Origin of the sequence: Acidovorax sp. A1169 (assembly GCF_030704685.1) — a bacterium.
Taxonomy (GTDB): Bacteria; Pseudomonadota; Gammaproteobacteria; order Burkholderiales; family Burkholderiaceae_C; genus Acidovorax.
The window spans coordinates 223,123-279,469 of record NZ_JAUZDX010000002.1; the positions used below are offsets into that span (position 1 = coordinate 223,123).

At 67.6% G+C, this 56,347-nt stretch carries 50 protein-coding genes and 1 tRNA gene (2 of these 51 running past the window's edge); 27 read left to right on the forward strand and 24 right to left on the reverse strand.

Annotated features, from left to right (window positions below; all coding sequences use genetic code 11):
- From QYL93_RS04235 to QYL93_RS04280, 10 genes are all read right to left on the reverse strand, one after another.
- Positions 1-2: a 2-nt sliver of a sigma 54-interacting transcriptional regulator gene (locus tag QYL93_RS04235; protein ID WP_305742487.1), read on the reverse strand. Its footprint begins 1,420 nt before the window's first position; only 2 of the gene's 1,422 nt are visible here; its start codon straddles the left edge of the window (only 2 of its three bases are visible, at positions 1-2); its stop codon lies off the left edge, out of view.
- A 4-nt stretch (positions 3-6) separates the two neighbouring features.
- On the reverse strand, positions 7-654 hold the full coding sequence (locus QYL93_RS04240) for a hypothetical protein (protein ID WP_305742488.1): 648 nt from the start codon (positions 652-654) through the stop codon (positions 7-9).
- Positions 644-2,104: a sensor histidine kinase KdpD gene (locus tag QYL93_RS04245; RefSeq protein WP_305742489.1), complete on the reverse strand. Its 1,461-nt coding sequence runs from the start codon at positions 2,102-2,104 to the stop codon at positions 644-646. The genes QYL93_RS04240 and QYL93_RS04245 overlap by 11 nt, the downstream gene beginning before the upstream one ends.
- A gap of 24 nt (positions 2,105-2,128) precedes the next feature.
- A complete protein-coding gene (gene miaB / locus QYL93_RS04250; RefSeq protein WP_305742490.1) occupies positions 2,129-3,469 on the reverse strand; it encodes a tRNA (N6-isopentenyl adenosine(37)-C2)-methylthiotransferase MiaB in 1,341 nt (446 codons plus the stop codon).
- A gap of 100 nt (positions 3,470-3,569) precedes the next feature.
- Positions 3,570-4,022: a hypothetical protein gene (locus QYL93_RS04255; RefSeq protein WP_305742491.1), complete on the reverse strand. Its 453-nt coding sequence runs from the start codon at positions 4,020-4,022 to the stop codon at positions 3,570-3,572.
- Positions 4,023-4,187: 165 nt separating this feature from the next.
- A tRNA-Met gene (locus QYL93_RS04260) sits at positions 4,188-4,264 on the reverse strand.
- A 25-nt stretch (positions 4,265-4,289) separates the two neighbouring features.
- Positions 4,290-5,069 carry an enoyl-CoA hydratase gene (locus QYL93_RS04265; RefSeq protein ID WP_305742492.1) on the reverse strand — a complete coding sequence of 260 codons (780 nt, stop codon included), beginning with the start codon at positions 5,067-5,069 and terminating at the stop codon, positions 4,290-4,292.
- Between the two features lie 77 nt (positions 5,070-5,146).
- The gene (locus QYL93_RS04270; RefSeq protein ID WP_305742493.1) at positions 5,147-6,934 is read right to left on the reverse strand and encodes a M61 family metallopeptidase; all 1,788 of its coding nucleotides are present in this window, start codon (positions 6,932-6,934) and stop codon (positions 5,147-5,149) included.
- A 61-nt stretch (positions 6,935-6,995) separates the two neighbouring features.
- Positions 6,996-7,727, reverse strand: a complete 732-nt coding sequence (locus QYL93_RS04275) for a DsbC family protein (RefSeq protein WP_305742494.1) — start codon at positions 7,725-7,727, stop codon at positions 6,996-6,998.
- Positions 7,728-7,800: 73 nt separating this feature from the next.
- A complete protein-coding gene (locus QYL93_RS04280) occupies positions 7,801-8,934 on the reverse strand; it encodes an FAD-dependent monooxygenase (RefSeq protein WP_305742495.1) in 1,134 nt (377 codons plus the stop codon).
- Between the two features lie 91 nt (positions 8,935-9,025).
- On the opposite strand from QYL93_RS04280, the gene QYL93_RS04285 reads away from it, so the two are divergent.
- From QYL93_RS04285 to QYL93_RS04300, 4 genes are all read left to right on the forward strand, one after another.
- Complete coding sequence (locus QYL93_RS04285; protein ID WP_305742496.1) at positions 9,026-9,895, forward strand: MOSC domain-containing protein; 870 nt, start codon at positions 9,026-9,028, stop codon at positions 9,893-9,895.
- An 84-nt stretch (positions 9,896-9,979) separates the two neighbouring features.
- Positions 9,980-11,074: a redox-regulated ATPase YchF gene (gene ychF, locus QYL93_RS04290; protein ID WP_305742497.1), complete on the forward strand. Its 1,095-nt coding sequence runs from the start codon at positions 9,980-9,982 to the stop codon at positions 11,072-11,074.
- A gap of 126 nt (positions 11,075-11,200) precedes the next feature.
- A complete protein-coding gene (rarD, locus tag QYL93_RS04295) occupies positions 11,201-12,094 on the forward strand; it encodes an EamA family transporter RarD (RefSeq protein ID WP_305742498.1) in 894 nt (297 codons plus the stop codon).
- Positions 12,095-12,268: 174 nt separating this feature from the next.
- The gene (locus QYL93_RS04300; protein ID WP_305742499.1) at positions 12,269-13,555 is read left to right on the forward strand and encodes a diguanylate cyclase; all 1,287 of its coding nucleotides are present in this window, start codon (positions 12,269-12,271) and stop codon (positions 13,553-13,555) included.
- A 4-nt stretch (positions 13,556-13,559) separates the two neighbouring features.
- On the opposite strand, the gene QYL93_RS04305 is transcribed toward QYL93_RS04300, so the two are convergent.
- Positions 13,560-14,030 (reverse strand): YqaA family protein, encoded by a 471-nt coding sequence (locus tag QYL93_RS04305; RefSeq protein WP_305742500.1) that lies wholly within the window; start codon positions 14,028-14,030, stop codon positions 13,560-13,562.
- A 153-nt stretch (positions 14,031-14,183) separates the two neighbouring features.
- Between QYL93_RS04305 and QYL93_RS04310 the strand changes: the two genes are divergently transcribed.
- The 4 genes from QYL93_RS04310 to purH all read left to right on the forward strand — a co-directional run bounded on the left by QYL93_RS04310 (position 14,184) and on the right by purH (position 17,863).
- Positions 14,184-14,723: a M15 family metallopeptidase gene (locus QYL93_RS04310; protein WP_305742501.1), complete on the forward strand. Its 540-nt coding sequence runs from the start codon at positions 14,184-14,186 to the stop codon at positions 14,721-14,723.
- Positions 14,724-14,876: 153 nt separating this feature from the next.
- Positions 14,877-15,932: a tRNA dihydrouridine synthase DusB gene (gene dusB, locus QYL93_RS04315; protein ID WP_305742502.1), complete on the forward strand. Its 1,056-nt coding sequence runs from the start codon at positions 14,877-14,879 to the stop codon at positions 15,930-15,932.
- On the forward strand, positions 15,929-16,162 hold the full coding sequence (locus QYL93_RS04320) for a Fis family transcriptional regulator (protein ID WP_057201739.1): 234 nt from the start codon (positions 15,929-15,931) through the stop codon (positions 16,160-16,162). Before dusB ends, QYL93_RS04320 begins: the two co-directional genes overlap by 4 nt.
- Positions 16,163-16,261: 99 nt before the next feature.
- On the forward strand, positions 16,262-17,863 hold the full coding sequence (gene purH / locus QYL93_RS04325; protein WP_057269018.1) for a bifunctional phosphoribosylaminoimidazolecarboxamide formyltransferase/IMP cyclohydrolase: 1,602 nt from the start codon (positions 16,262-16,264) through the stop codon (positions 17,861-17,863).
- 233 nt (positions 17,864-18,096) lie between these two features.
- On the opposite strand, the gene QYL93_RS04330 is transcribed toward purH, so the two are convergent.
- Positions 18,097-19,875 carry an alkaline phosphatase gene (locus QYL93_RS04330; protein WP_305742503.1) on the reverse strand — a complete coding sequence of 593 codons (1,779 nt, stop codon included), beginning with the start codon at positions 19,873-19,875 and terminating at the stop codon, positions 18,097-18,099.
- A 74-nt stretch (positions 19,876-19,949) separates the two neighbouring features.
- Positions 19,950-21,161 (reverse strand): 4-hydroxybenzoate 3-monooxygenase, encoded by a 1,212-nt coding sequence (gene pobA, locus QYL93_RS04335; RefSeq protein WP_305742504.1) that lies wholly within the window; start codon positions 21,159-21,161, stop codon positions 19,950-19,952.
- A 186-nt stretch (positions 21,162-21,347) separates the two neighbouring features.
- On the opposite strand from pobA, the gene QYL93_RS04340 reads away from it, so the two are divergent.
- Positions 21,348-22,145 (forward strand): IclR family transcriptional regulator C-terminal domain-containing protein, encoded by a 798-nt coding sequence (locus tag QYL93_RS04340; RefSeq protein ID WP_305742505.1) that lies wholly within the window; start codon positions 21,348-21,350, stop codon positions 22,143-22,145.
- 4 nt (positions 22,146-22,149) lie between these two features.
- Here QYL93_RS04340 and hemL read toward each other — a convergent pair whose 3' ends face one another.
- Both hemL and QYL93_RS04350 read right to left on the reverse strand, forming a co-directional pair.
- Positions 22,150-23,460, reverse strand: coding sequence for a glutamate-1-semialdehyde 2,1-aminomutase (hemL, locus tag QYL93_RS04345; RefSeq protein ID WP_305742506.1), 1,311 nt, complete (start codon positions 23,458-23,460; stop codon positions 22,150-22,152).
- A complete protein-coding gene (locus tag QYL93_RS04350; RefSeq protein WP_305742507.1) occupies positions 23,444-24,394 on the reverse strand; it encodes a bifunctional hydroxymethylpyrimidine kinase/phosphomethylpyrimidine kinase in 951 nt (316 codons plus the stop codon). The genes hemL and QYL93_RS04350 overlap by 17 nt, the downstream gene beginning before the upstream one ends.
- Before the next feature lie 94 nt (positions 24,395-24,488).
- Here QYL93_RS04350 and QYL93_RS04355 point away from each other — a divergent pair, with 94 nt between their 5' ends.
- The 7 genes from QYL93_RS04355 to QYL93_RS04385 all read left to right on the forward strand — a co-directional run bounded on the left by QYL93_RS04355 (position 24,489) and on the right by QYL93_RS04385 (position 35,913).
- Complete coding sequence (locus QYL93_RS04355; RefSeq protein WP_082604130.1) at positions 24,489-24,662, forward strand: rubredoxin; 174 nt, start codon at positions 24,489-24,491, stop codon at positions 24,660-24,662.
- 49 nt (positions 24,663-24,711) lie between these two features.
- Positions 24,712-25,110 carry a PleD family two-component system response regulator gene (locus tag QYL93_RS04360; protein WP_034692846.1) on the forward strand — a complete coding sequence of 133 codons (399 nt, stop codon included), beginning with the start codon at positions 24,712-24,714 and terminating at the stop codon, positions 25,108-25,110.
- Positions 25,110-25,475 (forward strand): PleD family two-component system response regulator, encoded by a 366-nt coding sequence (locus QYL93_RS04365; RefSeq protein WP_007853160.1) that lies wholly within the window; start codon positions 25,110-25,112, stop codon positions 25,473-25,475. The genes QYL93_RS04360 and QYL93_RS04365 overlap by 1 nt, the downstream gene beginning before the upstream one ends.
- A gap of 15 nt (positions 25,476-25,490) precedes the next feature.
- Positions 25,491-26,018, forward strand: a complete 528-nt coding sequence (locus tag QYL93_RS04370) for a chemotaxis protein CheW (protein ID WP_057201746.1) — start codon at positions 25,491-25,493, stop codon at positions 26,016-26,018.
- 21 nt (positions 26,019-26,039) lie between these two features.
- Positions 26,040-28,325, forward strand: a complete 2,286-nt coding sequence (locus QYL93_RS04375; RefSeq protein ID WP_305742508.1) for a methyl-accepting chemotaxis protein — start codon at positions 26,040-26,042, stop codon at positions 28,323-28,325.
- A gap of 51 nt (positions 28,326-28,376) precedes the next feature.
- A complete protein-coding gene (locus QYL93_RS04380) occupies positions 28,377-34,664 on the forward strand; it encodes an Hpt domain-containing protein (protein ID WP_305742509.1) in 6,288 nt (2,095 codons plus the stop codon).
- 97 nt (positions 34,665-34,761) lie between these two features.
- On the forward strand, positions 34,762-35,913 hold the full coding sequence (locus tag QYL93_RS04385) for a PilT/PilU family type 4a pilus ATPase (RefSeq protein ID WP_305742510.1): 1,152 nt from the start codon (positions 34,762-34,764) through the stop codon (positions 35,911-35,913).
- A 33-nt stretch (positions 35,914-35,946) separates the two neighbouring features.
- Here the strand turns inward: QYL93_RS04385 and QYL93_RS04390 are convergent, their stop codons facing one another.
- Positions 35,947-37,419: a deoxyribodipyrimidine photo-lyase gene (locus QYL93_RS04390; RefSeq protein WP_305742511.1), complete on the reverse strand. Its 1,473-nt coding sequence runs from the start codon at positions 37,417-37,419 to the stop codon at positions 35,947-35,949.
- A gap of 23 nt (positions 37,420-37,442) precedes the next feature.
- Here QYL93_RS04390 and QYL93_RS04395 point away from each other — a divergent pair, with 23 nt between their 5' ends.
- The 10 genes from QYL93_RS04395 (at position 37,443) to QYL93_RS04440 (ending at position 44,965) form a co-directional block, all read left to right on the forward strand.
- On the forward strand, positions 37,443-38,042 hold the full coding sequence (locus tag QYL93_RS04395) for a YqgE/AlgH family protein (RefSeq protein WP_179683511.1): 600 nt from the start codon (positions 37,443-37,445) through the stop codon (positions 38,040-38,042).
- Positions 38,039-38,458: a Holliday junction resolvase RuvX gene (gene ruvX, locus QYL93_RS04400; RefSeq protein ID WP_305742512.1), complete on the forward strand. Its 420-nt coding sequence runs from the start codon at positions 38,039-38,041 to the stop codon at positions 38,456-38,458. The genes QYL93_RS04395 and ruvX overlap by 4 nt, the downstream gene beginning before the upstream one ends.
- On the forward strand, positions 38,455-38,997 hold the full coding sequence (gene pyrR / locus QYL93_RS04405) for a bifunctional pyr operon transcriptional regulator/uracil phosphoribosyltransferase PyrR (RefSeq protein WP_305742513.1): 543 nt from the start codon (positions 38,455-38,457) through the stop codon (positions 38,995-38,997). The genes ruvX and pyrR overlap by 4 nt, the downstream gene beginning before the upstream one ends.
- Before the next feature lie 2 nt (positions 38,998-38,999).
- A complete protein-coding gene (locus tag QYL93_RS04410; protein WP_057201754.1) occupies positions 39,000-39,962 on the forward strand; it encodes an aspartate carbamoyltransferase catalytic subunit in 963 nt (320 codons plus the stop codon).
- A complete protein-coding gene (locus QYL93_RS04415; protein WP_305742514.1) occupies positions 39,959-41,257 on the forward strand; it encodes a dihydroorotase in 1,299 nt (432 codons plus the stop codon). The genes QYL93_RS04410 and QYL93_RS04415 overlap by 4 nt, the downstream gene beginning before the upstream one ends.
- 37 nt (positions 41,258-41,294) lie before the next feature.
- Positions 41,295-42,032: a 1-acyl-sn-glycerol-3-phosphate acyltransferase gene (locus QYL93_RS04420; protein WP_305742515.1), complete on the forward strand. Its 738-nt coding sequence runs from the start codon at positions 41,295-41,297 to the stop codon at positions 42,030-42,032.
- Positions 42,033-42,113: 81 nt separating this feature from the next.
- Entirely contained in the window at positions 42,114-42,398 is a 285-nt protein-coding gene (locus QYL93_RS04425) for a hypothetical protein (RefSeq protein ID WP_157422129.1), read from the forward strand.
- A 242-nt stretch (positions 42,399-42,640) separates the two neighbouring features.
- Positions 42,641-43,873, forward strand: a complete 1,233-nt coding sequence (locus tag QYL93_RS04430; RefSeq protein ID WP_305742516.1) for a Yip1 family protein — start codon at positions 42,641-42,643, stop codon at positions 43,871-43,873.
- Positions 43,874-43,988: 115 nt separating this feature from the next.
- The gene (locus tag QYL93_RS04435; protein WP_305742517.1) at positions 43,989-44,567 is read left to right on the forward strand and encodes a DUF4166 domain-containing protein; all 579 of its coding nucleotides are present in this window, start codon (positions 43,989-43,991) and stop codon (positions 44,565-44,567) included.
- Positions 44,564-44,965: a thiol-disulfide oxidoreductase DCC family protein gene (locus tag QYL93_RS04440; RefSeq protein WP_305742518.1), complete on the forward strand. Its 402-nt coding sequence runs from the start codon at positions 44,564-44,566 to the stop codon at positions 44,963-44,965. The genes QYL93_RS04435 and QYL93_RS04440 overlap by 4 nt, the downstream gene beginning before the upstream one ends.
- 264 nt (positions 44,966-45,229) lie before the next feature.
- On the opposite strand, the gene QYL93_RS04445 is transcribed toward QYL93_RS04440, so the two are convergent.
- On the reverse strand, positions 45,230-45,850 hold the full coding sequence (locus tag QYL93_RS04445) for a SiaB family protein kinase (protein WP_305742519.1): 621 nt from the start codon (positions 45,848-45,850) through the stop codon (positions 45,230-45,232).
- 171 nt (positions 45,851-46,021) lie between these two features.
- Positions 46,022-47,104 carry an ABC transporter ATP-binding protein gene (locus QYL93_RS04450; RefSeq protein ID WP_305742520.1) on the reverse strand — a complete coding sequence of 361 codons (1,083 nt, stop codon included), beginning with the start codon at positions 47,102-47,104 and terminating at the stop codon, positions 46,022-46,024.
- A gap of 120 nt (positions 47,105-47,224) precedes the next feature.
- On the opposite strand from QYL93_RS04450, the gene QYL93_RS04455 reads away from it, so the two are divergent.
- Complete coding sequence (locus QYL93_RS04455) at positions 47,225-48,853, forward strand: iron ABC transporter permease (RefSeq protein WP_305742521.1); 1,629 nt, start codon at positions 47,225-47,227, stop codon at positions 48,851-48,853.
- A gap of 58 nt (positions 48,854-48,911) precedes the next feature.
- On the opposite strand, the gene QYL93_RS04460 is transcribed toward QYL93_RS04455, so the two are convergent.
- From QYL93_RS04460 to QYL93_RS04485, 6 genes are all read right to left on the reverse strand, one after another.
- Positions 48,912-49,229, reverse strand: coding sequence for a hypothetical protein (locus tag QYL93_RS04460; protein ID WP_305742522.1), 318 nt, complete (start codon positions 49,227-49,229; stop codon positions 48,912-48,914).
- 120 nt (positions 49,230-49,349) lie between these two features.
- On the reverse strand, positions 49,350-50,885 hold the full coding sequence (locus QYL93_RS04465) for a PepSY-associated TM helix domain-containing protein (protein ID WP_305742523.1): 1,536 nt from the start codon (positions 50,883-50,885) through the stop codon (positions 49,350-49,352).
- Between the two features lie 13 nt (positions 50,886-50,898).
- Positions 50,899-53,097: a TonB-dependent siderophore receptor gene (locus tag QYL93_RS04470; protein WP_305742524.1), complete on the reverse strand. Its 2,199-nt coding sequence runs from the start codon at positions 53,095-53,097 to the stop codon at positions 50,899-50,901.
- 131 nt (positions 53,098-53,228) lie between these two features.
- Entirely contained in the window at positions 53,229-53,585 is a 357-nt protein-coding gene (locus QYL93_RS04475) for a DUF2946 family protein (protein WP_305742525.1), read from the reverse strand.
- 78 nt (positions 53,586-53,663) lie between these two features.
- Positions 53,664-55,103 carry an aldehyde dehydrogenase family protein gene (locus QYL93_RS04480; protein WP_057269175.1) on the reverse strand — a complete coding sequence of 480 codons (1,440 nt, stop codon included), beginning with the start codon at positions 55,101-55,103 and terminating at the stop codon, positions 53,664-53,666.
- Positions 55,104-55,262: 159 nt separating this feature from the next.
- Positions 55,263-56,347: the 3' portion of a porin gene (locus QYL93_RS04485; protein WP_305742526.1), read on the reverse strand. Its footprint extends 16 nt past the window's final position; only the last 1,085 of its 1,101 coding nucleotides appear in the window; its start codon lies beyond the right edge, outside the window; it ends in the stop codon at positions 55,263-55,265.

A 56,347-nucleotide genomic window follows, 5' to 3' on the forward strand; every position in this document is an offset into this window, starting at 1 on the left:
ATGGTTTCAGCGGACCTCGCTGGCTGCGGGGGCGGGTGGCCGGGCGGTCATGCTGCGCTCGATGGCACGCACGGCCTCCAACCGCTCGTTGAGCTGGTCGTTGCGGCGCTGGGCATCGCGCAATTGCTGTGCCTGCCGCTCCAGTTGCTCTTCCAGCCGGCGCTGCTGCAGCAGCCGCGCTTCCAGCAGGCGAGCCAGGGGTTGCAGGGGCTGCGTGGCGGTGTCGTTGTGGCCCAGCAGGCGCTGCACCTGCGCCAGGGCGCGGGCCGTGTCCACGGGCTGGCGGGTCTGGGCCAGGGCCAGCGCCAGGTGCAGGGGGCTGGCGGCCAGCGTGTCCTCGGCCTCGCCCAGGCGGGCGATTTCACGGGTCAGCTCGGCAGGCGGCATGCGCTGCACGCGGTCGGCATAGGCCAGCGCCTGGGTGAGCTGGGCAGATTCGGGCGCAGGCGCGATGGCCTGCGGCGCGGTTTCCCGGGGGGGCTCGGCGGGGGGCGGTGCCACGGGCAGGGGGGCTGGCACCACCACCGCCACGGGGGCGTGCGGCGTGCCTGCAGGCGGGGTGCTGATGCAGGCGGCCAGCAGCGCTGTGGGCGCCAGTACCAGTGCGCCGATGTGGCGGCGCGCAGCACGGGTGGATAACAGGCTAGGAGGCATGGGGCAATTCGATGCGAAAAAAGGAATGGTCGCCATCTTCCACCAGTTCCACCCGGCCGCCATGGGCGCCGATGTATTCCTGAACGATGGACAGGCCTACCCCGGTGCCGCGCACGGCATCTTCGGGCTGGCGGGCGCCGCGGTAGAAGGGCTCGAAGACATGGGGCCGGTCGGCGGGAGCCACGCCGGGGCCCTGGTCGATGACGTCGATGCGCACCCGGCCCGGCACCCGTGACACTGCCAGGCGCACCGTGCCCTGCTTGGGCGAGAAGCGGATGGCGTTGGACAGCAGGTTGCCGATGGCCGAGGCGATCTTGTCGCCGTCGATGGCCAGCGACACGGGCGAGCCCTGCACCACCACGCGCAGGCTGCGGGCCTGCCATTGCAGGCGCTGGGATTCGACCTGCGCCTCCAGCAGCGCGATCAGGTCGGTGTCGCGCCGGCGCAATTGCCGGGCCTCGAAGGCGGCGGCGTTGAAGCGCAGCAGCGCCTCGATCTCGTTTTGCAGCACGATCGTGTTGTGGTGCAGGATCTGCGCCACCTCCTGCTGCTCGGCATTGAGCTCGCCCGTCACGCCGTCCTGCAGCAAGGCCACGCCCTCGCGCATGGAGGCCAGCGGGGTCTTGAGCTCGTGCGATACGTGGCGCAAAAAGCGCGCCTTGTCCGAGTCGAGTTCCAGCAGGCGCAGGCGCAGCCATTCGAGCTGCAGGCCCACGCGGCGCACGTCGGCCGGGCCATTGATCTGGATGGGTTGCTCCAGGTCGTTCTCGCCCAAGAGGCGGATGGCGCCTTCGAGCCGCTTGAACGGCCGCGCCAGCCAGATGCCGAACGACAACGCCAGAGCCAGCGCCAGCACGATCACGCCCACCACCTGGTGCGTGACCTCGCGGCGGCTGGCGTCGACCTTGGCCTGCAGGGCGCTGTTGCGTTCGGCGTTGAGCTCCTGCACCGATTGCACGATGGCGTTGTGCAGCGTGTCGAGCGCGGCGAACTCCTCGGCTGCGGCGCGTTCGTTCTCCAGCGACACGGCGGCCGGTGCCGCCATCAACGACTGCACCGTGGCCAGGTGGGCGCGCCACTGGGCCACGTGCCGGGCCGGCAGGCCGCCGTCCTGCAACTGCTGCAGGGTCTGCTGGGCGTCGCGTGCGATGTCGTCAAAGCCCCGGCGCAACTGCGCGTCGCCCAGCACCAGCGACTGCCGCGCCGCCCGTTCCATGGTCTGGCCGCGCTGGCCCAGGGCCTGCGCAGCGGCGCTCAGGCGCGTGGCCTGCACGGCGCCCTCGCGGCTTTGCACCATGAGCTGCTCCAGCGTGTACAGGGCACCGAGCGAGCTGGCGCCCAGCAGGCCGGCAATCAGCAAAAAGGCCAGCAGCAGCAACTGCTGGAAAGACAGGCCATGCAGGCGGTTCCTGCCCGGTTCACTCACGCGTGCAGCGCTCGATTCGGCCATGGAGAGTGGGGTGTGCCGCGCAGCTCAGGCAGTGGCTGCTTCCTGCACCACGACTTCGCCGCGCAAGGTGTAGGCCTTGGCCTCGGTGATGGTCACGTCCACCATCTGGCCTACCAGGCGCGGCTGGCCCACGAAGTTGACCACACGGTTGCACTCGGTGCGGCCCATGAGCTCGCTGGCGTCGCGCTTGGAGGCGCCTTCCACCAGGATGCGCTGCACCGAGCCCACGCGGCTTTCGCTGATGGACTTGATGTTGGCGTTGATCACCGACTGCAAGTGCTGCAGGCGGCGCAGCTTCACCTCGTGCGGCGTGTCGTCGTGCAGGCCGGCGGCGGGTGTGCCGGGGCGCGGGCTGAAGATGAAGCTGAAGCTGTTGTCGAAGTGGATGTCGTCGATCAGCTTCATCATCTTGCCGAAGTCTTCCTCGGTCTCGCCGGGGAAGCCGACGATGAAGTCGCTGCTCATCGCCAGGTCGGGGCGGATGGCGCGCAGCTTGCGCACCGTGCTCTTGTATTCCATGGCCGTGTAGCCGCGCTTCATGGCCATCAGGATGCGGTCGCTGCCGTGCTGCACCGGCAGGTGCAGGTGGTTGGCCAGCTTGGGGATGCTGGCGTAGGCTGCGATCAGGCGCGGCGTGAACTCATTGGGGTGGCTGGTGGTGTAGCGGATGCGCTCGATGCCGGGGATCTCGGCCACATATTCGAGCAGCAGCGCGAAGTCGGCGATCTCGGCGGTGCCGCCCATCTTGCCCAGGTAGGCGTTCACGTTCTGGCCCAGCAGGGTGATCTCTTTCACGCCCTGGTCGGCCAGGCCCGCCACTTCCACCAGCACGTCGTCGAACGGGCGGCTGACCTCTTCGCCGCGCGTATAGGGCACCACGCAGTAGCTGCAGTATTTGCTGCAGCCTTCCATGATGGAGACGAAGGCGCTGGCGCCCTCGACCCGTGCCGGAGGCAGGTGGTCGAACTTCTCGATCTCGGGAAAGCTGATGTCCACCTGCGGGCGGTCCAGCCGCTCGCGCTGGTTCAGCAGTTCGGGCAGGCGGTGCAGGGTCTGGGGGCCGAACACCACGTCCACGTAGGGCGCGCGCTTGATGATCTCGGCGCCTTCCTGGCTGGCCACGCAGCCGCCCACACCGATCTTCACGCCGCGGGCCTTCAGGTGCTTGATGCGGCCCAGGTCGCTGAACACCTTCTCCTGCGCCTTTTCGCGCACGGAGCAGGTATTGAACAGGATCAGGTCGGCCTCGTCCACGTTCTGCGTGGGCTCGTAGCCCTGTGCGGCGTGCAGCACGTCGGCCATCTTGTCCGAGTCGTACTCGTTCATCTGGCAGCCGAAGGTTTTGATGAAGACTTTTTTGGCCATGGCAGTCAATTCTCGTGTCCGAATGGGGATGCAGCGGCACGCGTGGGGCGGCCGCTTTGGGTGGGGTGGTGGGCGCGCGCGTGGCCCACCGGGACCGGGCTTACTTCTTGACCGGGTCTGAGTCGGTGCGGAAGTTGAACTGGATCGTGTCCCCAGGACCTTTGCGTGGCTGGGCCACCTCGCCCTGGGTCAGGATCCAGGCGGACAGCAGCATGCCCGTGCTGTTCTCGATCAAGTAGTTGACCTTGAAGGTCTGGCCCTGCACGGTGTGCAGCATCACCAGCGTGTTCTGCGGGGTGAACAGGCGCATGCCCGGCGCCATGCGGATGGAGTTGCCATTGAGCTTGGCCTCGGATCCGGCCAGCACGGTCAGGTTGCCGCGCAGCGAGGCATCGGGAAAGTTGCGCATCTCGCCCATGCCGCCGGGCACCTGCTGGGCCTGGACCGGGGCGGCGGCGCACAGCAGCGCGGCGAGGCCGGCGGCAGCCAGGGCGCGCAGCGGGGATCGGCCTTGGCGGGCTTGGAAAGTCAGGGCAGGGGTGCAGCGGTTCATGGTGTGTATCCAGAGGCTGTGAAGCAAGGTGGGGAAGGCGATTTTACCGGCCGGTGCGCTGGCAAAGGCCTTTTGGAACAAGCCCTTACCGTGCACACCATGCGCCGAAACAACGCCGGCCCAAGAAAAAACCCGCAGCGCCAGGGCGCAGCGGGTTTTTGGATGTGGTGGTGGTAGGTGGACTTGAACCACCGACATCAGCATTATGAATGCTGCGCTCTAACCAACTGAGCTATACCACCGCAGACCGAAATTATAGAACAAAAATTATTGGTGTGTAAAGTTCGCGGCGCGTTTGTTCACGAAAGCGTCCATGCCTTCCTTCTGGTCCTGGGTGGAGAACAGGGCGTGGAACAGGCGGCGCTCGAACATCACGCCGTCCGACAGGCTGCCTTCGAAGGCACGGTTCACCGACTCCTTGGCGGCCATCACGGCGATCTGCGAGAAGCCCGCGATGACCAGGGCGGCGCCCAGGGCTTCGTCGGCCAGCTTGTCGTAGGGCACGATGCGGCTCACCAGGCCGGCGCGCTCGGCTTCGGCGGCGTCCATCATGCGGCCCGTGAGGGCCATGTCCATGGCCTTGGCCTTGCCTACCGCGCGCGGCAGGCGCTGCGTGCCACCGGCGCCGGGGATCACGCCGAGCTTGATCTCGGGCTGGCCGAACTTGGCGTTGTCGGCGGCGATGATGAAGTCGCACATCATCGCCAGCTCGCAGCCGCCGCCCAGCGCAAAGCCGCTCACCGCCGCGATCACCGGCTTGCGGATGGAGCGGATGGTCTCCCAGTTGCGCGTGATGTAGTCGCCCTTGTAGGTGTCGGCAAAGCTGTACTTGGCCATGGCACCGATGTCGGCGCCTGCGGCGAACGCGCGCTCGCTGCCGGTGACGATGATGCAGCCGATCTTCTCGTCGGCATCGAAGGCCTTGAGGGCTTCGCCCAGCTCGTTCATCAACTGGTCGTTGAGCGCGTTGAGCTGCTTGGGGCGGTTGAGCGTGACGATGCCGACCTTCTCGGCTTCGGTGCGCACTTCAATGGTTTCGTAGGCCATGGAATCGGATCTCCTGTGGTTGTTGGTGTGTTGTTCGGTCTCTGCCGGATGACTATACCCAAGCCGTGGACGCTGCCTTAAGCGAGCCAGCGGCCCACGGCGGTACTGTTGGTCACCCCCAGGCTGATGGTGTCGGGCGGGGCGCCCTTGCGGTCGGCGGCATCGGGTGGCAAGGTCAGCGGCAGTTGCAGCAGCCGGCCATCGCGCGCCACCACGGCCACCAGCTTGTGCTCGGTGCCCGCATAGAAGGCCACGTCGTCGAGCTTCTGCACGCGCCAGCCCTGGCCATCCACCAGCACGCCCAGCCACTCGTCGCCGGCGGCAAGCCCGGCCTTTTCGGCGGCACCGCCGCGCAGCACGGTCTTGATCTGCACGCTGTGGTTTTCCGCCACGCGCATGCCCAGGCGCTGGGCCAGTTGCGGTCGCTCGGCCTTGAGCAGCACACCGTGGGCCGCCAGCAGTTCGGCCAGCGGCAGTTCGGCCGTGCTGTGCACCCAGGCGTCGATCTCGCTGTCGAACGAACGGTGCCCCAGTTTCTGCAGCACCGCGCGCAGGTCGGCCTCCGCCATGGGGCCGCCTTTGCAGTGTTTCCACAGCGCACGCATCACCTCGTCCAGCGTGGTTTTGCCGTCGCGGCGCAGGGCCAGGTCCAGGCACAGGCCCACCAGCGAGCCCTTGGTGTAGTAGCTCACCGTGCCGTTGGCAGTGTTCTCGTCCTGGCGGTAGTATTTGACCCAGGCATCGAAGCTGGCCTGGGCCACCGTCTGCACGTGGCGCCCGGGGGTCTGCAGCACCTGGTTGACGGTCTTGGTGATCAGCTTGAGGTAGGTGGCGTCGTCGATCAGGCCGGCGCGGCGCAGCAGCAGGTCGTCGTAGTAGCTGGTGAAGCCTTCGAAGAACCACAGCAGCTGTGTGTAGTTCTCGCGGCCGTAGTCGTAGCGGGTGAGCTCGGCCGGACGCAGGCGCTTGACGTTCCAGGTGTGGAAATACTCGTGGCTGATCAGGCCCAGCAGCGTGGTGTAGCCGTCGCCTGCGCGCGCCTCGCCCTGTCGCGGCAGGTCGCGCCGCCCGCAGATCAGTGCGGTGGAGTTGATGTGCTCCAGCCCGCCGTAGCTGTCGCCCACGGCGTTGAGCATGAACAGGTAGCTCTTGAACGGGGCCTTGCCCTTGTCGCCGTGCCAGAAGGCCATGGCCGTCTCGCAGATCTTCTGCGTATCGGCCAGCAGGCGCTTGCCATCGAACGAGGGCGCGGCGCCCGCGACGACGAAACGGTGTGCAACGCCCCCGGCCGTGAAACGCCCGCTCCAGAAGGTGCCCATCTCCACCGGGCAGTCCACCAGCTCGTCGTAGTGCGCGGCGGCATAGGTGCCGAAGCCCGCCTTGTCGGTGGCGCGCGCCGCCAGCCCCGTGGCGACGGACCAGTGCGCGGTGGCGGCGGTGCTCGCCACCTCCAGTGTGTGCGCGCCGTCCTCCTGGCCGTGCACGCGCAGGCACAGGCTGGTGCCGTTGAAAAAGCCGCGCGCGGCATCCAGCCACGCGGTGCGCACCGAGTTGTCGTAGGCGCAGACCTGGTAGGTCAGCACCAGGGCCTGGCCGGGGCGGCACTCCACTTGCCAGCGGTTCTTTTCCTGTTGGGTCAGCGGCACGCTGCGCCGGCCCTGGCGGGCCTGCAGCTGCTGCAGGTTCTTGGAAAATTCGCGCACCAGGTAGCTGCCCGGTATCCATACCGGCAGCGATAGCTCCTGCTGCTCAGCTGGCGCGGCCACCGTGAGGGTGACCGAGAACAGGTGGGCGTTGAGGTCGGCGGGCTCGATGCGGTAGTGAACGGGGGCGGGGTGGGTAACGTCGGTGCGCTGGGTGGCCATGGGCGGTGCTTTGCGTGGCGTGGGGCCTGGCACCTCGGGGCACCGGACCCGCGGATGTCTGTCAGTTCGTGGTGGGCGTGTCGGCGGCGGCTTCTGCCAGCCGCTTTTCCACGTCCTGCGCGCCGATGGCGCCCGGCACGCGGATGCCATCGGCAAAGATCAAAGTCGGTGTGCCGGTGATCTTGTGTTTCTTGCCGAACGCCAGGTTGCGCTGCAGCGCGTTCGTGTCGCAGCTCGCGGCCGCAGGGTTCTTGTCGCGCACCATCATGTCCTGCCAGGCGGCGACCTTGTCCTTGGCGCACCAGATGTTGCGCGATTTTTCGGCCGAGTCGGGGCTCAGGATGGGGTACAGGAACAGGTACACGGTCACGTTGTCCACCTTCTGCATGTCGCGCTCGAAGCGCTTGCAGTAGCCGCAGTTGGGGTCCTCGAACACCGCCACCTTGCGCTTGCCGTCGCCACGAACGATGGTGAAGGCGTCCTTGATCGGCAGGGCCGAGAAGTCCACGGCCGTGATCTTGGCGATGCGGTCTTCCGTCAGGTTGCGGCGCGCCTTGGTGTCGATCAGCTCGCCCTGGATCAGGTAGTTGCCCTTGGCATCGGTGTAGAACACGTCGGTGCCGATGCGCACCTCGTACAGCCCCTGCATGGCCGTGGGGCTGACCTCGTCGATCTGCTTCATCTGCGGAATGCGCTCGGCCAAGGCCTTGCGGATGGCCGCTTCCTGGGCAATGGCCGACAGGCCCAGCAAGGCCAGCGCGGCGCCTGCCAGCACGGTGGAAATCAGTTTCATGGTGTTCTTGCTCGCTTCAATGGTGTCTGGCGGGCCTGCATGTGGGCGCAGCCCCTGGTTGCCGGTAAGTGGGTCAGTGGATGCCCATGGCCTGGCGGGCCACGAAATTCTTGATCGGTCCGCTGCGCTCGAAGCCCTTCATGCCCCAGTTGCGCAGCGCCTGCCAGGGGCCATCCTGGCGGGCGAACAGCTGCTGCAGCCCGTCGGTGGCCAGCCCCATGGGCAGCAGCGCAGCCTTGCGTTCCCTTTCATAGCGGCGCAGCAGCTTGGTGTCGGCCACGCTGCGCCAGTAGTCCCGCCCGTGCAGCAGCCCGGCCAGTGCCTGGGCATCGGCCAGCCCCAGGTTCAGCCCCTGGCCCGCCAGCGGGTGTACGTTGTGCGCCGCATCGCCGGCCAGCACAAAACTGCGCTGCTGCTTGCCCTTGGGCGCCAGGGCACCGCACCAGCGGTCGGCCCGGGCCTGCTGCAACGGCCAGGAGGCGCGTTCGCCCGCCAGTTGCAGACTGCCCAGCGCCCGCTGGCTCGCCGCTTCCAGCCGCTCTGTGAATTCCTCGGGGGCCAGCGCCAGCAAACCCGGCACCTGCTCCTTCTGAACAGACCACACGACCGCCACGGAGTTCCCTTCGGGCCCGCCCAGGGGCAAAAAGGCCAGGATGCCGTCGGGCAAAAACCACTGGCGCGCCACCTGGCCGTGCGGCAGCGCGCAGGTCAGGCGCGTGGCAATGGCGTGCTGCTCATAGGGGGTGACCTCGAATTCCACCCTAAACTCGGCGCGTGTCTGGCTGGCGCGGCCTTCGCAGACCACGGTCAGCGCGGCGTCCACCGGCTCGCTGAGCGTTTCCACCTGGGGCTGGTAGCGCACGGCCTCGGCCAGGCGCGTCTCCAGGGCCGGAACGTCCACGATCCAGGCCAGGGCGTCCACCCCCTGGGCCTGTGCGTCGAAACGCACGGCGCCGCCCTGGTCGCCCGCCACCTGCATGCTCGTGACCGCCGTGGCATGTGTTGCGTCGGGCCAACTGCGCAGGCCCTCCAGCAGGCTGCGCGAAGCACTGTTCAGGGCGTAGGCCCGCACGTCCGAGGTGGCACCTGCCGCAGGGGCCGGGCCAGCCACCAGGGCCACCCGCAGCCGCTCGCGCGCCAGCAGCAGGGCCAGGGTGCGGCCCACGATGCCCGCGCCGCGAATACAGATATCAAAGGTTTGCGCCATGCGGTCCATTGTAGGAGCGGCTCCATTGCCTGCAGGGGCAGTGCAAAATTGGGGCCTTTCCCTGTCCGTTCTTTTCCAGGAGCGCCGCCGCGTGAGCTTCAGCACCGAATCCGACCTGTCGGGCACCATTGCCCGCCTGTTTGTCTACCCCATCAAGTCCTGCGCCGGCATCGAGGTGCGCGAGGCCCTGCTCACCGAGACCGGCCTGGACCTGGACCGCGCGTGGATGCTGGTCGATCCAGAGGGTCAGTTCATCACCCAGCGCGAGCTGCCGCGCATGGCGCTGATCCGCCCCCAGCTCAAGACCGAGGAAATGGTGCTGCGCGCCCCCGGCATGCTGGCCCTGCACGTGGGCATCGACGTGGTGGAAGAGCCCATGACCGTGACGGTATGGCGCGACACCGTGCCCGCCTGGGACATGGGCCCCGTGGCGGCCCAGTGGTTCACCGACTTCCTGGGCACGCCCTGCCGCCTGGTGCGCTTCGACCCCGAAGTGAAACGCCTGTCGAGCATGGACTGGACCGGTGGCGTGGAGGTGCCCAACCAGTTCGCCGACGGCTTTCCGCTGCTGGTGGCCAGCGAGGCGTCGATGGACAGCCTCAACGAGCGCCTGGCCGCCGCCGGCCACGCGCCCGTGGGCATCGAGCGTTTTCGCCCCAACCTGGTGCTCGCAGGGGTGGAGGCGCACGACGAAGACCGGGTGGACCAGATCCGCATCGACGCCGAGGGCGGCGAGCTGCAGCTCGTGCCCGTCAAGCCCTGCGCGCGCTGCCCCATCCCCGACATCGACCCGGCCACGGCCGAGAGCACGCCAGCGGTGGGCGACACCCTGCGCGCCTACCGCCAGGACAAGCGCCTCCATGGCGCCATCACCTTCGGCATGAACGCCATCGTGCGCCAGGGTGCGGGCCAGATACTGCGCGTGGGCCAGCGCGTGGCGGCCGATTTGCGCTTCGATTGAGGGCTTGTCCGGGGTGCTGCGGGTAGGGTGCGCGGCAGCCCCGTAAAATCGGGGTTTGTCTCCCGAATTCCAGAAAGCCCTGCCATGAGCCTCCAATGCGGCATCGTGGGCCTGCCCAACGTCGGCAAGTCCACCCTCTTCAACGCGCTGACCAAGGCCGGCATCGCCGCCGAGAACTACCCGTTCTGCACCATCGAACCCAACGTGGGCGTGGTCGAGGTGCCCGATCCGCGTCTGGCCCAACTGGCCCAGATCATTTCGCCCGAGCGCATCGTGCCGGCCATTGTCGAGTTCGTGGACATCGCGGGCCTGGTGGCGGGTGCCAGCCAGGGCGAAGGCCTCGGTAACCAGTTCCTGGCCCACATCCGCGAGACCGATGCCATCGTCAACGTGGTGCGCTGCTTCGAGGATGACAACGTCATCCACGTGGCCGGCCGCGTCGACCCGATCTCGGACATCGAAGTCATCCAGACCGAGCTGTGCCTGGCCGACATGGGCACCGTGGACAAGGCGCTCAACCGCTATAGCAAGGCCGCCAAGTCGGGCAACGACAAGGACGCTGCCAAGCTGGTGAGTCTGCTCACGCGCATCCAGGCCGCCCTCAACGAAGGCAAGCCCGCCCGCTCGGTCGATATCACCAAGGAAGAGCAGCCCCTGCTCAAGTCCCTGTGCCTGATCACGGCCAAGCCCGCGATGTTCGTGGGCAACGTGAGCGAGGACGGCTTCGAGAACAACCCCTTCCTGGATCGCCTCAAGGAATACGCCGCCAGCCAGAACGCCCCCGTGGTCGCCATCTGCGCCAAGATGGAAGCCGAGATGGCCGAGATGGGCGACGAGGACCGCGACATGTTCCTGGCCGAGATGGGCCAGAGCGAGCCGGGCCTGGCCCGCCTGATCCGCGGCGCCTTCAAGCTGCTGGGCCTGCAGACCTACTTCACCGCCGGCGTGAAGGAAGTGCGCGCCTGGACCATCCACATCGGCGACACGGCGCCCCAGGCGGCCGGCGTGATCCACGGCGACTTCGAGCGCGGCTTCATTCGCGCGCAGACCATCGCCTTCGACGACTACATCGCCCTCAAGGGCGAGCAGGGTGCCAAGGACGCGGGCAAGATGCGCGCCGAAGGCAAGGAATATGTCGTCAAGGACGGCGACGTGCTGAACTTCCTGTTCAACGTCTGACGCCTGGCAGATTCCCCGGCAGACGCTCCCGGCGCCTGCCCCGCATCCCTGCAGTGCCTCGTGCGTGCAGGGATTTTTTTCATGTGCACCCGACGATGCGCCGTGTGCCGATGCCCTTATGGACCCATGAACACCGGAATCCTCTACGCCAGCCTGGCCTATGTCGCCTGGGGCCTCTTGCCCCTTTACTTCCGCCAGGTGGCCGATGTGCCGGCGCTCGAAGTGGTGGTGCACCGGACTGCCTGGGCGCTCATGTTCCTGCTGGTGGTGCTGGGCCTGCGCCGGCAGTGGGCCTGGTTGCCGGCGCTGCTGCGCCAGCCGAGGGTAGTGCTGGCCTTCGGGCTGTCGGCCTTGCTGCTCTCATCCAACTGGCTGACCTATGTGTGGGCGGTGCAGAACCAGCATGTGATGGATGCCAGCCTGGGTTACTTCATCCTGCCGCTGGTGAACGTGGCCATGGGTTTCTTCTTTTTGCACGAGCGGCCCCGGCGCGGGCAGTGGCTGGCGCTGGCCGTGGCGGCTGCCGGCGTGCTGTGGCTCACGGTGCAGACCGGCCGACTGCCATGGATTGCGCTGGTGTTGGCGCTCACTTTTGGTGTCTATGGCCTGCTGCGCAAGCTGGCGCCCCTGGGTGCGCTGGAAGGGCTGACCCTGGAGACGCTGATGCTTGCGCCGCTGGCCTTCGGCGCCATGGCCTGGTGGGCCTGGCAAGGGCAGGGCGTGCTGGTGCAGGGCGATGTCGCCTCGGTTGGCTGGCTGGCACTGGCGGGGCCGCTCACGGCCATCCCGCTGCTGCTGTTTGCCGCCGGTGCCCGCCGGCTGCCCCTGGCCACGCTGGGCATCCTGCAGTACATCTCGCCCAGCCTGCAGTTCGCGCTGGGCGTCTGGCTGTTCCAGGAGCCCCTGCAGCCGTCACGTCTGGCAGGCTTCGTGCTTATCTGGGCCGCATTGGTCGTCTACAGCCTGGAGGGCTGGTGGCAACTGCGGGCGGGCTCCGCCGCCGTGGCGGCAGGGCGCTGATGGGGGTGGCTACTGGAAAACACGGGGGCGATAGCGATAGGCTGTACCTAAAATACCGGGTCCCATGATCGGGGCCCTCGACTGGGCGTGTGCGCCATGTTTGTGCGGGCGAGGCCCTGCTGGCTGTCCATTGACTGAAAAAACGAACGTTTCCAACCAAGTGCACAGACCACCATGGGCGCCACCTCCCCTTTCTCGACGCTCTTCGGACGCAAGAAGCCGCTGTTTGCCAACACGGACGCCTTTCCGCTGACGGACGCCATCCTGGAGTTCGATGACTCCAGCGACGAGACGCCGGCGCAGCGTCACCACTCGCGCCGCGAGATGGACCTGTCCGCCCAGCCGCGCGACCGCGCCGCCACCCAGCGCTGGTGGGTGGCCAGCGGCCTGATCGCTCTTTACTTCGTGGCGCTGCTGGGCTTTCATGCCATGGACCTGGTGCAGGCACGCACCGTGTTCGTTGCGCTGGCGCTGGTGGCCGTGTGCGTTCCGGGCTTTGCCCTGGCGTTTGCGCTCGGGCTGCACCACCGCGCCAAGGAAAAGCAACTCAAGCTGCCCATTTCCATGGTCGCCTGCGCGGGCCTGCTGGTGGTCTGCTACCTCGACCCCATCCTGCAGATCCTGATGGCGCCGTTCGCCTTCATCGTCGTCGCCTATGCCATGTATCGGGTGTCGGGCCGGGCGCTCATGGCCCTGGCCGGCATGCTGATGGCGGGCTACGCCCTGGTCATTGCCGTGCACTACGCCGAGCAAGGCAACCCGGCACTGCTGCGGCTGGAGCTGGCGCACTGGCTGGCGCTGGCGCTGGCACTGCCCGCCTTCATCCTGCTGATCGGCAAGGTGCAGAAGCTGCACCGCGTGCTGCACCGCGCCAGCCGCAAGATCCGCAACATCCAGGAAGACGCCCAGCGCGACACGCTGGTGGGCTGCTTCAACCGGCGCTACACGGTGGCGGCGCTCGAAGAGCAAAAGCAGTTGGCCGACGAAAGCGGCATTCCGCTGTGCCTGGCGGTGATCGACCTGGACCATTTCAAGCGCATCAACGACGAGCTCGGCCACCTGGGTGGTGATGAGGTGCTGCGCACCTTCTCGCGCGTGGCGCAGGACAACGTGCGCGCGGGCGACATCTTCGGGCGCTACGGCGGCGAGGAGTTTCTGCTGATCTTCCCGGGCACCTCGCTGCTGCCGGCCCTCAATACCTGCGAGCGCATCCGCTCGCACGTCGAGTCGCATCCCTGGACCGATGTGCTCAAGAGCCGGGTGTCGGTGTCCATCGGCGTCACGCAGTACATCCTGGGCGAGTCGGTGCTCGAATTCTTCTCGCGCGCCGATACCGCCATGTACATGGCCAAGGAGGGCGGGCGCAACCAGGTGGTAGTGGAGGAGCCCGTCTCCAAGGGTGATTCGTCCATCGCACCCCTGGGCACCGAGAAGGATTTCCTGGGGACTCCGGCGCCCTGACCGGTCAGGTGCCCAACTGCCCGGGCATGAAGTGCAGCAACACGGTGGTCATCACCAGGTAGCGCATGAACTTGCCCACCGCCATGTAGGCCAGGCAGGGCCAGAACGGCAGCTTGAGCCAGCCGGCCACGGCGCACAGCGGGTCGCCCACCACGGGCAGCCAGCTGAGCAGGCAGGCGCGGGCGCCAAAGCGTTCCAGCCAGGCCAGCGCACGCACATTGGTTGTGTGCCCACGGGCCTTGTCCACGGCCTTGTGGGCTCCGAGGCCCATCCACCAGCTGACCCCGCCGCCCAGGGTGTTGCCCACCGTGGCCACCAGGATGGCGGGCCAGTACATCTCCGGGTTGAGCTTGATGAGGCCGAACACGGCCGGCTCCGAACCCAGCGGCAGCAGTGTTGCCGAGATGAACGAGACCACGAAGACAGTGCTCAGGCCGAACTGCGGCAGGGCCAGCCACTGCATCAGCTGGTGCATCCATATTTCCATGCACCGGAGTTTAGGGGCACCCCGCGCACGCAAAGCCGGGTGATGGTTCCGTCCTACACCGGTGCGCGCCATCCGCGCATGGCCCGTGGCAAGGTCTGTTTGTATCGTTCATGGACGCTACCGCTCAAGCAGGAGGCCCCCATGCACAGCACCCACCACACCACCACCGCAACCCACCGCAGCCCCTGGCTATCGCTGGCAGCGGCTGCGCTGCTGGCCGCATGCGTGCAAAGCCCCCAGGCGGCTGTACCCCAGCCAGTGGCCGCGTTGCCATCGGGTGCGATCAGCGTGGTGCAGGAGCGCGGCTGCGGTGCCAATGGCCAACCGGCGGCCCTGCGCTCTGCGCAAGACGGCCTCAAGGCCCAAGGGATGGCGCTCAAGGCCCAGTGCGATCTCCAGACAGGTGCCTGGGTGGTGCAGGTCATCGTGGTCGACGGCATGCGTGCCAGCAAGGTGGTGCGGGGGCCTCTGGCCGATGGAGGCGAGGTGGACATGGGCACGCCCTCCGGGGTGCTGACCTCTGCCACGCAGAACCTTTCGCCGGACGTGCACCACAACCGCCAATGGCTGCGCGCTTTGATGGCGCACCACCAGTTCGATAACCTGCCCGGCGCCTGGTGGCACTATGCCCAGCGCGGCGTGTCGGCAGGGGCCGACGACACCGACCTCGCGGCGCGCTGACAAGGCATTCCGGATGGCGCGCGGCGGCATTGTTGCGCCGCAGCACAGACGGGCTGTAAAAGTCGCGCAGATTTCATTTGCTGAAATTTTGAGCAGGTACAATCCTGCCTCCTTTTTCAGCATTCGCAGCTTCGGCGCACCCCCACCCTTTCCATGCACATCGGCCACATTTCTTTGGCGAACCGCTTGTTCGTCGCCCCCATGGCGGGCGTCACGGACCGGCCGTTTCGCCAACTGTGCAAGGAACTGGGGGCGGGCTATGCCGTGAGTGAAATGGTGACCTCGCGCAAAGACTTGTGGAACAGCCTCAAGACCTCGCGCCGGGCCAACCACGAAGGGGAACCGGGGCCGATCGCGGTGCAGATCGCCGGCACCGAGGCGCAGATGATGGCCGAGGCCGCGGTCTACAACGTGGAGCGCGGTGCGCAGATCATCGATATCAACATGGGCTGCCCGGCCAAGAAGGTGTGCAACAAGTGGGCCGGCTCGGCCCTGATGCAGGACGAGGCGCTGGCCGTGTCCATCGCGCAGGCGGTGGTCGAGGCCTGTGCGCCGCACAAGGTGCCCGTCACGCTCAAGATGCGCACCGGCTGGTGCCAGGAGCACAAGAACGCCGTCGCGCTGGCGCGCCAGTTCGAGGCCGTGGGGATCCAGATGCTCACGGTGCATGGGCGCACGCGCGAGCAGGGCTACAAGGGCCATGCCGAGTACGACACCATCGCCGCCGTGAAGGCGGCGGTGCGCGTACCGGTGGTGGCCAACGGCGACATCAGCTCGCCCGAGAAAGCGCGTGAGGTGCTGGCCGCCACCGGGGCCGATGCGATCATGATCGGCCGCGCGGCACAAGGGCGGCCGTGGATCTTCCGCGAGATCGGGTATTTCCTCGCCACCGGCGAACACCTGGCGCCACCGCTGGTGGCCGAGGTGCGGCGCCTGCTGCTCGAGCATCTGCACGACCACTACCGCCTGTATGGCGAGCTGACCGGGGTGCGCAGTGCGCGCAAGCACATTGCCTGGTACCTGCGCTCCATGCCGGGCGGCGAAGCCTTTCGACAACACATCAACACCATAGAGGACTGCGCGGCCCAGTGGCAGGCGGTGGCGGACTATCTGGATGCCCTGGCGCAGCAGATGGACCGCTTTCCCGCCGCCAGCACACTGGCTGCCGACGCGGACCCCAGCGAAGAACAAGAGGGATTGGCTGCATGAGCAAGAAACATATTGAAGAATGCGTGCGCGAGAGCCTGCAGGGCTACTTTCGCGACCTGGGCGGCGAGACGCCCGATGGCATGTACGACATGCTGGTGCGCGTGGTCGAAAGGCCGCTGCTGGAAGTCGTGATGCAGCAGGCCGACAACAACCAGTCGCGCGCTGCCGAATGGCTGGGCCTGAACCGCAACACCCTGCGCAAGAAGCTGGTGGAGCACAAGCTGATCTGAGGCCCCGTTGCGCCGGGCAGTGCTGGCGCTCCCCACTACCGCAGTGCAGTTGCCGGCAACTGCACCCCACCCGATTCCAAACTCCTTTACCGACCTGCCATGAACGCACTTCTTTCCGTCTCCGACAAAACCGGCATCGTTGAATTTGCCCAGGCGCTGCACGCCCTGGGCATCAAGCTGCTGTCCACCGGGGGCACCGCCAAGCTGCTGGCCGACAAGGGCCTGCCCGTGACCGAAGTGGCCGAGGTCACCCAGTTCCCCGAAATGCTCGACGGCCGCGTGAAGACCCTGCACCCCAAGGTGCACGGCGGCCTGCTGGCGCGCCGCGAGCTGCCCGAACACATGGCCGCGCTCAAGGCGCATGGCATTGACACCATCGACCTGCTGGTAGTGAACCTCTACCCCTTCGAGTCCACCGTGGCCAAGGCCGGCTGCACCCTGGCCGACGCCATCGAGAACATCGACATCGGCGGCCCCGCCATGGTGCGCAGCGCCGCCAAGAACTGGAAGGACGTGGGTGTGCTGACCGATGCCTCGCAGTACCCCGCAGTGCTCGAAGAACTCAAGGCCTCGGGCAAGCTCTCGGACAAGCTGCGCTTCGCGCTGTCGGTGGCGGCATTCAACCGCATTGCCCAGTACGACGGTGCGATCAGCGACTACCTCTCGTCCGTCAGCTTCGAGGAAGACAAGCTGTCCGAAACCTACGTGCCCGCGCGTGCCCAGTTCGCCGGCCAGAGCAACGGCATCTTCACCAAGGTGCAGGACCTGCGCTACGGCGAGAACGCCCACCAGCAGGCCGCGCTGTACCGCGACCTGCACCCCGCGCCCGGCTCGCTGGTCACCGGGGTGCAACTGCAGGGCAAGGAGCTGTCGTACAACAACATCGCCGACGCCGATGCCGCCTGGGAATGCGTCAAGAGCTTCGAAGCGCCCGCCTGCGTCATCGTCAAGCACGCCAACCCCTGCGGCGTGGCCGTGGGCCTGGACGCGCTGGACAGCTACGGCAAGGCCTTCCAGACCGACCCCACCAGCGCCTTCGGCGGCATCATCGCCTTCAACCGCCCGGTGGACGGCAAGGCGGCACAGCAGATCTCCAAGCAGTTCGTCGAAGTGCTGATGGCCCCGGACTTCACGGCCGAGGCGCTCGAAGTCTTCAAGGCCAAGGCCAATGTGCGCCTGCTCAAGATCGCACTGCCCGCCCATGGCGGCACCACCGACTGGCAGCGTGGCCGCAACGCCATGGATGCCAAGCGCATTGGTTCGGGCCTGCTGCTGCAGACCGCCGACAACCAGGAGCTGTCGCTGATCGACCTCAAGGTCGTGACCAAGAAGCAGCCCACGCTCGAAGAGATGGAAGACCTACTGTTCGCCTGGAAGGTGGCCAAGTACGTCAAGAGCAATGCCATCGTCTTCTGCAAGGGCGGCATGACCATGGGTGTGGGCGCCGGCCAGATGAGCCGCCTCGACTCGGCCCGCATCGCCAGCATCAAGGCCGGCCACGCCAACCTGTCCCTGCAGGGCACCGTGGTGGCCAGCGACGCGTTCTTCCCCTTCCGCGATGGCCTGGATGTCGTGGTCGACGCCGGTGCCACCTGCGTGATCCAGCCCGGCGGCTCGATGCGCGACAACGAAGTCATCGACGCTGCGAACGAGCGCGGCGTGTCCATGGTGTTCAGCGGCGTGCGCCATTTCCGGCATTGAGCCGGTGGCGATGCCAGCGGCATCGCCATATCACCGAGAGGAAAGGCGGCCCGGGCCGCCTTTCCTCTTTGGGCCCGCGCTGCGCGCCACCCGCGGCGTATGAAACGGGCGCGACCTAGACCAGTGCCCCCGTGCAAGGGCCGCCCCGCCGCACCGGGGGCGTCCCCCTCCCGCATTGCGCAGCAATGCGAGAGAGGGGTGAAGGCGCGAAGCGACTCAGGGGGGGTTTCACGTCATGCCGGCACGATGCGCCCGCGCCCTGCAGCGCCGGCCAGTACCTTGAGCGACTTGTCGGTGCTGGCGGTGTAGCCGCGGCTGGTGATGGTGTTCACGTAGACCCAGTCGGCGCGGCACTCGGTGGCCGTGGCGGTGAGCAGCATGTAGCCGCGGCGCGAGGTGTCGCAGTATTTGAGCGGCGAGATCAGTTGCTGCAGTGCGCCGGCCAGCACGGCCGGGTTTTCCTTGGGCAGGTAGTCCTCGAACCCAGGGGAGGTGACGGACGAAGTGGCGAACTCCACCCCCACGGCATTGCCGCCCATGTCGGCCAGCTCGTTGGCCCAGGCGTTGTGCGTGTCGCCCGACAACACCACCAGGTTCTTGTTCAGGCCACGCGCCATGCCCAGCACGGTTTCGCGTGCGGCCTGGTAGCCATCCCAAGCATCGAGGTTGTAAGGGATCGAAGGCTGGGCCAGCACGCCCTTTTCAGTGGCGCTCAGTGTGGCGGGCGCCGTCTGTGCCTTGGCCACCATCGCTGCGTACTGGGACACGCTCACCCCGGCCCCGGGCTGCAGGGTGTCGATGAGGATAGGGGCGGGGATGTTCATGCGTCCCATCAGCACCTGCTGGCCCAGCACCTGCCAGGTGGCGGACGATGCCGCCATCTGCTGCTGCAGCCACTGGGTCTGCGTGCTGCCCATGAGCTGGCGTGTGGGGGCGCCCACGGCGGCGGAGAAGCCTGCAGCATCAAAGCCGTTGGCCGTGAAGAAGCGGGTGTAGTCGGCCGGCTCATCGCGCCCGATCACGCGGGTATCGAGCATGTGCAGTGCCACCAGGTCGCCGAAGGCAAAGCTGCGGTAGATCAGTTCGGGCTGCGCGTTGCGGGTGGGCATCCACTCGTGGTAGGCCTGCATGGCCACGGCCTTGCGCGTGGCAAAGCTGCCTTCAGTGGCGCTCTGGTGGTTCTCGGCCCCGTTGGCCCAGGTGTCGTTGGCAATCTCGTGGTCGTCCCACACCGCGATCATGGGGGCGGCGGCATGCAGGGCCTGCAGATCTGTGTCGGTTTTGTACTGGGCGTGGCGCGTACGGTAGTCGGCCAGCGACAGGATTTCACCCACAGGCTGGGAGAGGCGGCCCAGTTGCTCGGCATTGGCAGATGCGTAGCCGCCCCGGGCATATTCGTACACGTAGTCGCCCAGGTGCACGGTGGCGTCCAGGTCATTGCGGCGCGCCGCCTCTGCATACACGTTGAAGTAGCCGGCGGGGTAGTTGGCACACGAGAACACGGCCAGGCGCACCTGGGACACGCTGCCGGTGGGCAGGGTGCGCGTGCGCGCCGTGGCCGAAGCGGCGGCGTAGGCCATGAAGCGGTAGTAGTACGGGGTGGCCGGCCTGAGGCCGGTGGCATCGACCTTCACCGTGAAGTCGCGGCCTGCCGTGGCGGTCGCCGTGCCCTGGGCCACCAGGGTGGCAAAAGCGGAGTCGCTCGCCACTTCCCAGCGCACGGGGATGTCGGCGCTGTGGTTGGCGGGCGGCGTGACGCGCGTCCACAGGATGACGCGATCGCTCAGCGGGTCGCCGCTGGCCACGCCATGCGCAAAGCGCACCTCCGGCGCATCGTCGCTGCCGCCGCAGGCCGCCAGGGGCAGGGTGCCCAGTGCTGCAGCACCGAGCGCCAACTGGCGCACAAAGCTGCGGCGGCTGCGATGGGCCGGATCGGCTGGGGCATGGTTCTCGGGGGCGTTGACCTGCAGCAGATTGGTCAGCGGGCGTGGGGTGCGGGGAGGGCGGTTCATGGTGGAGCGGTCCGTTGTGTATCCGCCAAGGCTCGCATGGCGGTGTGACGGACCGATGAACGGCCACCCCGTTGTCAGCGCCCGTGTGCCGCCGTTGTTGCCTGCGCCCCGAAATCCATCGGCAGCCCCACGTAGTTCTCGGCCAGCGCGGTGGATGCGGCGCGCGAGTGGACCAGGTAGTCGAGCTCCGCCTCCTGCATCTTCTGGCCGAACTCGCCGGTGTCCGGAAAACGGTGCATCAGTGAGGTGAACCACCACGAGAAGCGCTCGGCGCGCCACACGCGGCGCAGGCAGCGGTCGGAGTAGGTGTCGATGCCGGCATCCGACTTGTCGCCGTAGTGGTCGGCAAAGGCATTCCACAGGTAGCCCACGTCGCTGGCCGCCAGGTTCAGGCCCTTGGCACCGGTGGGCGGCACGATGTGGGCGGCGTCGCCGGCCAGGAACAGGCTGCCAAAACGCATTGGCTCGGCCACGAAGCTGCGCAGCGGGGCGATGCTCATCTCCAGGGCAGGGCCGGTCACCAGGTTTTTTCGCGCCTCGGGGTCCAGGCGCTGGCCCAGCTCGGCCCAGAACTGCTCGATGCTCCAGTTCTCGATTTTGTCGGTGTTGGGCACCTGCAGGTAGTAGCGGCTGCGCGTGGTGCTGCGCATGCTGCACAGCGCAAAGCCGCGCTCGGTGTTGGCATAGATCAGTTCGTGCGAGACAGGCGGCACATCGGCCAACACGCCCAGCCAGCCGAAGGGGTAGACGCGCTCGTAGGTCTTGAGTGCGCCTTCGGGCACGCTGGCGCGGCACACGCCGTGGTAGCCGTCGCAGCCAGCGATGAAGTCGCAGGTGATTTCGTGCGTCTGGCCATCCTTCTCGTAGGTGACGCGGGGCTTGCCGCCGTCGAAATCGTGCACGCTGACGTTGCCGGCCTCGTACACGGTGACGAGGCCTGCGGCGGCGCGCGCATCCATCAGGTCGTGTGTGACCTCGGTCTGGCCATACACCGTCACGCGGCTACCGCCGCTGAGCGCATGCAGATCGATGCGGTGTCGCTCGCCCTTGAACAGCAGCTCGATGCCGTCGTGCGGCAGGCCCTGGGCATGGGCGCGGGCGCTCACCCCGGCTTTTTCCAGCAGGTCCATGGTGACCTGCTCGAGCACACCGGCGCGGATGCGGCCGAGCACGTAGTCGGCGCTGCGCTGCTCGATGATGACGGCGTCGATGCCGGATGTGTGCAGCAACTGGCCGAGCAGCAGACCGGCCGGGCCGGCGCCGATGATGGCAACCTGGGTACGCATGGATGAACCTCGCAAAGCTGGGAAAGGAAGGCCCCGAGCACCGGCTCGAAGGCATTGCCCAAGCGTAGGTTGACGCAGGTCAACGCGGGGTGCCGCCCGGCCGGTTGCGTGCGATGTGCAGATGCTTTGTGCGATCATCGCGCAATCACTGCGTTCCTTGCCATCCCGCTCCATGGCGCCCGCCCCATGAACACCCCTCCCACCCCCACATCCACCCCCATCGCCAAGGCCGACTTCATCGAGGGCATGGCCAAGGGCATGGCCGTGCTGGAGAGCTTCGACACCGAGCGCCAGCGCCTCAATGCCTCGCTGGCGGCGCAGCGCACGGGGCTCACGCGGGCGGCGGCGCGGCGGCACCTGCTCACGCTGGCGCACCTGGGTTACCTGGAGAGCGATGGCAGCTACTTCTGGCTGGCGCCCAAGGTGCTGCGCTTTTCGGGCAGCTACCTGGCATCGGCCCGGCTGCCGCGCGTGCTGCAGCCCACGCTGAACCGGCTGGCCGCGCAGACGCAGCAATCCTTTTCGGCCGTGGTGCTCGACGGCAGCGAGGTGGTGATCGTGGCGCGCAGCGGGGTGTATGGCGCGCCCTCGCGCGTGCTGGCCTACGGCCTGCACCTGGGGGCGCGGCTGCCGGCCCACCCCACGTCCACCGGGCGGGTGCTGCTGGCGGCGCTGCCGGCGGCGGCACTCACCACCTGGCTCAAGGGGGCCGCGCTGCAGCGGCTCACGCCCCACACACTCACCCAGGTGGGGCCGCTGCGCCAGGCCATCGCCCGTGCGCGGCGCGACGACTGGTGCCTGGCGGCGGAAGAGCACGAGCTGGGCGTGCATGCCCTGGCCGTGCCGCTGCGCAACCTGCAGGGGCAGACCGTGGCGGCGCTCAACGTGGTGGCTTCGCCCAGGCAACTGGACGAGGGCAGCCTGCAGCGCGAGATGCTGCCTTTGCTGCAGGAAGCCGCGCGCGAACTGCGCGGCCTGCTTTAAGCGCCTACTTCGCGAGAAGCTTGAAAACTTCGCGCGCGGCAGCCACCGTGGCGTCGATGTCGTCCGCGCTGTGGGCGGCGCTCACGAAGCCGGCCTCATACAGCGCTGGCGCTATATAGATACTGCGGTCCAGCAGCCCATGGAACAACTGGTTGAAGCGTGCGCTGTCTGTCTTGAGCACCTCGGGGTAGCTCTGGGGCAGGGTGGGCAAGAGGAAGAAGCCGAACATGCCGCCCTCGCAGTCGGCGCTGAAGGGCACGCCCTCGGCCGCGGCAGCGGCCTTGAGGCCATCCACCAGCGACTGGGTGCGTGCCGACAAGGCCTCGAAGAAGCCGGGCTTCGTGATCTCGCGCAGCGTGGCCAGGCCGCAGGCCGTGGCCACCGGGTTGCCCGACAGGGTGCCCGCCTGGTACACGGCGCCGATGGGCGCCAGGTGCTCCATGATGGCGCGCGGCCCGCCGAAGGCCGCCAGCGGCATGCCGCCGCCGATCACCTTGCCCAGCACGGTCAGGTCAGGCTTGAAGCCTGGAATGTCCTTGGCATACACGCCCTGGGCGCTGGTCAGGCCCACGCGGAAACCGGTCATCACCTCGTCCAGCACCAGCAGCGCGCCATATTCGGTGCACAGCTCGCGGCAGCGCTGCATGAAGGGGACGCTTGCGCGCACGAAGTTCATGTTGCCGGCGATCGGCTCGATCATCAGGCAGGCCAGCTCCTTGCCGTGCAGGGCAAAGGCTTCTTCGAGCTGGGCGATGTCGTTGTATTCGAGCACCAGGGTGTGCTGTACCACCTCGGGCGGCACGCCCGCGCTGGTGGCGTTGCCGAAGGTGGCCAGGCCCGAGCCGGCCTTGACCAGCAGGGCGTCGGCATGGCCGTGGTAGCAGCCGTTGAACTTGATGATCTTGCTACGGCCGGTGGCGCCGCGCGCCAGGCGGATGGCGCTCATGCCGGCCTCGGTGCCCGAGCTGACCAGGCGGATCATCTCCATCGAGGGCACCAGGCCGATGATCTCCTCGGCCAGCTCCACCTCGCGCTCGGTCGGCGCACCGAAGCTGAAGCCTTCGAGCGCCGCCTTCTGCACCGCCTCGAGCACGGCCGGGTGGCCGTGGCCCAGGATCATCGGCCCCCAGGAGCCGATGTAGTCGATGAAGCGCTGGTCGTTGGCGTCCCAGAAGTAGGCGCCCTGGGCACGCTTGACGAAGCGCGGCGTGCCGCCCACGGCCTTGAAGGCCCTCACGGGCGAGTTCACGCCGCCGGGGATGAGCGCCTTGGCGCGTTCGAACAGGGGGATGTTGAGATCAGTGCTTGGTGTCATGGGGGGGCATCACAAAGCCTTCGATGGCTGCTGTGTCGTCAATCGGTGCGTCGTCGTCGTCCCCGTCCTCGTCATCGGGCTGGGCCCAGAACATGCGGTCGGGCACGATGTGCCCCATTCCGGGGCGGAAACCGGCGTCCAGGCAGCGGTCCAGGTAGCCCAGCGCTTCGCTGGTGGCCTCGCCCAGGTCGTTGCCGCTGGCCACCAGGGCCGTGAGAGCGGCCGACAGGGTGTCGCCCGCGCCCGAGAAGGTGGCGTCGAACAGCTCGAACTTGCCGCTGCCCAGCACCGTCTGGGGCGAGGCCAGCACGTTCTCGACGAACTGCTCGGGCAGGGGGATGCCGGTGACCAGGGTGTAGGGCACGCCCATCTCGGAAGCCGCCCGGGCAATGTCGCGCGCGGTGGGGCTGCGGTCGCTCTTCCAGTCCGGCAACAGCCAGCGCCACAGCGTACTGTGGTTTCCTACCAACACTGAGGTCTGCGGCAACAACAGCTCTCGGAAGGCGTCCAGGTACTCGTCGATCTGCTCTTCCGTCCACCAGGACAGGTTGGGCATGTACGCTATCACCGGGACTTCGTCATAGTCTGTGGTTATTTCGGCGATGGCGCTGATGTTCTCGGGGCTGCCCACGAAACCCACCTTGATGGCCTGCACGGGCATGTCTTCCAGCACCGCCCGGGCCTGCTCGGAGACGGCCTCGTCGTCGAAGCTGAAATGGTCGAATATCTGCGCCGTATCACGCGCGTAGGCCCCCGTGACCACCGCGATGGGGTGGCCGCCGACGGATGCGATGGTGGTGATGTCGGCCGTCAGGCCGCCCGCGCCGCTGGGATCGCTGGCGTTGAAAACGAGCACGCAGGCCGGGCTGGCTTCGTCACCGGATTCGTCGTCGGCGTGTTCGATGTCGGGAGGGGGGAGTGCGGATGTGGTCATGGTCCAGTGGCGGCATCGGGGGTGGCACGGAAGCTGCAGCCCGGGGAGATGACTAGATACAATCGTTGCATTCTATGTGAAGGCCCTTTAAGCTGTGATCGACTCTAAAACTTGGATGTGTTTGATCTGCGGGTGGATTTATGACGAGGCAGAGGGTGCGCCCGAGCACGGCATTGCCCCCAACACGCCATGGGACCAGGTGCCCATGAATTGGACCTGTCCTGAGTGTGGCGCCCGCAAGGAAGATTTCGAGATGGTTCAGATTTGATGCGCGGCTCGGGCCGCGCTGTTTGTTTTTCCATCGGGAGCATTAGCAATTGACTACAACAGGCGCATCTTTCAAAGTGCTCGTGGTGGATGACAGCAATACCATCCGCCGAAGCGCCGAGATTTTTCTCAAGCAGGGGGGGCACGAAGTCTTGTTGGCAGACGACGGCTTTGATGCTTTGGCGAAAGTGAACGATTACCAGCCGCAGCTGATTTTCTGTGACATTCTCATGCCCAAGCTCGACGGGTACCAGACCTGCGCGATCATCAAGCGCAATGCCCGATTCGCAGATACCCCGGTGGTGATGCTGTCCTCCAAGGACGGCGTGTTCGACAAGGCGCGCGGGCGCATGGTCGGCTGCCAGGAATATCTCACCAAACCGTTTACCAAAGACCAGTTGCTGCAGGCCGTGCAGCAATTTGGCAATGCCCAACAAGGAGCGATGTAATGCCCATCCAGAAAGTTCTGGTCGTCGACGATTCGAAGACCGAGTTGATGTTTTTGACCGACCTGCTGCAGAAAAAAGGCATGCAGGTGCGCACGGCCGAGAACGCCGAAGAAGCCTTCCGCCGCCTGGCCGAAGACAAGCCCGACCTGATCCTCATGGATGTGGTGATGCCCGGACAGAACGGTTTTCAGCTCACGCGTGCGATCACCCGTGATCCGCTGTACGCCGATGTGCCCATCATCATGTGCACCAGCAAGAACCAGGAGACCGACCGGGTCTGGGGTATGCGCCAGGGCGCGCGCGGCTATATCACCAAGCCGGTGGATCCCGCCGAGCTGCAGGCCAAGATTGACGCGCTGAACTGAGGCAGCGGCGCGTTCATGGCCAACCGCGAAGCCCTCCGCGAGCTACAAGTCCGACTGGCCAGCCGTCTTCAGGCCGCCAGGACGGAAGGCTTGTCCGTATCGTCCTGGCTGGCTGTCGAGACAGCAGGACAGTACTACCTTCTACCTCTCGCCCAGTCGGGCGAGATTTTTCCTTGGGTCACCGTCCAGCCTGTGCCGTACACGCAAAGCTGGTTCCTCGGTGTCGCCAACCTGCGCGGCGGCCTGGTCGGTGTTGCCGATCTCGCCGGCATGCTGGGCACCACGGTCACGCGCACCGAGCAGGCGCTGTCCGAGTCCAGCCTGCTGGCGTTCAATGCCGTGCTCGAAGTGAATGCCGCCTTGCTGGTGGACCGGCTGGCTGGCCTGCGCGGCACGGAGTCCTTCGTGTCCTCCGAGCCTCCCGCACCCGAATCTCCCGCATTCTTCGGCACCACCTACATCGATGCAGGTGGTGCGCGCTGGCAGGAGCTCAATTTGCAGATCCTGTCCCAACATCCCGCTTTCCTGAGCATCAGTGCTTGAGTTTTTCTGTAAGGCTGCACCATGTCCGTCGTCAATCAATTTGGAAAACTGTTCAACCGGAAACCCGGCACGCCGAACGCCGCAGCGGGCCACGCCGCGGCCGATGACGGCCAGGATCTGATGGGGACCGGTTCGCTCGAGGCAGCGGCGCTGCGCGAGTACCAGAGCGATGCCATGAACAGCGTGCAGGGGGATCCCGGCGGCTATGCCCCCGAACTCACCGAACCCGATAGCGACGAAGACCTGATCTCCCTGCCGGTGCTGGGTACGTCCACGGCGGCCGGCCACCAGCGCCGCCTGCTGGCCTTGCTGGCCATTGGTGTGGTGGTGCTGGGTGCAATCGCCTTCTGGGTGCTGCAGCAGGCAGACCGTTCCGCACAGCAGCTCGCCGCTACCGGCCAGTCCCTGATGCAGTCGCAGCGCCTGGCCAAATCGGTGTCGCAGGCCCTGGTGGGTAGCCCCCAGGCCTTCCCCGACGTGGTGGAAAGCTCGGGCGTGCTGGCGCGCAACGTACGCGCCCTGACCGCTGGCGACAACGAGCTCGGCGTGCAATCGCTGGGCGAGCCCTACAAGCCCGATCTGGACGCCGTGACGCCGCTGATGGAGCGCGCTGAGCGCAACGCCGGCGTGGTGATGGGCCAGCAAAAGATCCTGACCCAGGTGGGTGACGCTCTGCGCACCATCAACCGCCAGTCGTCCGACCTGCTGGAAATCGCCGAAACGGTGTCCTCGCTCAAGCTGCAGCAGAACGCCCCCGCCGCCGAGATCTCGGCCGCCGGCCAGCTGGTGATGTTGACCCAGCGCATCGGCAAGTCCGCCAATGAATTCCAGACCATGGAAGGCGTGAGCCCGGAAGCCGTGTTCCTGCTGGGCAAGGACTTGAACTCCTTCAAGGAAATCGCACAGGGCCTGCTGGACGGCAGCCCCGAACTGCGCCTGTCCGCCACCAAGGACGGCCAGACCCGCGAACAGCTCGATGCCCTCGTGAAGCTGTACGAGCAGACCCGCACGCAGGCCAGTGCCATCCTGGGCAACCTGCAGGGCCTGGTGTCGGCCCGTGAAGCGCAGTCCGCCATCATTGCCGACAGCGAACCGCTGCGCCGCCAACTGGAAAACCTGCAGGGCAAGCTGTCCGCACAGACCGGCCTGGGTGCCGGGCAGATCGGTGCCCTTGCCCTCGCGGGCCTGTTCGTGCTGCTGTGCGGTATCGGCATTTCGCGCGTCCAGCTGCTGGACAGCCGCGGCCGCCAGACGGCTGCCGAATCGCAGCAAAAGGACGCCAAGCGCCAGGAGCAGGAAGCCAAGCGCGTCAACGACGCCAACCAGGCCGCCATTTTGCGTCTGATGAACGAACTGCAGTCGGTCGCTGAAGGTGACCTGACCCAGGAAGCCACCGTGACCGAAGACATCACCGGCGCCATCGCCGACTCGGTGAACTACACGGTGGAAGAACTGCGCCAGCTGGTGGGCAGCGTGCAGAACACGGCGACCCGCGTGGCACAGACGACGGCCCAGGTGGACAGCACCTCGACCGAACTGCTCGCCGCCTCGACCGAGCAGCTGCGTGAAATTCGCGAAACCGGCCGCTCGGTGCTGGACATGGCGACCCGAATCAACGAAGTGTCCACCCAGGCGCAAGAGTCCGCCACGGTGGCCCGCCAATCGCTGCAAGCCGCTGACTCCGGTCTGCAGGCCGTGCAGAACGCCATCGGCGGTATGAACTCCATCCGCGACCAGATCCAGGACACCTCCAAGCGCATCAAGCGCCTGGGCGAATCGTCGCAGGAGATCGGTGAAATCACCGAGCTGATTTCCGACATTACCGAGCAGACGAACGTGCTGGCACTGAACGCCGCCATCCAGGCTGCATCCGCCGGTGAAGCCGGCCGAGGCTTCTCGGTGGTGGCCGAAGAAGTGCAGCGACTGGCTGAACGCTCCGCCGATGCCACGCGCCAGATTTCGGCGCTGGTGAAGGCCATTCAGACCGACACCCAGGATGCCGTGGCCGCTATGGAGCGCTCCACGCAGGGTGTGGTGGAAGGGGCCCGACTGTCCGACAGCGCCGGTACCGCACTGACCGAAATTGACCGCGTGTCGCGCCGCCTGGCCGACCTGATTGAACAGATCTCGTCCTCGACCTCCCGTGAAGCCGTTCTGGCCAACGAAGTGGCCGACAACATCCAGCACATTTTTGCCGTGACGGAACAGACCGGTGAAGGTACCCGCACGACGGCCCAGCAGGTGCGCGAACTCTCGCACATGGCCGAAGAATTGCGCCAGTCTGTCGCCCGTTTCAAGATCGCTTAAGGCGATCCGTAGTCATCAACCAGCTGGCTCATTGCAGCCGGGGACGAACCCATGCCATCTATTGATGTCAAAAATGCACCGGCCGCAGACTGGACCCAGGGAGAGCAGGACCTGGGTCCTTTGGCTTGGGTGCTCGACGAACTGCGCAAATCCCTGGGGGGCGCTGTCAAGTCGATGCGCCGCTTTGTGCGCGACGTGGAAACAGCGACCGAGTCGGACCTTGCGGCGCTCGACGCCGGCGCCTTGCGCATTGCAAGGCAGCAACTGCACCAGGCCAGCGGCGCGCTGGAAATGGTCGGCATGGGGCCACCGGCGCTCGTGCTGCGGGCCATGGAGGCCGCCGTGCAGCGCTTTGTGCAACGCCCTGAGCTGTGCACCGATGAGGCCACCAGCACCATCGAAAAAGCTAGCTTCGGCCTGATCGAATACCTGGAAAGCGTGCTGTCCGGCAAGTCCGTCTCGCCCGTCGCCCTGTTTCCCCAGTACCGTGAAGCCCAGGCCCTGGCCGGAGCCGAGCGCGTGCACCCCGCAGACCTGTGGCCTGTGGAGCGGCGTTTCCGCGAACCGGAAGTCACCATCCCTGCGGAACCCCTGCCCTATGGCCCGCAGGCGCGGGCGCACCTGGACGCGGCGGTGCTGCGCATCGTCAAGACGGGCGACCTCAAGGCCGCCCGCAGCATGTACGAAACCTGCCTGGGCCTGGTTGCGGCCCAGTCGGACCGCCAGTCGCGCGCGTTCTGGAAGATCTGCGCTGCCTTCTTCGAAGCCTTTGCCGGCGGCCTGCTGCCAGCGGACGTGTATGCGAAGCGCGTGGCTTCCCGCGTGCTCATGCAGTACGCCACCCTGGCCAAGGGCGACAACACCATTGCCGACCGCCTGGTGCAGGACCTGCTGTTCTTTTGCTCGCAGACCACGGTGCCTGCGGGCGCAGAGGCCAAGTTCCCCGCGCTGATGACCGTGCGCCATGCCTTCAGCCTGGACCGCTTCAAGCCGGTGGACTACGACACCGCGCGCTTTGGCCGTTTCGACCCTGCCGTGCTGGCCCAGGCCCGCAAGCGCATTGCCGCCGCCACCGAAACCTGGTCGGCCCTGGCCGGCGGCGACCGCAACAAGATCAAGCCCGCTGCCGACCAGTTCAGCCTGGTCTGCGATTCGCTGCGCAAGCTCAGCCCTGGCAGCGAGAAGCTGGCCACGGCGCTCACGCACGTGATGGACACCACCACCAAGTCCGGCGAGCCGCCATCGGCCGCTCTGGCCATGGAAGTGGCCACCTCGGTGCTGTACCTGCAGGCTGCGTTCGAAGAGCTCGATGCGGCCGAAGACCAGATGGCCGTGCGCGCCGCCCGCCTGTCCGAGCGGCTCGAAGCCGTGGGCTCCGGCGCCGAACCCGAGCCGCTGGAAGGCTGGATGGAAGAGCTGTACCGCCGTGTCAGCGACAACCAGACCATGGGCAGCGTGGTGGACGAACTGCGCGCCACCCTGGCCGAGGCTGAAAAGTCGCTGGACCTGTTCTTCCGCAACCCCAAGGACGCCACGGTGCTGGCGCCGGTGCCCGGGCACATGGCGCAGATGCGCGGCGTGCTGTCCGTGCTCGGCCTGGACCAGGCCTCGCTGGCCGTGGTGCGCATGCGCGACACCGTGGACCGCCTGCTCATCAACGACATCCCCGAGGAAGAGCGCCAGCCCGTCTTCGAGAAGCTGGGCAGCAGCATGGGGGCCCTTGGCTTCCTGATCGACATGCTCAGCTACCAGCGCGCCATGGCGCGCAAGCTCTTCGTCTATGACGAGGAACTGGGTGAGTTGCGCATTCTCACGGGCCGCACGCGCGCCCGCGTCAGCGACACCCAGGAAGTCACGCCCGCCAAGCTCGAAGAGCGCGCCGCCATTCCGCTGCCCGATGTGGTTCCGCGCTTCCCGGTCGAAGAGCCCGAAAGTGCCCCCACCGACTTCTCGCCCCTGCCCGGCGAATTTGCCGAGCCCGCGCCCGCCCCGGCGCCGGTCGAGCAACTGGCTCCCGAGATCGGCTTCGGCCACCTGGGTGCTGCGCCTGCATCACCTGTGGCACCCGTGCCAGCCCCGGCGCCAGCCGCCTTGCCGGCACCCGTGGTGCGCCCCCCGGTGGACGTCGAAGACGAACTGCTCGAAATCTTCCTGGAGGAAGCGCGCGAAGTCGTCACCACCGGCCTGGCAGCCATCGCCACCCTGCGCAATGAGCCGGGTGAACTGAGCGAGCAGACCACGCTGCGCCGTGCCTTCCACACCTTGAAGGGCAGCTCGCGCATGGTGGGCCTCAACGACTTCGGCGAAGCCGCCTGGTCGATGGAGCAAGTGCTCAACGCCTGGCTGGCCGAGCAAAAGCCCATGCACGCGCCGTTGCTGCAGCTGTCCACCGATACGCTGCACGCCTTTGGCGACTGGGCCGACAGCCTGGCCTCGGGCAATCCGACCCATTGGCAACCCGAGGCCTTCCGCAAGGCCGCAGAGGCCATGCGCCAGGATGGCACCTTGCTGCCATTGACGGGCGGCGCTGCCGAGGTCGCCTCCCTGATCGAGGTGCCTGCCGACAACACCGTGGCCGAAGTACCCGTCGAGCTGCCTGATGCCGCGCCCCAGCCGGTGGAAGACTTCGTGCCTGTGCCGGAACTGGTCGATGTCCCCTTCACCCTGGAGCCAGCGCCTGAAGCCTTGCCGCACGAAGACGAAGAAATCGTCCACGCCGACTTCGTTTCCACCGAAGTCCCTGAAGACGCCGTCGAGCCCGAGATCATCGCGCTTGAGGCGCCCAAGGAAGTGCCCGACACCAGCTCCACGGTCACCGAGGAGATTGACTTCGCGGTGTTCGCCGAAGCCGTCGCGCAGGTGCCCGACAGCATCGACGCACCGGCCGCCATCGAGCCTCCCGTTGTGGTCGAGCCAGTCGCCGCCACCGTGGTGGACTTCGATCTGCCGCTGCTCGATGCCTTCGAGATGGCCGCTGAGCCCGCTCCTGCACCCGTGCCCGAGCCGGTGGTGCAGGCCGTGTTCGACACCCCGTTCGAATTCGCGCTCGACGACCAGTTGCTGGAAGCCGGCGCCCCCGCACAGCCCGAGGCCGTGCCGGAGCCCGAAGCCGTTCTGGAGTTTGTCCCAGAGCCTGAACTGCAGGCCCCGGCCGTGGTGGCCGAGCCCGCCCAGCCTGTTGAAGCGGTGCTGGAGCCCGTCCTCGATGTGCTGCCAGAAACCCCGGCAGCCCCCGTGGCACCGGTCGCTGCGCCCGTGGCCGAAGAGGCTTCCTTCGACGAGGCTGTCAAGATCATCGAGACGCTGCGCATCGGCATCCCGCTGTACAACGTCTACCTGAACGAAGCCGATGAATGGTCGCGCCGCCTCGTCACCTGCCTGCAGGAATGGTCGCTGGAGCTGCACGAACCCCTGCCGGACACGGCCGTGGCCCTCGCGCATTCACTGGCGGGCAGCTCTGCCACGGTGGGCTTCAATGCGCTGTCCGAAATGGCGCGCGTGCTTGAGCATGCGCTGCAGCATGTACAGCTGCAGACGCGCGGCTCCGAAGAACAGGCCCGTGTCTTCATGGATGCGGCGGAAGACATCCGCCGCCTGTTGCACCAGTTTGCTGCCGGGTTCCTCAAGGAGCCCAGCCAGGAAGTGCTGGAAGCGCTGCGCCAGATCCTGCAGACGGAGGTCGACAACACCCTGACGCCGATCGAGGATGAGCTCGACGATGAGCCAGTCCTGGATGCGGAAGCAGAAGCAGAAGCAGAAGCAGAAGCAGAAGCAGAGGACGCTGCTGCGGCAGCGCTGGCAGCGGCTGAGGTGGCTCCCGCCCTTCCCGTTGTCCCCACCGGGCATGTGGCACCCGCGCTGTCGCCGGTGGTGCACGACAGCGACCACGACCAGGATGTGGACGATGCCATCGCGCGTGCGGTGGCGCTGTCGTCCGACCTTGACGATGACATTGACGTCATCGACGTGATCGACCCCGACCTCTTCCCGATCTTCGAAGAAGAAGCCCAGGAACTGCTGCCCCAGTTGGGCGGCGCCCTGCGCCAATGGGCCTCGCGCCCCGACAACCTGGGCGCCCGCAGCGAAGTGCTGCGCGCACTGCACACGCTCAAGGGCAGCTCGCGCCTGGCCGGTGCCATGCGCCTGGGCGAAATGGCCCACCGCCTGGAGTCCGCCATCGAGCAGCTTGATGTGGACACCGTCACCAGCGCCGAGATCGAGCCGCTGCAAGCCAGCTTTGACGGCCTGCAGGCCAATTTCGCGGCCTTGAGCGCCATTGGCAGCCAGGGCCCTGCCGATGCGGTCGTCACGCTGCCGGTGGCTACCCAAGCGCCAGCCGCTGCAGCTGCACAGCCTGCCGCCGCTGCGGCAACGGTAGCCAGCACCCCGGAACAACGGCCTGCCGCTGCCGCCGTGGCGCCAGCCGCTCGCCTGGCAGGTCCGTCGCAACTGGCACCGCTGCGTGTCGCGGCCAACCAGTCGGTGCGCGTGCGCGCCCAGCTGCTGGACCGCCTGGTCAACCAGGCGGGCGAGGTGATGATCAGTCGCTCGCGGCTGGACGTGCGCCTGTCGCAGTTCCGCTCCTCGCTGACCGACCTGTCGGGCAACCTGGACCGCCTGCGCCTGCAGCTGCGCGACATCGAAGTGCAGGCCGAATCGCAGATGCAGTCGCGCCTGGCGCTGTCCAAGGATTCGGCCGCCGGCTTCGATCCGCTGGAGTTCGACCGCTTCACCCGCGTGCAGGAGCTGACCCGCATGATGGCCGAGTCCGTCAACGACGTGGCCACCGTGCAGCGCAACCTGCAGCGCACCATGGAAGGCGCCGAAGACGACCTGATCGCCCAGGGCCGCCAGGCGCGTGAGCTGCAGCGCGATCTGCTGCGCACCCGCATGGTGGAGTTCGAGGGCATCGCCGAACGCCTGTACGCCGTGGTGCGTCAGGCGTCCAAGGAAACCGGCAAGCAGATCAAGCTGGACATCACCGGCGGCTCCATTGAAATGGACCGCGGCGTGCTGGATCGCATGACCCCCGCCTTCGAGCACTTGCTGCGCAACTGCGTGGCCCACGGTATCGAGAACCCCGAAGCCCGCGTGGCCGCGGGCAAGCCGGCCTCGGGCACCATCACGGTGGACCTGCACCACGAAGGCAACGACGTGTCGGTGGAGTTCCGCGACGACGGCGCCGGCCTGAACCTGCCGCGCATCCGCGAAAAGGCCATTGCCCAGGGGCTCATCGAGCCGGGCCTGGACCTGAGCGATGCCGACGCCGCCAACCTGATCTTCACGCCCGGTTTCAGTACCGCCAGCGAAGTCACGGGCCTGGCTGGCCGGGGCATCGGCATGGACGTGGTCCGCTCCGAAATCAACGCCCTGGGTGGCCGCATCGAGACCACGACCGAGACCGGCAAGGGCGCTGCCTTCCGCATGGTCCTGCCCCTGACCACGGCGGTCACGCAGGTGGTGATGCTGCGGGCCGGCGACCTGTCCATCGGGGTGCCTGCCAACGTGGTTGAAATCGTGCGCCGCACCTCGGTGGCCGATCTGCAGGAGGCTTACAAGGCGGGCTATTTCGACGACGGTACTGAGCGTGTGCCCTTTTTCTGGGCCGGCGCCTTGCTGCAGGCCTCGGCACGCAGCCACGACTCTGTCGGCAAGACCCGCCCCGTGGTGGTCTTCCGAAGCGCCTCGCAGCGCATTGCCATGCACGTGGACGAAGTGCTGGGCAACCAGGAAGTGGTGGTGAAGAACCTCGGGCCGCAGCTGTCGCGCCTGCCTGGCCTGGCCGGCATGTCCGTGCTGGCCTCGGGGGCCGTGGTGCTGATCTACAACCCGGTGGCCCTGTCCACCGTGTACGGCGACCAGGTGCGTGCCGCCAGCGAAAACCTGCCCATGGTCACCGACCGGGTGGATGCCAACGGTGCCACCGCAGCATCGCTGCCGTCGGGCATCAGCCAGGTGCCGCTGATCCTGGTGGTGGACGATTCCATCACCGTGCGCCGCGTCACGCAGCGCCTGCTGCAGCGCGAAGGTTACCGCGTGGCCCTGGCCGCCGATGGCCTGCAAGCGCTGGAACGCCTGCAGGACGAGCGCCCGACGGTGGTGCTGTCGGACATCGAAATGCCCCGCATGGACGGGTTCGATCTGGCGCGCAACATCCGCGCCGACGGTGCCCTGCGCGACCTGCCCATCATCATGATCACCTCGCGGATTGCCGAGAAGCACCGCGAGCATGCGATGGAGCTCGGGGTGAACCACTACCTGGGCAAACCTTACTCGGACGAAGAGCTGCTCAGCCTGATTCAGCACTACGCCCGCATCGCCGCTGCCGCAGAGGCCTGACAAACCACCCGACGCCTGCATCCCTCACCGGTGCAGGCGTTGGTGTTTGTGGGGACCTGCGGCTTGTTTGTGTTTGTCAGCCTGATCAGAGGTACCGATGGAGTCGACTTCACCTGCCGGCGACAGCCGGCTGCTGGCCTGCCTGGGCCTGGTGGCGCGCGAAGGCGCGTCCGACCTGTTTCTGCTCGCGGGCGCCTCGCCCACGGTCAAGCGCCAGGGGCTGTACGTTCCCATCTCGCGCCAGGTGCTGGGCGCCGACGATATCCGCATGATGGCCTACTCGGTGATGCGCAAGGCGCAGCGCGAGGAGTTCGAAGCCACCATGGAGTGCGACCTCTCGTACACCACGCCGGACGGCGAGCGCTTTCGCTTCAACATCCACATGCAGCGCGGCCAGGTCGGCATCGTGGTGCGGCATGTGGTGTCGAACATTCCGCAGCTTGACCAACTGGGCCTGCCGCCCGTGCTCAAGCAGCTGGCGTTCTTGAACGGCGGGCTGATCCTGACCGTGGGCGCAGCGGGTTCGGGCAAGACCACCACGCTGGCGGCCATGCTGGACCACCGCAACGAGCACGCCAACGGGCACATCCTCACCATCGAGGACCCCATCGAGTACCTGCACAACCACAAGAAGTCCCTGGTCACCCAGCGCGAGGTGGGGCTCGATACGCTGTCGTACGACGAGGCCCTGCGCCGCGCCATGCGCGAGGCTCCCAGCGTGATCCTGATCGGCGAGATCCGCGACCGCGCCACCATGCAGCATGCGCTGCACTACGCGCAGTCGGGCCACCTGTGCGTGTCCACCCTGCATGCGCACAACGCCAGCCAGTCGGTGCAGCGCATCTTGAACTTCTTCCCCGAGACGGCCCACCAGCAACTGCTGATGGACCTGTCGCTGAGCCTGAAGGCTGTCGTCGCGCAGCGCCTGATCAAGAGCGTCGAGGGCACCCTGGTGCCTGCCACCGAGGTCATGCTGCTCACGCCCTATGTGGCCGACCTGATCCAGAAGGGCCAGGTCGACGAGCTCAAGACCGCCATCATCCGCGGCACCGAGCAGGGCATGGGCAGCTTCGACCAGTCGCTGCTGGCCCTGGTGGAGGCCGGCTCCATCACCCCGGCCGAGGCCGTGGCCAATGCCGACAACCGCACCGATGTGACCCTGCGCCTGCGCCTGGCATCGGGCAATTCACTGGCCATCGACGATGGCGGCATGCAGATGGCCGAGAAGCCGCGCGACTCGAGGCTCTGACCACGCCGCCTTGCCCGGGCGGCTGAAGCGCCCTCATTCCGCCGCAGTCTTCACCACGGCATACCTTTCCAGAGTGCGCTTGCGCGCCTCGTCGTGGTCCACGATGGGGTGGGGGTAGGTGCGGCCCAGCACCACCCCGGCTGCCTGCAGCTCCAGCGGCTTGGCTGCCCACGGGGCATGCAGTGCTGCATCGGGCAGGGCGGCCAGCTGCGGCAGGTACTTGCGGATGAACTGGCCCTTGGCGTCGAACTTCTCGCTCTGGCTCACCGGGTTGAAGATACGGAAATAGGGCTGTGCATCGCAGCCGCTGGAGCTGGCCCACTGCCAACCGCCGTTGTTGGCCGCCAGGTCGAAGTCGTTGAGGTGGGTGGCAAAGTAGCCCTCGCCCCAGCGCCAGTCGATGCCCAGGTCCTTCACCAGAAAGCTCGCCACCACCATGCGCAGGCGGTTGTGCATGTAGCCCGTCTGGTTGATCTGCGCCATGGCCGCATCCACCAGCGGGTAGCCGGTGCGGCCCTCGCACCAGGCGGCAAAAAGTTCTTTGGCCTCGGGGCCGCTCTCCCAGCGAATAGCGTCATAGGCCGGCTTGAAGCTGTGCTCCACCACCTGCGGGTGGTGCGCCAGGATCTGGTGGTAGAAGTCGCGCCAGATCAGCTCGCTGAGCCAGGTCGCGGCGCCCTGGTTGCCCTGCACCATCAGCGCATGGGCCATGCGGGCCAGCAGGCGCGGGGAGATGGTGCCAAAGCGCAGGTGCACGCTCAGGTAGCTCGGCCCCTTGATGGCCGGAAAGTTGCGTGTGTCCTCATAGCGCGCGATGCGCTGGCGAAAATCCTCGAACAGGCGCTGCGCGCCGCTGGCCCCCGCAGGCAGTGCCAGCTGCGACAGCCCCGCTGGCTCGAATCCCAGGGCCTGCAAACCGGCTACCGCCCGGCGGTGTGCCTCGGGCCGGGGTGCCAGGCGGCCCGCATGGCGCTCCACGGGGTAGCTTTTCAGGTAGAAGGCATCGATCTTGCGGAGCCAGGCGTTCTTGTAGGGCGTGAACACGCTGTAGGGCTTGCCCGTCTGTGTGAGCAGCTCGCTGCGCTCGAACAGCGTGTGGTCCTTGTAGGTGTGAAACGCCCGCCCGGCCGCCGCCAGCCGGGTGCGCACCCGGCTGTCGCGCGCCAGGGCCTGGGGCTCGTCGTCGTGGTTGGTGTAGACGGCATCCACCTTCAGCTCCTCGGCCAGGGCGGGCAGGGCATCGCTGGCCACCGCGTGCAGCACGATCAGCCCCCCGCTGGCGTGGCCCGACAGGGTGCGCAGGTGCTCGTCCAGCTCCACCAGCGACTCGCGGATGAACTCCACGCGCCGGTCCTTTCTGGGCAGGGGGTCGAGGATTTCTGTGTCGAAAACAAAGGCGCAGTGCACCTTCTGGCATGCGGTCAGGGCGTGGTACAGGGCGGCGTGATCGGTCGCACGCAGGTCGCGGCGGAACCAGACGAGTCCGGAGGAATAAGAGGGCTCCATGTTCACCGTTAAAATTGGCACATATGTCTATCGATTCTGCGCCCATCAACCTGACGCATCACTTCCTGATCGCGATGCCCGGTCTGGAGGATGAGTCTTTCGCGCGCAGTGTGGTCTACCTGTGCGAGCACAGCGAGCGTGGCGCTTTAGGGCTCATCATCAACAAGCCCACGGAAATCACGCTGAAGGGCCTGTTCGACAAGGTCGACCTGTCCCTGCGCCGGGAAGACCTGCGCACGGCGCCCGTCTTCTCTGGCGGACCGGTGCAGACCGAGCGCGGCTTCGTGCTGCACGAGCCCATGCTCATGGACAAGGCCGAAACCGACGAATCGGCGTACGCCTCCACCATGACCATCCCCGGTGGCCTGGAGATGACCACCTCCAAGGACGTGCTCGAAGCCCTGTCCACCGGAGCCGGCCCGCGCCGGGTGCTCATCACCCTGGGCTATTCGTCCTGGGGCGAGGGCCAGCTTGAATCGGAACTGGGCGAAAACGCCTGGCTCACCGTGGCGGCCGACCTGTCGGTGATTTTCGATACCCCCGTGGCCGAACGTTACGACCGCGCGCTGGCCCTGCTGGGCCTGCAGGCCTGGATGCTCTCGCCCGAGGCGGGGCACGCATGACCGGCTTGCCCGCCCAGCCGGCCGTGCCTGCGCATTTCCAGACCTTTCTAGCTTTCGATTTCGGCCTCAAGCGCACGGGCGTGGCCACCGGCAACCGCCTGCTGCGCAGCGCCAGCCCGCAAGAGACCATCAAGGCCGAGGGCGACGCCCGCTTTGTGCAGGTGGCCCAGCGCATCAAGGAGTGGCAACCCGACGCCCTGGTGATCGGTGTGCCCTTCCATCCCGATGGCGCCAGCCACGAGAACACCGAGCGTGCCCTCAAGTTCGGGCGCCAGCTGCGCGGCCGCTTCGGCTTGCAGGTGTTCGAGGTCGACGAGCGCTACAGCACGACCGAGGCCCTGTCTGGTGGCGCCAAGGATGCCGATGCCGCCTCGGCCTGCATCATCCTGGAACAGTTTTTGAGGAATCTTCCATGACGACGACGACCCCCCCATCAGGCGCGTCCGGCGGCAGCCTGGTGCTCGACGCCGAGGCCCTGTACCGCGAGCTGCTGCGCGGCGTGCGCAGCATGATGAGCCCCGGCAGCACTCGCCTGGCGGGCATCGCCTCGGGCGGCGCCTGGCTGGCCGAGCGCCTGCAGAAGGACCTGGGCCTCGAAGGCGCCCCCGGCGTGCTCTCGTCAGTGATGCACCGCGACGACTTTGCCCAGCGCGGCCTGTCGGCCGGCGCGCAGACCACGCTGCCCTTCGACGTCAACGGCGCCGACATCATTGTGCTCGACGATGTGCTGTACACCGGCCGCACCATCCGCGCCGTGCTCAACGAGCTGTTCGACTACGGCCGCCCCGCCAGCGTGCGCCTGGCCGTGCTGGTGGACCGCGGCGGGCGCGAGCTGCCGGTGCATGCCGAGTTTGCCGCCGCCCGTGTGGCGCTGCCGGCCACCCAATCGCTGGCCCTGGCGCGCGACGAGCAGGGTGTCTTCCAATTCCAAGTCCATCCCGTCCAAGAGGCCTGACCGTGCTGCACAAGCGCAACCCCCAACTCAACGGCCACGGCGAACTCGTCCACCTGCTGTCCATCGAAGGCCTGCCGCGCGACATCGTCACGCACATCCTCGACACCGCCGCCAACTTCGTGAGCGTCAACGACCGCGAGGTCAAGAAGGTGCCCCTCTTGCGCGGCAAGAGCGTGTTCAACCTGTTCTTCGAGAACAGCACGCGCACGCGCACCACCTTCGAGATCGCAGCCAAGCGCCTGTCGGCCGACGTGATCAACCTCGATATCGCGCGCAGTTCGGCCAGCAAGGGCGAATCGCTGCTCGACACCATCGCCAACCTCTCTGCCATGGCGGCCGATCTGTTCGTGGTGCGGCACAGCGAATCGGGTGCACCCTACCTCATCGCCCAGCACGTGGCCCCTCACGTGCACGTGATCAACGCGGGCGACGGCCGGCATGCCCACCCCACGCAGGGGCTGCTGGACATGTACACCATCCGCCACTACAAGAAGGACTTCAGCAACCTCACGGTGGCCATCGTGGGCGACGTGCTGCACTCGCGCGTGGCGCGCTCGGACATCCACGGCCTGACCACCCTGGGCTGCGCTGAAGTGCGCGTGGTGGGCCCGCGCACCCTGGTGCCGTCCGACATGTCGCAGATGGGTGTGCGCGTGTGCCACACGCTCGAAGAGGGCATCAAGGACGCCGATGTGGTCATCACCCTGCGCCTGCAGAACGAGCGCATGAGCGGCGCGCTGCTGCCATCGAGCCAGGAGTATTTCAAGAGCTTCGGCCTCACGCAGGAAAAGCTGCAGCTGGCCAAGCCCGACGCCATCGTCATGCACCCCGGCCCCATCAACCGCGGCGTGGAGATCGACTCCGCCGTCGTCGACGGCCAGCAGAGCGTGATCCTGCCGCAGGTGACCTTTGGCATCGCAGTGCGCATGGCCGTCATGTCCATCGTCGCGGGGAATGAAGCATGAAGATACTGATCCAGAACGGCCGGGTGATCGACCCCGCTTCCGGTTTTGACCAGGCCTGCAGCATCGCCCTGGCGGCGGGCCGCATCGTCGGCATCAACCGAGTGCCGCCCGACTTTGCGCCCAATCGCGTGATCGATGCCGCCGGCTGCTACGTGCTGCCCGGCCTGGTGGACCTGGCCGCACGCCTGCGCGAGCCCGGCCACGAGCACGAAGGCATGCTCGAATCCGAAATGGCCGCCGCTGTGGCCGGCGGCGTGACCAGCCTGGTCTGCCCGCCCGACACCGACCCTGTGCTCGACGAGCCCGGCCTGGTGGAGATGCTCAAGTTCCGCGCCGAAAAACTGCACCAGTCGCGCTTGTTCCCCCTGGGCGCGCTCACCCGCAACCTGGCCGGCGAGGTGCTGACCGAAATGGCCGAACTCACCGAGTCCGGCTGCGTCGGCTTCAGCCAGGCCGAGGTGCCGCTGGCCAGCACCCAGGTCACGCAGCGTGCGCTGCAGTACGCGGCCACCTTCGGCTACACCGTGTGGCTGCGCCCGCAAGAGCTGCACCTGGGCAAGGGCGTGGCCGCCAGCGGCCCGCTGGCCACGCGTCTGGGCCTGTCGGGCGTGCCCGTGGCAGCCGAAACCATTGCCCTGCACACCATCTTCGAGTTGCAGCGCAGCACCGGCGCGCACGTGCACCTGTGCCGCATCAGCAGCGCCGCCGGCGTGGAGCTGATCCGCCGCGCCAAGGCGGATGGGCTGAAGGTCACGGCCGACGTCAGCATCAACTCGCTGCACCTCACCGACGTGGACATCGGTTTCTTCGACAGCCGCGCCCGCCTGTCGCCCCCGCTGCGCCAGCAGCGCGACCGCGACGCGCTCAGCGCCGCCCTGGCCGACGGCACCATCGACGTGCTGGTGTCCGACCACACCCCCGTGGACGAGGACGCCAAGACCCTGCCATTTGCCGAGGCCGAGCCTGGCGCCACCGGCCTGGAGTTGCTGCTGAGCCTGGCCTTCAAGTGGTCGCAAGACAGCGGCATTCCCCTGCGCCGCGCCCTCTCGGCCGTCACGGCCGACCCGGCCCGCGTGCTGGGCAGTGCCCTGGGCACGCTGCAGGCCAGCGTGGGCCAGATCGTCGAAGGCGGTGTCGGCGACCTGTGCATCTTCGACCCCGCCGCTGCGTGGACGGTGCATGGCGACGCACTGCGCAGCCAGGGCAAGCACACCCCCTTCCTCGGCTACGAGCTGCCGGGCCGTGTGCGTACCACCCTGGTCGGCGGGCAGGTCGCCTTCGACCGCGGCGGCTGAGCGGTCCGGCCGGTACCATGCTGTTCGCAACTGCGCGATGAAGGCCCTGCGCGCCCTGTGGCGCCTTCTGCGCATGCTGGGCCACATCGCCAAGGGCCTGGCCATCGTGGCGCTACGCTTTCCCGCGCTCTCGCCCGACCAGCAGCACTCCCGTGTGCAGGCCTGGTCCATGGAGCTGCTGGCCAAAATCGGCATCTCGCTGCGCCTGCAGGGCCAGCCCCCCGTCTCGGGGCCGGTCATGCTGGTGGCCAACCACATCTCCTGGCTCGACATCCCCGTGATGCACGCGGCCCGCCACTGCCGCTTCGTCTCCAAATCCGACGTCAAGGCCTGGCCCGTCATCGGCGGCCTGGCTACCGCCGCCGGCACCCTGTACATCGAGCGCGCCTCGCGCCGCGACGCCCTGCGCATGGTGCGCACCATGCAGGAGTCGCTGGAACGCGGCGAGGTGCTCGGCGTCTTTCCCGAAGGCACCACCGGCGACGGGCGCGAGATACTGCCCTTCCACGCCAACCTCATCCAGGCCGCCATCGCCGCCAACGCCCCCGTGCAACCCGTGGGCCTGCGGTTTGTCGACCGCACCACCGGCGACCTGAGCTTCGCCCCCAGCTACATCGGCGATGAAACCCTGGTCGGCTCCATCTGGCGCACCCTGAGCGCCCCGGCCATCGAGGCCGTGGTGCACTATGGCGAGCCGGAGCTGCCTGCGGGGCGGGATCGGCGGGTGTTTACGCAGGATTTGCAGGGGGTAGTGGATCGGTTGCGGCGAAGCTAGGCAGCCGATTGGGCAGTTGTCCGGCTTGGCGCGCAGGCGCCACGCGCGATACTGGCCTCTATCCTTGTGGAGGCAGCAGCTATGCGATTCATTCAACAGCTCAGCGTGTGGATGGTTCTGGTCTTCAGTTCCATGGCCGCCGTGGCACAGGGCGTCAACACGCCCGCCATCGTGCCCGGGCTACGGCCGGCCATGCCAGCATCGTCCCCGTACCAGCCCCCTGTGCCCACGACCAGCAGTACGCCGCAGCAAACCCCTGCGCCAGCGCCCAGCCTGACCCCGGCCCAGACGCCAGAGCCACCGCCTTCCCAGTCACCCTCCGAGACACCGCGCGAGCCGGTTGCCGCGCCGCCCGTGCAGGGCTGAGCGCATCCCCGCCGGGGGGGGCATCCCGGCATGAACCTTTCCCGTTCACGTTGCCTGCTGCACGACAGCCGGAGTAGCCTGCCCGCCCGAAACCGTGCATATTCCACATTTGCGGCGCCACGGGCTTTTGCACCTGCGTGCAAGTGCTCCCAATTGCCTTATCGTCCGCACCAGTTGAAAGCCTGCCTGCATCCCATGTCGAGGGCGCAAGGCTCCACTCACACTGCCGGGAGGGCACGACCATGAACCTGATCGAACGCGTCAAGAGCATTCTTCTGAAACCCCAGGAGACCTGGGCCACCATCGAGTCCGAGCCGGCCGATGTGGCGGGGCTGTACACCCAGTACCTGATGATCCTCGCGATCATCCCGGCGGTCTGTGGCTTCATCGGCATGTCGCTGATCGGCTTTGGCGGTTTTGGCTTCACCATGCGGATGCCCTTCTTCTCGGGTCTGATCAACATGGTGGTCTCGTACGTGCTGAGCCTGGTGGGCGTGTTCGTGCTGGGCCTCATCATCGACGCGCTGGCCCCCACCTTCGGCGGCCAGAAGAATTCCATCCAGGCGCTCAAGGTCGCGGTCTACGGCAGCACGGCAGCCTTGCTGGGCGGCATCTTCAGCCTGCTGCCTGCCCTGGCCATGCTGGGCTTCGTCGCGGCGCTGTACTCCATCTACCTGGTCTACCTGGGCCTGCCGGTACTCATGCGCAGCAACCCCGACAAGTCCATCGCCTACACGGCCGTGGTGATCGTCGCGGGCATCGTGGTGGGCGTCATCATCGGCGCCGTGAGTTCGCTCTTCATGCCCCGTGGCGGTGCCATGTTCAGCGGATCCGATGCCCCCGCAATCTCGGTGAACACCCCCGGCGGCAAGGTCACCATCGACACTGCGGGCCTCGAAGCCGCCAGCAAGAAGATGGAAGAGGCCGCACGCCAGATGGAAAAGGCCCAGAAGAGCCAGGACCCCGCCGCCATTGCCGCAGCCAACAGCGGTGCCGTTGCGGCAGCCGCCAGCATGATGGGTGGCGGGCAGGCCGTGGCGGCCCAGTCCCTCAAGGCCGCGCTGCCCGAGCAGCTGGGCGGCATGCCACGCACGGGCTTCGACGTGCAGGACGGCGCGGCCCTGGGCCTGCCCACCAGCCAGGCCAGCGCCTCCTACGGCAGCGGCGACAAGCGCGTTCGCATCGAGATCATCGACATCGGCGGCCTGGGCCAGATGGCGGCCCTGGCCATGGGCATGGGCCAGGGCGAGAAGGAAGACCAGAGCAGCGCCGAAAAGACCTGGCAGGAAAACGGCCGCACCCTGCACCAGAGCTACCGCAAGGACGGCAGCCGCGCTGAGTTCAAGACCGTGCTCAAGAACGGCCTGGTGGTCGGCATCGAAGGCGACCGCGTGGGGGTGCAGGACCTGCGCGGCATGCTGTCGCAGGTGGACCTCAATGCCCTGGAAGGCCTGCAGCGCAAACCCAAGGGCTGAGATCGTTCACCTGGGGTAGGTGCGGGCCACGGCCCGCTTTTTTTGCCTGCTGCAACGGCCCGGGTAGACTGGCCGCACGCTGGCTTTTGCCCGCCCCTCCCTGACGCGCCGCTCCATGACCTCCACTGCATCCCCTGCTGCCACACCCGCCACGCTGTACCAGCGCGTGATGGGCGTGGACTTCGATCGGCTGGCGTCGCCAGTGGCGCGCTTTCACCGCCTGGCGGGGACGCAGGTGCTGCACGGCCAGGTGCAGGTGCAGGCCCCCGCATCGCTGCTGGGCCGGGTGCTGGCCTGGGGGCTCGGGGCGCCGCAGCAGGCGGGGCAGGGCGCGATCCGCTTCGAGCTCGATGCCACTCCCGGTGCCGAGGTCTGGACGCGCATCTTCCCCACCCGCACCATGCAATCCACTTTGCGCGAGGCGCCGGGCTTTGTCGAGGAGCACATGGGTGCGGCGCGGCTGCTGTTCGGCCTCACGGCGGTCGAGGGCGGCCGGCTGGAGATGCGCCTGGTGCGCATGCGTTTTCTGGGCATTCCCTGCCCGCGCTGGCTGCAGCCCGCCATCGTGGCGCGCGAGACGGGGCAGGGCGATGACGAACTGCACTTCGACGTGCAGGCCAGCGTGCCCTGGATCGGCCGGGTGGTGGGCTACCGGGGGCAACTGCAGGTGCCTGCCGACGCGCGAACACCATGATTGTCGTCTTCGACGCCAAGTGCCTGCTGTGCAATGGCTGGGTGCAGTTCCTGCTGCGCCATGACCGCGCGGGCCGCATCCGCTTTGCCTCCATCCAGGGGCAAGAGGGCCTGCGCCTGCTGCACGAGGCGGGCCTTCAGGTCGATGGCCTGCAGACCCTGCTGGTGGTCGAGGACAAGGAAGACGGTGGCCGCACCTGGCAGCACACGGCCGCCATCCTGCGCATCCTGCACGCTCTGGGCTGGCCCTGGCGGCTGGCGTGGGTGGGCTGGCTGGTGCCGGCCCCGCTGCGCGATGCGCTGTACCGGTTGGTGGCGCGCAACCGTTATCGCATCTGGGGACGGTCGGACGTCTGCATGGTGCCCGCGCCGGAGCACGCAGGGCGGTTTTTGGATTAGGGCCTGTTCACACTAATTTCGGGGTCGCGAAGGCCCTTGCCGGCGGGCCAATCTAGGCGCGCGACGCGGCGTGTGCCCTTGCACACGCAAGGAGCGCAACGACGAGTGGCGCGCCGGCAAGGGCCTTCCCTCCGGGTTGCCCGGCCTGGGGGCCGTCTGCGACGTTGCCCGTGCTTGCAAGGTGCCTACCTTGCTGCACACGGGCGCCTTGCATCCAGCCCCCAGGCCGGCCAACGCGATCCCCGAAATTAGTGTGAACAGGCCCTAGATTCGCGCTTTGACGTGGAAGAGGGCGGTGCGCCCTTCGGTATCGGGGCTGGGCGCAAAGCTGTATTCCAGCGGCGCACTGGCATCGCGCGCAATGGTCAGCAGGCCCAGGCCGGCGCCCTTGCTCAGCGTGTCGGTGGTGTTGTGGTCGGGGTTGCGCAGTTGCTCCCGGTAGCTTTGCTTGATCTCCTCCAGGCTCATGGCGCGCAGGGCGTCGAGCTTGTCGGTCAGGCGCGGCACATGGGCCGCATCCACGGCGTTGCTGCAGACGATCCAGTATTGGGCGGGGGCTTCGCTTGCCTGCACGTCGGCAGGCAGGTCCTTGCCCACGCCGATGGCGCCCTTGGGGGCGGGCGCTGCTGGCACATCAGCCGCTGCCGTTGTCTGCGCGTCGTCGTCGGGCGGCACCGCATAGTGCAGGATGTTGTGCGCCATCTCCACGAAGGTGGAGAACAGCTTTCGCTTGGCCGGGCCCGAGGCATCCTCGGTGGCCAGGCGCTGCTTGAGCGAGTCGGCCGCTGCGGCCACCACGGCAGGCGTGAACTCACCGGCGTAGTAGAACAGCACGCCGCAGTCCTGCGCATTGGCCTGGAAGCGTTCGAAATCGGGGCCGTTCATGCGTCGGCTCCGGATGGGTCCACAAGGGAAAAGGGCCGTGCCGCCTGGACGAAGGCGCCAGTGGCCAGGCAACTGGCAAGAAAAGACATGCAGGAAGAACCGGTGATGCTGCGAATTGCCCCCGATTCTTGCCGGCTTGCGTGACGGCACCGTGACGCTCTTTGTGGCAGCTCAGGCGGTGCCGGCTTCTGCCTCACGGGGGAAGGTCACCACATGGTCTGCTTCGGCGCGTATGCCGATCCACTCGCCCACGGCATGGTCGTGGTGGCTGGGCACATGCGCCAGCACGCTCTGGCCGCTGACTAGGCGCAGGGTGTACAGGAACTCCGAGCCGCGGAACGACTTGCGCACGATCTGCGCCTGCACCGGGGATGCGTCGTCGTGCACGATGTCATCGGCACGCAGCAGCACGTCGCATTCGCCGCCGGGGTAGCTTGCGGGCAAGGGGCATTCGGCCAGGTCGGTCAGCTCGCCCACCGGCGTCTGTGCCACCACGTTGCTGCCGCGCTGCACCAGGGTGGCGGGGGCGAACACCCCGTGGCCGATGAAGTCCGCCACGAAGCGCGTGGCCGGGCGGTGGTAGAGGGTGTAGGCATCGTCCCACTGGTGCAGCCGGCCTTCGTGCATCACGCCGATCACGTCGCCGATGGCAAAGGCTTCGAGCTGGTCGTGCGTGACGAACAGGGCCGTGGCGCCCGCCGCCTTCAATATGCCGCGCACCTCGTGCGCCAGGCGCTCGCGCAGGTCCACGTCGAGGTTGGAGAACGGCTCGTCCAGCAGCATCAGCTGCGGGCGCGGCGCCATGGCGCGGGCCAGCGCCACGCGCTGCTGCTGGCCGCCCGACAGTTCGTGTGGAAAGCGCTGCTCGCTGCCTTCCAGCCCCACCAGCGTCAGCACCTCGGCCACGCGCGCGGCCTGCTCGGCGCGCGGCAGGTGGTGGATGCCGAAGGCCACGTTGCGCCCCACCGAGAGGTGCGGAAACAGCGCATAGTCCTGGAACACCATGCCGATGCGCCGCTGCTCGGGCGGCACGCTCACGCTGGCGCTGCTGACCACCTGCTGCGTCAGGCTGATCTGCCCGCCAAAGACAGGTTCGAGCCCGGCCACGGCGCGCAGCAAGGTCGTCTTGCCGCAGCCCGAGGGGCCGATCAGCACGCCGATATCGCCTGCGCGCAGGCCCAGGGACACGTTCTGCACGGCGGCGCGGGGGCGGCCTGCATAGCGCACTTCAAGTTGGGAGACCTCTAGGAACATAGGCCCCATTTTAGGTGGATGGGCTCGAATGCTTAAAATTCGCATTTGCATTTCCGAACTTCCCTGCTGCCCCGGGCGCGGGGCCGGCATGCCCTGACCCCTTTGCCGAGCCCTTTTGCCTTGCGCCGCACACCGTTTCGCTTCTTCCACACCCTTCCCCTGGTCCTGCTCGCCGGCATCCTTGTGCTGCCCGTGCTGGCGGTGCTGGCCTCGTGGCTGCCATTCGGGCAGACCGATGCACTGGCCGGCCCCATCCTGCGCGAGATGGCTACCACCGTGCTGCCCGGCTATGTGTGGACCACGCTGTGGCTGAGCCTGCTGGTGGCGCTGGGCGCGGCCACCGTGGGCACGGCGGCTGCGGCGGCGGTGACGCTGTTCGACTTCCCGGGCCGGCGCACCTTCGAGTGGCTGCTGCTGCTGCCCCTGGCCATGCCGGCCTATGTCACGGCCTATGCCTACACCGACTTCCTGCAGTTCAGCGGCCCCTTGCAGGTGGGGCTGCGCGCCACCTTCGGGCTCGAAGGCCGGCTGCTGCCCGAGGTGCGCAGCCTGGGCGGCGCGGTCTGGGTGTTCATCTTCTCGCTGTACCCCTATGTCTACCTGCTGGCGCGCACGGCGCTGGGCGAGCGCGCCGCCCACCTGATGGAGGCTGCGCGCCTGCTCGGTGCACCGCTGCCCCGGCGCATCCGCGCCGTGGCCCTGCCGCTGGCGCGCCCGGCCGTGGCCGCCGGCGTGGCCCTGGTGCTGATGGAAACGCTGGCCGACTTTGGCGTGGCCAGCTACTTCGGCATCCAGACCTTCACCACCGGCATCTACAAGGCCTGGCTGTCCATGGACAACCGGCTCGCCGCCGCACAGCTGGCCACCATGCTGCTGGTGGTGGTGATGGCCCTGCTGCACCTGGAGCAGCGGGCTCAGAAGCGCATGCGCTTTGCGGGTGGCCTGGGCCGCGCCGGCTCGGCCGAGGCACAGCCCCTGGCGCTGCGCGGCGGGCGCCGCCTGCTGGCCTGGGCCGTGTGCACGGTGCCAGTGCTCATGGGCTTCGTGGCGCCGGTGGTCTTCATGCTGCGGCCGCTGGCGGCCGACTGGTCGGTGCTGCCCTGGGGGCGCTTCATCGAGTGGGCCTGGAACAGCGTGCGGCTGGGCGGCATCACCGCCGCGCTGGCCGTGGTGGTGGCCCTGTCCCTGGCATTTGCCGTGCGCCGCAGCGCCGATGCCGTGACGCGCGGCGTGGTGCAACTGGTGAGCCTGGGCTACGCCGTGCCCGGCGCCGTCATCGTGGTGGGCCTGCTGCTGCCCGTGGGCTGGCTGCAGGCGGCCGTGCCGCAGTGGGGCGTGGGTGCCTTGGTAACGGCCACGGCCGTGGGCATCGTCTGGGCCTACCTGGTGCGCTTTTGCGCCGTGGCGCTGCAGTCCATGCAAAGCGGCTACGCGCGCATTCCACACAGCCTGGACGACTCGGCGCGCATGCTGGGCACGGGCAGCGCCGGCCTGCTGGCGCGCGTGCACTGGCCGCTGCTCAAGCGCTCCACCGCTGCCGCCGCGCTGCTGGTCTTCGTGGACGTGATGAAGGAGTTGCCCGCCACCATGGTGCTGCGCCCCTTCAACAGCGACACCCTGGCCGTGGTGGCCTACCAGCTCGCGCGCGACGAGCGCCTGGGCGAGGCCGCGCTGCCCTCGCTGGCCCTGGTGGCCGTGGGGCTGGTGCCGGTGATATTGCTCAGCCGCACCCTGCGTAGCCGCAACTGAGTAAGGCATGAAAAAGCCGCCCGAAGGCGGCTCGCTGGTTATGGGCACCCAGGGGGGCTCACTCGCTCCAGTTGGAGTGCTTCTCGCACAGCTTGTTGGTTTCCTTGCCCTTGCGGGTTTCGGCAAAGGTCACGAGGTTGCCCTTGAAGTCGTCGGGCGTCTCGTTCCACATGCAGGTGCACCAGGCCTGGGCCTTGGTCTGACCGCGAATGGGGCTCTTCTCGTCGCCGCCTTCGTACAGCTTGGCCGCGTAGCCCAGGCATTGCCGGTACTGCGCGTCGCCTGCGGGGGGGGTGTTGTAGTCGGTGGCTGCCAGCGCGGACGTGCCTGCGGCCAGGATGAGAAGGGCGCCGGTGAGCGTGCGGATCAATTGCATGGGGTAACCTCTGCCAAGGGGTTTTTAATGTTGAAGGTAGCGGTGCCCAGGTGAGTGCCACAATGCATTTGCCACCCGGGTGTTACGTAGTGTAGTTGTATGAAACAAAAAGTTTCAACATTATTTCGCCGCCAGCTTCACCGCAGTGCCCTTGCCACGCCACTGGTATGACAACCTTCGCCAGCCCACGACCACTCCCGTAAAGCTCAGCAGCGTGCCCCCCAGGCTCAGCACCACGAGCACCACATCCCACAGCGGGCGGCGCGCCAGCAGCGGCCCCCAGTCCCAGCTGTGCAGCAGTGCGAACAGCCAGCGGCTGGCACGGCGGTGGGTGTCGCTCTTGTCCAGCACGGCGCCGGTGTGGGGGTCGATGTGCACCCAGGTGGCGTGGGCGTCGGTGAACACCACACGCAGCACCGGCAGGGGCTTGTCGCCGCCGCCCGTCATGGTGTGCGCGGCGCGGCTGTAGTAGTGCATGTCGTACTCGCTCAGCGCCTCGCTGCGGGCCACCGGGTCCGGCAGAAGGTGCCCGGCGGCGGCCAGTAGTTGCTGCGTGTCCATGGCGTGGGGCTGGGCGGTGGCGGCATCGAGCAGGGCCGGCGCGCCCGTGGGGCTGGCCGCCTGCACCAGCGTGTGGCCGGCCGTGCGCACCCAGCGCAGCTCGCGCGTGTTGGGCGAGGCGGCAGCCAGCAGGGCCTGCACACTGGCGGGCTGCGCGGGCAGCAGCAGCGGGCCGCCGTGCATGGCCTGCGTGCGCAAGGCCGGGGCGCCGCTGTCGAAGACCTTCCAAGGGTTCATGGACATCAGGCCGCTGAAGATCCAGGTCAGCGTGACCGCTGCGAACAGCAGCCCCGACACATGGTGCCAGCGCATCATGAAGCCCCGGTAGGGCGAGCGCGAGCCGCTCTTGTAGCGCCGTGTGAAGCGCCAGCGCATGATGCCCACCACGGTGCCGGTGATGGTCAGCACGATGCCGGCGATTGACAGCCAGTTCACGATGTCGGCCCACCAGGCGTTGAAGGCATTGCCGCGAAACGGGTAGAGCCAGTGGATCCAGGCGCCCACGTAGTTCCAGCCGCGTTCCGTGCGCGTGGCGTCTCGCACCACCTCGCCGGTGGTGCCCGAGACGTAGACCTCGGTGTCCGCCGCGTCGCCCAGCGCCAGGCGGTGCAGGGGGCGGTGGGCATCGAGGGCGCGCGAGTGGGTGAAGGCGTCCTCGTCCAGGCTGCCCAGGTAGCGCGGGGCGCTGCCGGGCGTGCCGGCAAAGGCCTGGGCCGATGCCGTGGCCCAGGCCGCGTCCACCCCGCGCAGCACCTGGCCGGTGCTGGCATCGACCACGGTGGCGGGACCGCGCCTGGGTGCGCCCTGCGGCAGCACCAGGTAGACCGCCCGCCCGCCGCTGGCCACGGCCAGCCGCAGGTCCGACAGGGGCTTGCCGTCGATACCCGCCGCGCGCAGGGCCTGCGCGGGCTCCAGCGCGATGGCGGCCGTGCGCAGCGGTGCCATGTGCTCCAGCCGCTCGGTGGCCGTGAGCTTGGGGTAGCCCACGTACATCATCACCACGCCCGAGACAAACCACATGGCGAAAAAGGCGCACAGCACCACCCCCGCCCAGCGGTGCACGAGGTAGAGCCAGCGCTTGGCGTGCGGCAGCATGCTTGGCCCCTGCTCAGAACGCGACGTGCAAGGTGACGTCCGCCGTGCGCGCGGCGCCCAGGTAGACCTGCGTGCTGCGCGACTCCACCGCGTGGATGCGGTCGGTGGCGTTGCGGATGCGGCCGGTGAGCGTGGTGGAGCGGTTCAGCTTCCACGCCAGGCCCAGGTCCAGCAGGGTGTACGCGGGCCAGTACTGCGTGTTGGCAGCATCGGCGTACACCTTGCCCACATGGCGCACGCCGGCGCTGGCCGTGAGGGCCGGGGTGATGGCGTACGACGCCCAGAGGTTGGCCACTGTTTCCGGCGTGTTGATGGGGGTTCTGCCGGCCAGCGAGACGCCGCCCTGCGCATAGTTCTCGTAGCGCGCCCGGGTCCGGGTGAGGTTGGCCTGTACCTGCCACTGGCTGGTCGGGCGCACTCCCACCGCCAGCTCGATGCCCCGGGCCGACTGCTCGCCCACCAGCACGGTCAGCGTGGGGTTGGTCGGGTCCTGCGAGGCGATGTTCTTGCGCGTGATCTGGAAGGCCGCCGCCGTGGCCGTGCCCTTGCCATCCCAGAAATCGAACTTGCTACCCACCTCGGCCTGTCGGCCGGTGGTCAGCGCGCTGTTGTTGGCGACGTCGGCAAACGACGCGGTGGCCAAGGAGCCCGATGGCGGGTCGGCAGCGGTCGATGCCTGGGCATACAGGTTGGCGTTGGGCGCGAAGTCCCACACCACGCCCAGGCGGCCGGTGGTGGGGTGGTAGCTGCGGCTGAAACTGGCGGGGCTGGCGGCCGTGGCGGTGCGGCGGTTGGTCAGGTCGAGCTCGATGCGCTCGTGCCGCAGGCCGGTGATGAGGTGCACGCTGGGGGCCAGGGCGGTGCGGTTTTCCAGGTACAGCGCGGTGGTGGTGGTCTTGTTGTCGCGGTCGGGATTGAAGCCGGGCGCCATGCCTGGGATGTCGAAGAAGCGCTCTGTGGTGAACTGGTAGGGGTTCACCGTGCTCACGGTGCTGCTCAGGCTGTTGGGAAAGCGCGTCTGCCGGTTCACGCTGGCATCTAGGCCAAAGGCCCAGTCGCTCTTGCGGCCGGCCAGCGTGCCCTGCCAGGTGGCCTCGATGCGGTCGCCCACCACCTCGTGGTCGTGGCGCTGCAAAAAGGGCGAGGTGCGCGCCACCTGGGTGTTGGCGGCGTTGAAGCGGTAGGTCTCCACGTTGCGGTAGTCGCGCAGCGCATCGTAGGCATACAGGGTGTTGCGCAGCTGCAGCGCGTCCGACACACGCCACTGCGCCACTGAGCGCAGCCACTGCACGCGCTGCTGGTAGATGCCATCGGCACTGTTGTAGTTCTTGAAGCGCGTGGCCGGGTCCACGCGCAGCGCGCCCAGGTTGGGGTTGAGCACGGGCGTGCCCCAGTAGGGGCGGTCCACGTCGTCCTTCTGGTACTCGTAGGCCAGCAGGTGGGTGAAGCCGCCGCCCAGGTCCGTCAACAGCGAGGTGGCCAGCTGGGTGGAACGCGAGTGCACACCCTCGACCCAGTTGCCCGCATCGCGGTGGTTGAGGTCGATGCGGGCAAAGTTCGCAGCGCCAGCGCCACCTCCATCGCCGGACAGGCGCCGGTTCAGGCCCACCGACACCTCCTTGAGGTCGTTCGCGCCCAGGCGCAACTGCGCCTCGCCGAAGTTGCTGCGTTCGGGCGTCTTGGTGATGTAGTTGAGCGAGCCGCCCACCGCGCCCGAGCCGTAGAGGAAGCTCGATGCACCGCCCACGGCCTCGACCCGGTCGTAGATCCAGCTGTCCACCGCGCGCGTGGCACTGCCGTACTGCACGGTGATGCCGTTGTACATCTGGCTCACCGAGTTGCCGCTGAAGCCCCGGTAGCTGGCGGCCATGGAGCCCGGCGCGTTGTGCGCCGTGACGCCGGGGATGGCGCGCAATATCTCTTGCGTGTCCTGCGCGCCGCGCGCGTCGATGGTGGCGCGGTCCACCAACGTGACCGATGCCGGCGTCTCGCGCGGTGTCAGCCCCAGGCGGCTGCCGGTGCCCACCGGCGTGTCGAGCTGCAGGCGGCCATTGGGCTGCGGCGCTGCGTCGGTCACCTCGACGGCCTGCAGGGTGGGGGCGGGCTGCGCCTGGGCGGCCGCGCACAGTGGCACCAGGGCGAGGATGGCCGCATGCAGCGGCGATGGGGTGAAGAAGGCCGGCGTGCAAGCAGGCGAAGGGGAACGGGACATGGCTCAACTCTCTGGCAGGCAGCGCGGCGCTGAGCGCAGGCTGGGCCTGCAGGCGCGCACTGCCCGCGACATCACGGACAGGAAGGCCGCGCAGCCCTGGCGTTCAGGGGCCTGCGCGAGCGGCGGTCAGGTCAGAGAGAAGCGGGCGGCCCGCGCGCGGGCAGCGGCGCCGCCGTGATGGCGGCAATGCGCGCCGCCTGAACCGGCTGCACGGCGTGCGCCAGCGGTTGCGGCAGGGGAAGGAAGGCGCAGGGAACGGCAGGCGGGGCGCCTGCGATGCTGCACAGCGGGCAGTCCATGCCCATGCTGCCCATCTCGACGGCACCGTCGTCGGTCTGCACCAGCAGCTTGATGGTGCCGGCGCCCGAGCAGATCACCTCGATGGCCTGCGGGTTCACCAGCGGCGAGGCCATGGCCACCCCCATGGACGCCACGAACCAGGCCAGCACCAGAAGGCGCAGGGCAGCAAAGGTTCGAAGGGCGTTCATGGGCCGAGATTATGCCTGCCGGCGCTGCAAAGCGAATCGGGCGCACAAGGCGCCCGATTGCTTTGCGTCAAGCCTGGATCACGCTTGCGTGTACGCCGTCTTCACCGTGGTGTAGAACTCCGCTGCATAGCGGCCCTGCTCGCGCGGGCCGTAGCTGCTGCTCTTGCGGCCACCGAACGGCACGTGGTAGTCCACACCGGCGGTGGGCAGGTTCACCATCACCATGCCGGCCTGGGCGTGGCGCTTGAAGTGCGTGGCGTGCTTGAGGCTGGTGGTGGCGATGCCACTGGCCAGGCCGAAGGGGGTGTCGTTGGCCAGGGCCAGCGCTTCGTCGTAGTTCTTCACGCGCTGCACGCTCACCACGGGGCCGAAGATCTCTTCGCGGTTGATGCGCATGCCGGGCGTGGTCTCGGTGAACAGGGCCGGGCGCAGGTAGAAACCGGGCGCGCCGTCGGCGTTCTTCTCCAGGGCCTCGCCGCCGTAGGCGAGCTTGGCGCCTTCCTGCTGGCCGATGCCGATGTACTCCAGGTCCTGCGCCAACTGGCGGTCGTCGACCACGGGGCCGATGTCGGTGCCGGCCTTGCGCGCGTCGTCCACCTTCAGGGTCTTCATCTTCTCGATCACGGCGGCCACGAAGCGGTCGTGGATGCCATCGGTCACGATCACGCGGCTGCTGGCCGTGCAGCGCTGGCCGGTGGAGAAGAAGCCGCTGTTCACCGCAGCGCCCACGGCCACGGCCAGATCGGCGTCGTCGAGCACCACGAAGGGGTTCTTGCCGCCCATTTCGAGCTGCACCTTGGCGCCGCGCGGCACGCAGGCGGCGGCCACGCGCTGGCCCGTGCCCACCGATCCGGTGAAGCTCACGCCCGCGATGCGCTCGTCTTCGAGCAGCACCTGGCCGACGTCCGAGCCGCGGCCCATCACCAGGTTGAACACGCCGGCCGGCAGACCCGCGCGGTGCAGGATGTCGGCCAGCGCCCAGGCAGAGCCGGGCACCACTTCGGCGGGCTTGAACACCACGCAGTTGCCATAGGCCAGGGCCGGGGCGATCTTCCAGGCCGGGATGGCGATGGGGAAGTTCCACGGCGTGATGATGCCGATGATGCCCAGGGGCTCGCGCGTGATCTCGATGCCCACGCCGGGGCGCACCGAGGGCACCAGTTCACCACCGGGGCGCAGTGCCTCGCCGGCGAAGAACTTGAAGATGGCGGCGGCGCGGCCCACTTCGCCAATCGCTTCGGGCAGGGTCTTGCCTTCCTCGCGGGCCAGCAGGTCACCCAGCTCGGCCTTGCGCGCGATGATCTCGTTGCCCACCGCGTCCAGCACGTCAAAGCGCTGCTGGGGCGTGGACAGGCTCCACGCCGGGAATGCGGCCTGGGCAGCCGCCACAGCGTCCAGCGCCTGCTCGCGGCTGGCCACGGCGTAGTCGCCGATCACATCGCGGGTGTCCGATGGGTTGGTGTTGCGGTAGCCGCGGACGCCTTCGGTCCAGGTTCCGCCAATCAGGTTTGCATGCATGGTGTGGTGCGGGTAGTGAGAAAGTGATGGCAATGCCGAACAGGCCGCCGGCGCTCCGCGCAGGCCTGGCCGTTGCACAAGGCGGACTGCGTGGAGCAGTGCATTGTGCAGCGGTCGGGTTGCGGTGGTGGCTGGTGGCCCATTGCGGCGTGCCCTGGTTTAAAAAGCCGTGCGCACGCCGATCTGCGTGACGCCCTTCTGGCTGACGAAATCCTTGAGTCCGCCGGTGGCTTGCGACGCCGACGCATACAGGAAGGTGTTCTTGGACAGCGCATAGCGCGCACCCACGGCAACCTTGCCCAGGGTGTCATTCTGGCCTGCCGCGTTGGCATACTTCACGCGGGTGTAGTTGGCGCCCAGCAGCACGAAGGAGCCCACGGGCACTTCCACGCCGATGGTGGTGCCGTCGCTGTGGTCCATGGCGAAGGTATTGGTGCCGGTCACGGTCAGGTTGTTGCCCGTGAAGGCGCCATTGACCGAGGTGGTGGCCAGGTCGCGGTTGCGCTGCACGCCGCCCAGCACCTTGACCACGCCGAAGTTGTAGTTGGCCGCCACCGTGAGCGACTTGTTCACGTTGTCACCCGTGGTGCGCGAGCGGTTCCACTCGTACGACAGGGCACCGTTGAACGGGCCCTGGCCGTAGCTCAGCTTGACGCCGTAGAAGCGGTCGGCCGTGCCCTCGCCGGGCGCCACCTGGGCGGCGGCCTGGAAGCCGCCGTAGTTGATGGTCTGCACCTGCAGCACGTTGTCGGCACGCGGGGCGTTGAGCCACAGGGGCAGGGCCTTGCCGGCGTTGGTCACACCCGTGCCGGGGTTCAGCGTGAGGGCGTTGGTGAAGGGGTTGCTTAGGCCCATGACCGAGTCTTCCAGGATGTACTGGCGGCCCAGGCGCAGCTCGCCCACCGTGGACGACGACAGCCACACGAAGCCCTGGCGCCCGAAAGCCCGGCCGCCCTGGCCAAAGGTGCCGTTGTCGGCGTTGAACCCGTTTTCCAGCAGCACGCCGGCCTTCAGGCCGCCGCCCAGGTCCTCCACGGTGCGGATGCCCCAGCGCGAGCCGTTCAGGCCGTTGGTCGTGCCGTCGTTCATGGCCGTCATGCTGCCAGCGCCCGAGCGCGAGCCCGCGCTGTAGTGGCTGACGTTGACGTCGACCAGGGTGAACAGGGTCACGCTCGATTGGGCCTGGGCTGCGGGTGCAGCGGCCAGCAGCGACGCGCAGGCGGCCAGGGACAGGTTGGAAATTT

Excerpts from the sequence above, each read along its gene's own strand:
- QYL93_RS04240 (WP_305742488.1), bottom strand. The coding sequence starts at position 654 with ATGCCTCCTAGCCTGTTATCCACCCGTGCTGCGCGCCGCCACATCGGC.
- QYL93_RS04245 (WP_305742489.1), bottom strand. The coding sequence starts at position 2,104 with ATGGCCGAATCGAGCGCTGCACGCGTGAGTGAACCGGGCAGGAACCGC.
- miaB (WP_305742490.1), bottom strand. The coding sequence starts at position 3,469 with ATGGCCAAAAAAGTCTTCATCAAAACCTTCGGCTGCCAGATGAACGAG.
- QYL93_RS04255 (WP_305742491.1), bottom strand. The coding sequence starts at position 4,022 with ATGAACCGCTGCACCCCTGCCCTGACTTTCCAAGCCCGCCAAGGCCGA.
- QYL93_RS04265 (WP_305742492.1), bottom strand. The coding sequence starts at position 5,069 with ATGGCCTACGAAACCATTGAAGTGCGCACCGAAGCCGAGAAGGTCGGC.
- QYL93_RS04270 (WP_305742493.1), bottom strand. The coding sequence starts at position 6,934 with ATGGCCACCCAGCGCACCGACGTTACCCACCCCGCCCCCGTTCACTAC.
- QYL93_RS04275 (WP_305742494.1), bottom strand. The coding sequence starts at position 7,727 with ATGAAACTGATTTCCACCGTGCTGGCAGGCGCCGCGCTGGCCTTGCTG.
- QYL93_RS04280 (WP_305742495.1), bottom strand. The coding sequence starts at position 8,934 with ATGGCGCAAACCTTTGATATCTGTATTCGCGGCGCGGGCATCGTGGGC.
- ychF (WP_305742497.1), top strand. The coding sequence starts at position 9,980 with ATGAGCCTCCAATGCGGCATCGTGGGCCTGCCCAACGTCGGCAAGTCC.
- rarD (WP_305742498.1), top strand. The coding sequence starts at position 11,201 with ATGAACACCGGAATCCTCTACGCCAGCCTGGCCTATGTCGCCTGGGGC.
- QYL93_RS04300 (WP_305742499.1), top strand. The coding sequence starts at position 12,269 with ATGGGCGCCACCTCCCCTTTCTCGACGCTCTTCGGACGCAAGAAGCCG.
- QYL93_RS04305 (WP_305742500.1), bottom strand. The coding sequence starts at position 14,030 with ATGCACCAGCTGATGCAGTGGCTGGCCCTGCCGCAGTTCGGCCTGAGC.
- QYL93_RS04310 (WP_305742501.1), top strand. The coding sequence starts at position 14,184 with ATGCACAGCACCCACCACACCACCACCGCAACCCACCGCAGCCCCTGG.
- dusB (WP_305742502.1), top strand. The coding sequence starts at position 14,877 with ATGCACATCGGCCACATTTCTTTGGCGAACCGCTTGTTCGTCGCCCCC.
- QYL93_RS04320 (WP_057201739.1), top strand. The coding sequence starts at position 15,929 with ATGAGCAAGAAACATATTGAAGAATGCGTGCGCGAGAGCCTGCAGGGC.
- purH (WP_057269018.1), top strand. The coding sequence starts at position 16,262 with ATGAACGCACTTCTTTCCGTCTCCGACAAAACCGGCATCGTTGAATTT.
- QYL93_RS04330 (WP_305742503.1), bottom strand. The coding sequence starts at position 19,875 with ATGAACCGCCCTCCCCGCACCCCACGCCCGCTGACCAATCTGCTGCAG.
- pobA (WP_305742504.1), bottom strand. The coding sequence starts at position 21,161 with ATGCGTACCCAGGTTGCCATCATCGGCGCCGGCCCGGCCGGTCTGCTG.
- QYL93_RS04340 (WP_305742505.1), top strand. The coding sequence starts at position 21,348 with ATGAACACCCCTCCCACCCCCACATCCACCCCCATCGCCAAGGCCGAC.
- hemL (WP_305742506.1), bottom strand. The coding sequence starts at position 23,460 with ATGACACCAAGCACTGATCTCAACATCCCCCTGTTCGAACGCGCCAAG.
- QYL93_RS04350 (WP_305742507.1), bottom strand. The coding sequence starts at position 24,394 with ATGACCACATCCGCACTCCCCCCTCCCGACATCGAACACGCCGACGAC.
- QYL93_RS04365 (WP_007853160.1), top strand. The coding sequence starts at position 25,110 with ATGCCCATCCAGAAAGTTCTGGTCGTCGACGATTCGAAGACCGAGTTG.
- QYL93_RS04370 (WP_057201746.1), top strand. The coding sequence starts at position 25,491 with ATGGCCAACCGCGAAGCCCTCCGCGAGCTACAAGTCCGACTGGCCAGC.
- QYL93_RS04375 (WP_305742508.1), top strand. The coding sequence starts at position 26,040 with ATGTCCGTCGTCAATCAATTTGGAAAACTGTTCAACCGGAAACCCGGC.
- QYL93_RS04380 (WP_305742509.1), top strand. The coding sequence starts at position 28,377 with ATGCCATCTATTGATGTCAAAAATGCACCGGCCGCAGACTGGACCCAG.
- QYL93_RS04385 (WP_305742510.1), top strand. The coding sequence starts at position 34,762 with ATGGAGTCGACTTCACCTGCCGGCGACAGCCGGCTGCTGGCCTGCCTG.
- QYL93_RS04390 (WP_305742511.1), bottom strand. The coding sequence starts at position 37,419 with ATGGAGCCCTCTTATTCCTCCGGACTCGTCTGGTTCCGCCGCGACCTG.
- QYL93_RS04395 (WP_179683511.1), top strand. The coding sequence starts at position 37,443 with ATGTCTATCGATTCTGCGCCCATCAACCTGACGCATCACTTCCTGATC.
- ruvX (WP_305742512.1), top strand. The coding sequence starts at position 38,039 with ATGACCGGCTTGCCCGCCCAGCCGGCCGTGCCTGCGCATTTCCAGACC.
- pyrR (WP_305742513.1), top strand. The coding sequence starts at position 38,455 with ATGACGACGACGACCCCCCCATCAGGCGCGTCCGGCGGCAGCCTGGTG.
- QYL93_RS04415 (WP_305742514.1), top strand. The coding sequence starts at position 39,959 with ATGAAGATACTGATCCAGAACGGCCGGGTGATCGACCCCGCTTCCGGT.
- QYL93_RS04420 (WP_305742515.1), top strand. The coding sequence starts at position 41,295 with ATGAAGGCCCTGCGCGCCCTGTGGCGCCTTCTGCGCATGCTGGGCCAC.
- QYL93_RS04425 (WP_157422129.1), top strand. The coding sequence starts at position 42,114 with ATGCGATTCATTCAACAGCTCAGCGTGTGGATGGTTCTGGTCTTCAGT.
- QYL93_RS04430 (WP_305742516.1), top strand. The coding sequence starts at position 42,641 with ATGAACCTGATCGAACGCGTCAAGAGCATTCTTCTGAAACCCCAGGAG.
- QYL93_RS04435 (WP_305742517.1), top strand. The coding sequence starts at position 43,989 with ATGACCTCCACTGCATCCCCTGCTGCCACACCCGCCACGCTGTACCAG.
- QYL93_RS04440 (WP_305742518.1), top strand. The coding sequence starts at position 44,564 with ATGATTGTCGTCTTCGACGCCAAGTGCCTGCTGTGCAATGGCTGGGTG.
- QYL93_RS04445 (WP_305742519.1), bottom strand. The coding sequence starts at position 45,850 with ATGAACGGCCCCGATTTCGAACGCTTCCAGGCCAATGCGCAGGACTGC.
- QYL93_RS04450 (WP_305742520.1), bottom strand. The coding sequence starts at position 47,104 with ATGTTCCTAGAGGTCTCCCAACTTGAAGTGCGCTATGCAGGCCGCCCC.
- QYL93_RS04460 (WP_305742522.1), bottom strand. The coding sequence starts at position 49,229 with ATGCAATTGATCCGCACGCTCACCGGCGCCCTTCTCATCCTGGCCGCA.
- QYL93_RS04465 (WP_305742523.1), bottom strand. The coding sequence starts at position 50,885 with ATGCTGCCGCACGCCAAGCGCTGGCTCTACCTCGTGCACCGCTGGGCG.
- QYL93_RS04470 (WP_305742524.1), bottom strand. The coding sequence starts at position 53,097 with ATGTCCCGTTCCCCTTCGCCTGCTTGCACGCCGGCCTTCTTCACCCCA.
- QYL93_RS04475 (WP_305742525.1), bottom strand. The coding sequence starts at position 53,585 with ATGAACGCCCTTCGAACCTTTGCTGCCCTGCGCCTTCTGGTGCTGGCC.
- QYL93_RS04480 (WP_057269175.1), bottom strand. The coding sequence starts at position 55,103 with ATGCATGCAAACCTGATTGGCGGAACCTGGACCGAAGGCGTCCGCGGC.